At 70.6% G+C, this 53,558-nt stretch carries 56 protein-coding genes and 3 pseudogenes (2 of these 59 only partly in view); 25 read left to right on the plus strand and 34 right to left on the minus strand.

Annotation, left to right across the window (positions count from 1 at the left end; translation table 11 throughout):
• Positions 1 to 178, plus strand: partial view of a class I SAM-dependent DNA methyltransferase gene (locus AC4BDD_RS00615; RefSeq protein WP_490688956.1) — the final stretch only. Its footprint begins 596 nt before the window's first position; 178 of the gene's 774 nt are visible here — the last part of the coding sequence; its start codon lies beyond the left edge, outside the window; the stop codon is at positions 176 to 178.
• 90 nt (positions 179 to 268) lie between these two features.
• Positions 269 to 1,279 carry a questin oxidase family protein gene (locus AC4BDD_RS00620; protein WP_490688957.1) on the plus strand — a complete coding sequence of 337 codons (1,011 nt, stop codon included), beginning with the start codon at positions 269 to 271 and terminating at the stop codon, positions 1,277 to 1,279.
• Positions 1,280 to 1,386: 107 nt separating this feature from the next.
• Here the strand turns inward: AC4BDD_RS00620 and AC4BDD_RS00625 are convergent, their stop codons facing one another.
• The gene (locus tag AC4BDD_RS00625; protein WP_490688958.1) at positions 1,387 to 2,256 is read right to left on the minus strand and encodes a class I SAM-dependent methyltransferase; all 870 of its coding nucleotides are present in this window, start codon (positions 2,254 to 2,256) and stop codon (positions 1,387 to 1,389) included.
• Positions 2,257 to 2,527: 271 nt separating this feature from the next.
• Between AC4BDD_RS00625 and pdxR the strand changes: the two genes are divergently transcribed.
• The 4 genes from pdxR to AC4BDD_RS00645 all read left to right on the plus strand — a co-directional run bounded on the left by pdxR (position 2,528) and on the right by AC4BDD_RS00645 (position 6,148).
• Entirely contained in the window at positions 2,528 to 4,096 is a 1,569-nt protein-coding gene (gene pdxR, locus AC4BDD_RS00630; RefSeq protein ID WP_490688959.1) for a MocR-like pyridoxine biosynthesis transcription factor PdxR, read from the plus strand.
• 68 nt (positions 4,097 to 4,164) lie between these two features.
• On the plus strand, positions 4,165 to 4,920 hold the full coding sequence (locus AC4BDD_RS00635) for a metallophosphoesterase (RefSeq protein ID WP_490688960.1): 756 nt from the start codon (positions 4,165 to 4,167) through the stop codon (positions 4,918 to 4,920).
• Positions 4,921 to 5,104: 184 nt separating this feature from the next.
• Positions 5,105 to 5,251 (plus strand): hypothetical protein, encoded by a 147-nt coding sequence (locus AC4BDD_RS00640; RefSeq protein WP_490688961.1) that lies wholly within the window; start codon positions 5,105 to 5,107, stop codon positions 5,249 to 5,251.
• 60 nt (positions 5,252 to 5,311) lie between these two features.
• Positions 5,312 to 6,148 (plus strand): 2OG-Fe dioxygenase family protein, encoded by an 837-nt coding sequence (locus AC4BDD_RS00645; protein WP_490688962.1) that lies wholly within the window; start codon positions 5,312 to 5,314, stop codon positions 6,146 to 6,148.
• A 12-nt stretch (positions 6,149 to 6,160) separates the two neighbouring features.
• On the opposite strand, the gene AC4BDD_RS00650 is transcribed toward AC4BDD_RS00645, so the two are convergent.
• From AC4BDD_RS00650 to AC4BDD_RS00665, 4 genes are all read right to left on the minus strand, one after another.
• Positions 6,161 to 6,535, minus strand: coding sequence for a hypothetical protein (locus AC4BDD_RS00650; protein WP_490688963.1), 375 nt, complete (start codon positions 6,533 to 6,535; stop codon positions 6,161 to 6,163).
• Positions 6,532 to 7,113 carry an RNA polymerase sigma factor gene (locus AC4BDD_RS00655; RefSeq protein WP_490688964.1) on the minus strand — a complete coding sequence of 194 codons (582 nt, stop codon included), beginning with the start codon at positions 7,111 to 7,113 and terminating at the stop codon, positions 6,532 to 6,534. Before AC4BDD_RS00655 ends, AC4BDD_RS00650 begins: the two co-directional genes overlap by 4 nt.
• 332 nt (positions 7,114 to 7,445) lie before the next feature.
• Positions 7,446 to 8,537 (minus strand): serine hydrolase domain-containing protein, encoded by a 1,092-nt coding sequence (locus tag AC4BDD_RS00660; RefSeq protein WP_490688965.1) that lies wholly within the window; start codon positions 8,535 to 8,537, stop codon positions 7,446 to 7,448.
• Positions 8,538 to 8,924: 387 nt separating this feature from the next.
• Positions 8,925 to 9,812: an NAD(P)-dependent oxidoreductase gene (locus AC4BDD_RS00665; protein ID WP_490688966.1), complete on the minus strand. Its 888-nt coding sequence runs from the start codon at positions 9,810 to 9,812 to the stop codon at positions 8,925 to 8,927.
• 50 nt (positions 9,813 to 9,862) lie between these two features.
• Here AC4BDD_RS00665 and AC4BDD_RS00670 point away from each other — a divergent pair, with 50 nt between their 5' ends.
• On the plus strand, positions 9,863 to 10,213 hold the full coding sequence (locus tag AC4BDD_RS00670; protein ID WP_490688967.1) for a winged helix-turn-helix transcriptional regulator: 351 nt from the start codon (positions 9,863 to 9,865) through the stop codon (positions 10,211 to 10,213).
• A 769-nt stretch (positions 10,214 to 10,982) separates the two neighbouring features.
• Here the strand turns inward: AC4BDD_RS00670 and AC4BDD_RS00675 are convergent.
• Positions 10,983 to 11,219: a hypothetical protein gene (locus AC4BDD_RS00675; protein WP_490688968.1), complete on the minus strand. Its 237-nt coding sequence runs from the start codon at positions 11,217 to 11,219 to the stop codon at positions 10,983 to 10,985.
• 7 nt (positions 11,220 to 11,226) lie between these two features.
• Here AC4BDD_RS00675 and AC4BDD_RS00680 point away from each other — a divergent pair, with 7 nt between their 5' ends.
• The 3 genes and pseudogenes from AC4BDD_RS00680 to AC4BDD_RS00690 all read left to right on the plus strand — a co-directional run.
• Positions 11,227 to 11,580 carry a CAP domain-containing protein gene (locus AC4BDD_RS00680; RefSeq protein WP_490688969.1) on the plus strand — a complete coding sequence of 118 codons (354 nt, stop codon included), beginning with the start codon at positions 11,227 to 11,229 and terminating at the stop codon, positions 11,578 to 11,580.
• Between the two features lie 262 nt (positions 11,581 to 11,842).
• Complete coding sequence (locus AC4BDD_RS00685; protein WP_490688970.1) at positions 11,843 to 12,844, plus strand: lytic polysaccharide monooxygenase; 1,002 nt, start codon at positions 11,843 to 11,845, stop codon at positions 12,842 to 12,844.
• A gap of 48 nt (positions 12,845 to 12,892) precedes the next feature.
• Positions 12,893 to 12,989, plus strand: a pseudogene (locus AC4BDD_RS00690) (IS5/IS1182 family transposase); the annotation flags it as partial.
• A 48-nt stretch (positions 12,990 to 13,037) separates the two neighbouring features.
• Here the strand turns inward: AC4BDD_RS00690 and AC4BDD_RS00695 are convergent.
• Positions 13,038 to 13,577, minus strand: coding sequence for an NAD(P)H-dependent oxidoreductase (locus AC4BDD_RS00695; RefSeq protein WP_490688971.1), 540 nt, complete (start codon positions 13,575 to 13,577; stop codon positions 13,038 to 13,040).
• A gap of 262 nt (positions 13,578 to 13,839) precedes the next feature.
• Here AC4BDD_RS00695 and AC4BDD_RS00700 point away from each other — a divergent pair, with 262 nt between their 5' ends.
• Positions 13,840 to 14,718 (plus strand): universal stress protein, encoded by an 879-nt coding sequence (locus AC4BDD_RS00700; RefSeq protein WP_490691996.1) that lies wholly within the window; start codon positions 13,840 to 13,842, stop codon positions 14,716 to 14,718.
• On the opposite strand, the gene AC4BDD_RS00705 is transcribed toward AC4BDD_RS00700, so the two are convergent.
• The 3 genes from AC4BDD_RS00705 to AC4BDD_RS00715 form a co-directional block, all read right to left on the minus strand.
• On the minus strand, positions 14,715 to 15,707 hold the full coding sequence (locus AC4BDD_RS00705) for a 2-hydroxyacid dehydrogenase (RefSeq protein ID WP_490688972.1): 993 nt from the start codon (positions 15,705 to 15,707) through the stop codon (positions 14,715 to 14,717). The genes AC4BDD_RS00700 and AC4BDD_RS00705 overlap by 4 nt on opposite strands.
• Before the next feature lie 268 nt (positions 15,708 to 15,975).
• Positions 15,976 to 19,140, minus strand: a complete 3,165-nt coding sequence (locus tag AC4BDD_RS00710) for an ABC transporter substrate-binding protein (RefSeq protein WP_490688973.1) — start codon at positions 19,138 to 19,140, stop codon at positions 15,976 to 15,978.
• Positions 19,141 to 19,598: 458 nt separating this feature from the next.
• Entirely contained in the window at positions 19,599 to 20,717 is a 1,119-nt protein-coding gene (locus AC4BDD_RS00715; RefSeq protein ID WP_490688974.1) for an FAD-dependent oxidoreductase, read from the minus strand.
• 53 nt (positions 20,718 to 20,770) lie between these two features.
• Between AC4BDD_RS00715 and AC4BDD_RS00720 the strand changes: the two genes are divergently transcribed.
• A complete protein-coding gene (locus tag AC4BDD_RS00720; RefSeq protein WP_490688975.1) occupies positions 20,771 to 21,463 on the plus strand; it encodes a TetR/AcrR family transcriptional regulator in 693 nt (230 codons plus the stop codon).
• A gap of 89 nt (positions 21,464 to 21,552) precedes the next feature.
• Here AC4BDD_RS00720 and AC4BDD_RS00725 read toward each other — a convergent pair whose 3' ends face one another.
• The 6 genes from AC4BDD_RS00725 to AC4BDD_RS00750 form a co-directional block, all read right to left on the minus strand.
• Positions 21,553 to 22,554, minus strand: coding sequence for an aldo/keto reductase (locus AC4BDD_RS00725; protein ID WP_490688976.1), 1,002 nt, complete (start codon positions 22,552 to 22,554; stop codon positions 21,553 to 21,555).
• Positions 22,555 to 22,927: 373 nt separating this feature from the next.
• Positions 22,928 to 24,331, minus strand: coding sequence for an FAD-binding oxidoreductase (locus AC4BDD_RS00730; RefSeq protein WP_490688977.1), 1,404 nt, complete (start codon positions 24,329 to 24,331; stop codon positions 22,928 to 22,930).
• A gap of 285 nt (positions 24,332 to 24,616) precedes the next feature.
• Positions 24,617 to 24,820 (minus strand): hypothetical protein, encoded by a 204-nt coding sequence (locus tag AC4BDD_RS00735; RefSeq protein ID WP_490688978.1) that lies wholly within the window; start codon positions 24,818 to 24,820, stop codon positions 24,617 to 24,619.
• A 316-nt stretch (positions 24,821 to 25,136) separates the two neighbouring features.
• Positions 25,137 to 25,874, minus strand: coding sequence for a hypothetical protein (locus AC4BDD_RS00740; RefSeq protein ID WP_490688979.1), 738 nt, complete (start codon positions 25,872 to 25,874; stop codon positions 25,137 to 25,139).
• Between the two features lie 27 nt (positions 25,875 to 25,901).
• A complete protein-coding gene (locus tag AC4BDD_RS00745; RefSeq protein WP_490688980.1) occupies positions 25,902 to 26,510 on the minus strand; it encodes a flavin reductase family protein in 609 nt (202 codons plus the stop codon).
• 145 nt (positions 26,511 to 26,655) lie between these two features.
• The gene (locus AC4BDD_RS00750; protein ID WP_490688981.1) at positions 26,656 to 27,924 is read right to left on the minus strand and encodes a PP2C family protein-serine/threonine phosphatase; all 1,269 of its coding nucleotides are present in this window, start codon (positions 27,922 to 27,924) and stop codon (positions 26,656 to 26,658) included.
• 209 nt (positions 27,925 to 28,133) lie between these two features.
• Here AC4BDD_RS00750 and AC4BDD_RS00755 point away from each other — a divergent pair, with 209 nt between their 5' ends.
• On the plus strand, positions 28,134 to 28,640 hold the full coding sequence (locus AC4BDD_RS00755) for a cupin domain-containing protein (protein ID WP_490688982.1): 507 nt from the start codon (positions 28,134 to 28,136) through the stop codon (positions 28,638 to 28,640).
• A 95-nt stretch (positions 28,641 to 28,735) separates the two neighbouring features.
• On the opposite strand, the gene AC4BDD_RS00760 is transcribed toward AC4BDD_RS00755, so the two are convergent.
• Entirely contained in the window at positions 28,736 to 30,049 is a 1,314-nt protein-coding gene (locus tag AC4BDD_RS00760; RefSeq protein ID WP_490688983.1) for an SgcJ/EcaC family oxidoreductase, read from the minus strand.
• Positions 30,050 to 30,146: 97 nt separating this feature from the next.
• Between AC4BDD_RS00760 and AC4BDD_RS00765 the strand changes: the two genes are divergently transcribed.
• Entirely contained in the window at positions 30,147 to 30,650 is a 504-nt protein-coding gene (locus AC4BDD_RS00765) for a MarR family winged helix-turn-helix transcriptional regulator (protein ID WP_490688984.1), read from the plus strand.
• A gap of 119 nt (positions 30,651 to 30,769) precedes the next feature.
• Here AC4BDD_RS00765 and AC4BDD_RS00770 read toward each other — a convergent pair whose 3' ends face one another.
• Positions 30,770 to 31,594 (minus strand): alpha/beta fold hydrolase, encoded by an 825-nt coding sequence (locus tag AC4BDD_RS00770; protein ID WP_490688985.1) that lies wholly within the window; start codon positions 31,592 to 31,594, stop codon positions 30,770 to 30,772.
• Positions 31,595 to 31,741: 147 nt separating this feature from the next.
• On the minus strand, positions 31,742 to 32,692 hold the full coding sequence (locus AC4BDD_RS00775; RefSeq protein ID WP_490688986.1) for a helix-turn-helix domain-containing protein: 951 nt from the start codon (positions 32,690 to 32,692) through the stop codon (positions 31,742 to 31,744).
• Positions 32,693 to 32,763: 71 nt separating this feature from the next.
• Here AC4BDD_RS00775 and AC4BDD_RS00780 point away from each other — a divergent pair, with 71 nt between their 5' ends.
• Positions 32,764 to 33,798, plus strand: a complete 1,035-nt coding sequence (locus AC4BDD_RS00780; RefSeq protein WP_490688987.1) for a saccharopine dehydrogenase family protein — start codon at positions 32,764 to 32,766, stop codon at positions 33,796 to 33,798.
• A gap of 154 nt (positions 33,799 to 33,952) precedes the next feature.
• Here AC4BDD_RS00780 and AC4BDD_RS00785 read toward each other — a convergent pair whose 3' ends face one another.
• The 4 genes from AC4BDD_RS00785 to AC4BDD_RS00800 form a co-directional block, all read right to left on the minus strand.
• Positions 33,953 to 34,768: a phytanoyl-CoA dioxygenase family protein gene (locus AC4BDD_RS00785; RefSeq protein ID WP_490688988.1), complete on the minus strand. Its 816-nt coding sequence runs from the start codon at positions 34,766 to 34,768 to the stop codon at positions 33,953 to 33,955.
• 185 nt (positions 34,769 to 34,953) lie between these two features.
• The gene (locus tag AC4BDD_RS00790) at positions 34,954 to 35,352 is read right to left on the minus strand and encodes a VOC family protein (protein ID WP_490688989.1); all 399 of its coding nucleotides are present in this window, start codon (positions 35,350 to 35,352) and stop codon (positions 34,954 to 34,956) included.
• Complete coding sequence (locus AC4BDD_RS00795; protein ID WP_490688990.1) at positions 35,349 to 35,849, minus strand: cupin domain-containing protein; 501 nt, start codon at positions 35,847 to 35,849, stop codon at positions 35,349 to 35,351. The genes AC4BDD_RS00790 and AC4BDD_RS00795 overlap by 4 nt, the downstream gene beginning before the upstream one ends.
• A gap of 104 nt (positions 35,850 to 35,953) precedes the next feature.
• Entirely contained in the window at positions 35,954 to 36,460 is a 507-nt protein-coding gene (locus AC4BDD_RS00800) for a nuclear transport factor 2 family protein (RefSeq protein WP_490688991.1), read from the minus strand.
• A 125-nt stretch (positions 36,461 to 36,585) separates the two neighbouring features.
• On the opposite strand from AC4BDD_RS00800, the gene AC4BDD_RS00805 reads away from it, so the two are divergent.
• Positions 36,586 to 37,491 (plus strand): LysR family transcriptional regulator, encoded by a 906-nt coding sequence (locus AC4BDD_RS00805; RefSeq protein WP_490688992.1) that lies wholly within the window; start codon positions 36,586 to 36,588, stop codon positions 37,489 to 37,491.
• 60 nt (positions 37,492 to 37,551) lie between these two features.
• Here AC4BDD_RS00805 and AC4BDD_RS00810 read toward each other — a convergent pair whose 3' ends face one another.
• The 3 genes and pseudogenes from AC4BDD_RS00810 to AC4BDD_RS00820 form a co-directional block, all read right to left on the minus strand.
• The gene (locus tag AC4BDD_RS00810; protein ID WP_490688993.1) at positions 37,552 to 37,986 is read right to left on the minus strand and encodes a hypothetical protein; all 435 of its coding nucleotides are present in this window, start codon (positions 37,984 to 37,986) and stop codon (positions 37,552 to 37,554) included.
• A gap of 819 nt (positions 37,987 to 38,805) precedes the next feature.
• Positions 38,806 to 39,034 (minus strand): annotated as a pseudogene (locus tag AC4BDD_RS00815) (aldehyde dehydrogenase family protein); the annotation flags it as partial.
• Between the two features lie 148 nt (positions 39,035 to 39,182).
• A complete protein-coding gene (locus AC4BDD_RS00820) occupies positions 39,183 to 39,839 on the minus strand; it encodes an NAD(P)-dependent oxidoreductase (protein ID WP_490688994.1) in 657 nt (218 codons plus the stop codon).
• A gap of 63 nt (positions 39,840 to 39,902) precedes the next feature.
• Here AC4BDD_RS00820 and AC4BDD_RS00825 point away from each other — a divergent pair, with 63 nt between their 5' ends.
• Positions 39,903 to 40,271, plus strand: coding sequence for a winged helix-turn-helix transcriptional regulator (locus tag AC4BDD_RS00825; RefSeq protein WP_490688995.1), 369 nt, complete (start codon positions 39,903 to 39,905; stop codon positions 40,269 to 40,271).
• A 20-nt stretch (positions 40,272 to 40,291) separates the two neighbouring features.
• Here AC4BDD_RS00825 and AC4BDD_RS00830 read toward each other — a convergent pair whose 3' ends face one another.
• Both AC4BDD_RS00830 and AC4BDD_RS00835 read right to left on the minus strand, forming a co-directional pair.
• Positions 40,292 to 40,567, minus strand: coding sequence for a hypothetical protein (locus AC4BDD_RS00830; RefSeq protein ID WP_490688996.1), 276 nt, complete (start codon positions 40,565 to 40,567; stop codon positions 40,292 to 40,294).
• 12 nt (positions 40,568 to 40,579) lie between these two features.
• Positions 40,580 to 41,395 carry a hypothetical protein gene (locus AC4BDD_RS00835; protein WP_490688997.1) on the minus strand — a complete coding sequence of 272 codons (816 nt, stop codon included), beginning with the start codon at positions 41,393 to 41,395 and terminating at the stop codon, positions 40,580 to 40,582.
• 205 nt (positions 41,396 to 41,600) lie between these two features.
• Here AC4BDD_RS00835 and AC4BDD_RS00840 point away from each other — a divergent pair, with 205 nt between their 5' ends.
• The 3 genes and pseudogenes from AC4BDD_RS00840 (at position 41,601) to AC4BDD_RS00850 (ending at position 44,173) form a co-directional block, all read left to right on the plus strand.
• Entirely contained in the window at positions 41,601 to 42,008 is a 408-nt protein-coding gene (locus AC4BDD_RS00840) for a YciI family protein (protein WP_490688998.1), read from the plus strand.
• Between the two features lie 8 nt (positions 42,009 to 42,016).
• Positions 42,017 to 43,055, plus strand: a pseudogene (locus AC4BDD_RS00845) (RNA polymerase sigma factor).
• A gap of 392 nt (positions 43,056 to 43,447) precedes the next feature.
• Positions 43,448 to 44,173 (plus strand): nucleotidyltransferase family protein, encoded by a 726-nt coding sequence (locus tag AC4BDD_RS00850; protein WP_490688999.1) that lies wholly within the window; start codon positions 43,448 to 43,450, stop codon positions 44,171 to 44,173.
• A 133-nt stretch (positions 44,174 to 44,306) separates the two neighbouring features.
• On the opposite strand, the gene cynS is transcribed toward AC4BDD_RS00850, so the two are convergent.
• Positions 44,307 to 44,777, minus strand: a complete 471-nt coding sequence (cynS, locus tag AC4BDD_RS00855; RefSeq protein ID WP_490689000.1) for a cyanase — start codon at positions 44,775 to 44,777, stop codon at positions 44,307 to 44,309.
• Between the two features lie 159 nt (positions 44,778 to 44,936).
• Positions 44,937 to 45,542 carry a carbonic anhydrase gene (locus tag AC4BDD_RS00860; RefSeq protein WP_490689001.1) on the minus strand — a complete coding sequence of 202 codons (606 nt, stop codon included), beginning with the start codon at positions 45,540 to 45,542 and terminating at the stop codon, positions 44,937 to 44,939.
• A 126-nt stretch (positions 45,543 to 45,668) separates the two neighbouring features.
• Between AC4BDD_RS00860 and cynR the strand changes: the two genes are divergently transcribed.
• The gene (gene cynR, locus AC4BDD_RS00865; RefSeq protein ID WP_490689002.1) at positions 45,669 to 46,586 is read left to right on the plus strand and encodes a transcriptional regulator CynR; all 918 of its coding nucleotides are present in this window, start codon (positions 45,669 to 45,671) and stop codon (positions 46,584 to 46,586) included.
• A 94-nt stretch (positions 46,587 to 46,680) separates the two neighbouring features.
• Here the strand turns inward: cynR and AC4BDD_RS00870 are convergent, their stop codons facing one another.
• Entirely contained in the window at positions 46,681 to 47,409 is a 729-nt protein-coding gene (locus AC4BDD_RS00870) for a hypothetical protein (RefSeq protein WP_490689003.1), read from the minus strand.
• A gap of 156 nt (positions 47,410 to 47,565) precedes the next feature.
• Complete coding sequence (locus AC4BDD_RS00875; protein WP_490689004.1) at positions 47,566 to 47,997, minus strand: hypothetical protein; 432 nt, start codon at positions 47,995 to 47,997, stop codon at positions 47,566 to 47,568.
• A gap of 35 nt (positions 47,998 to 48,032) precedes the next feature.
• Between AC4BDD_RS00875 and AC4BDD_RS00880 the strand changes: the two genes are divergently transcribed.
• The 3 genes from AC4BDD_RS00880 (at position 48,033) to AC4BDD_RS00890 (ending at position 50,214) form a co-directional block, all read left to right on the plus strand.
• Positions 48,033 to 48,341, plus strand: a complete 309-nt coding sequence (locus AC4BDD_RS00880; protein ID WP_490689005.1) for an SRPBCC domain-containing protein — start codon at positions 48,033 to 48,035, stop codon at positions 48,339 to 48,341.
• 393 nt (positions 48,342 to 48,734) lie between these two features.
• Positions 48,735 to 49,250: an EF-hand domain-containing protein gene (locus tag AC4BDD_RS00885; RefSeq protein ID WP_490689006.1), complete on the plus strand. Its 516-nt coding sequence runs from the start codon at positions 48,735 to 48,737 to the stop codon at positions 49,248 to 49,250.
• Positions 49,251 to 49,350: 100 nt separating this feature from the next.
• Positions 49,351 to 50,214, plus strand: a complete 864-nt coding sequence (locus AC4BDD_RS00890) for an LLM class flavin-dependent oxidoreductase (protein ID WP_490689007.1) — start codon at positions 49,351 to 49,353, stop codon at positions 50,212 to 50,214.
• Between the two features lie 280 nt (positions 50,215 to 50,494).
• Here the strand turns inward: AC4BDD_RS00890 and AC4BDD_RS00895 are convergent, their stop codons facing one another.
• Together AC4BDD_RS00895 and AC4BDD_RS00900 are read right to left on the minus strand one after the other, a co-directional pair.
• A complete protein-coding gene (locus AC4BDD_RS00895; RefSeq protein WP_490689008.1) occupies positions 50,495 to 52,165 on the minus strand; it encodes a tetratricopeptide repeat protein in 1,671 nt (556 codons plus the stop codon).
• 233 nt (positions 52,166 to 52,398) lie between these two features.
• Positions 52,399 to 52,893, minus strand: a complete 495-nt coding sequence (locus AC4BDD_RS00900; RefSeq protein ID WP_490689009.1) for a MarR family winged helix-turn-helix transcriptional regulator — start codon at positions 52,891 to 52,893, stop codon at positions 52,399 to 52,401.
• Positions 52,894 to 53,047: 154 nt separating this feature from the next.
• Here AC4BDD_RS00900 and AC4BDD_RS00905 point away from each other — a divergent pair, with 154 nt between their 5' ends.
• Positions 53,048 to 53,558, plus strand: the start of a protein-coding gene (locus AC4BDD_RS00905) for an MFS transporter (RefSeq protein WP_490689010.1). 971 nt of this gene lie beyond the right edge of the window; the window shows 511 of its 1,482 coding nt (coding positions 1-511); the start codon lies at positions 53,048 to 53,050; its stop codon lies beyond the right edge, outside the window.

A 53,558-nucleotide genomic window follows, 5' to 3' on the forward strand; every position in this document is an offset into this window, starting at 1 on the left:
CGCGATGACCGATGCCTTCACCACCGCCGGCTTCCGCCTTGCCACCATCAGCGAGCCGCAGCCCGATCCGGCCGCCCGCGAGCTGTTCCCCGACGACTTCCATGCCCTTTCGACCAAACCCTGCTTCCTGTTCTTCGTCCTCGAGGTACCGCCGTCGGCTGCGGTCCTGGACGAGTAACCAGTCGGCGGAGATCCTGTCAGGCCCTAGGTCCGGCCCTAGGCCTTCAGCCCGTTACGCAGCCGTGGCGCCTCGCCTACGGTCCTCGTCATGGATACGACGGGCATTCTCGACGAGGCGCTCCAGCGATTGCACGGTTCGGGGCCGGAGCGGCTTGGGCGGCTCACCAATCACGCGCCGATGGCCGTCGAGGCCCTCTCCGCGCACGGCCAGGCCGGCTCGGTGCACCGGTGGCTGGACCTGTACACACGCAAGCTTGAGGATTTCCCGGCCGCTGTCGAGCCGGTCACGGACGCCAACTGGCGCTTGGCGCTCGGCGATTCACGTCGCGTCGCGGACTGGATCGGCTATTTCGGCCGCGAGATCGCCGAGCGCCGCTGGCGCGATGTGCTCGCCGAGTGGTGGCCCCGGCTCCTGCCTGGCATGTACGGCGGATCGACGCACCCGGTGATCCGGGTGGGTCACGCCGTGCGCACTCTGCTGGCCGGTGATGGCACCGAACCGCGTCTGACCGAGCTCGCCCACGGCCTCGGTTACTGGGCTGCCCGCTACCACCCCCTCGCGGGCCTTGCCTCGCTGCCCGGCGCCGACAGCGCGGCCGCGACCCTGGACGCGGTGACGCCCATTGCCGTACGGGACGGCGGCTTCCCCACCCGGCTTGACCGCGTCACGGGCCTGCCGGTGTGGGCGGCCGCGGTCACGGACCCGCAGGAGGCCCGGCGCTGCCTCACCGAACTGGTGCGGGCGGCCACGCACCGGTACGCCACCCACGGCCACGGCGAGGAGACCATGCTGGTGCACGCGGCCACGGCCCCCAACGCCGTACTGCGCGCCCTGCCCGCGCTCCCGCACGACCTGTGGGTACCAAGCCTGCGGGCCGCCTGGACGGCATCCGCCGCGGTGACCGCGATGTACGCGCCCCACGCCCCGGTCGCCTACACCCCACCGGGCACCTTCACCGCCGAAGAGGTCATCGAGCGGGCTCTGGCGCACGGCGACGAACACGTCATCAAGCTGACCGACACGGCCCTCGACGTCGGCGATGAACAAGCACTGGCAGCGGCGCTGCGCTCCATCGACCTGAGTGAGCCGCTGGTCTAGGGAGCGTCCGGTGGGAACGTCGGAGCCCCATGCCAAGCGCGTCTTCTGTTCATGTGACGGCCGAGGGGGCCCTCCCGCCGGTGCCGCGGTGTCGCGTCGTCTGCCGCCTACACCTCGGCAAGGAGGATTTGTTCGGCCCTGGGCGGGCGCAGGCCGTCGTGACGACCGGAGAAGTACCGAGCGGCCAGGTCGTCGGGGGATATGTGCGTGGCCTTCGTGAACCCCGCTTCCAGGGCCGCTTGCCGCATCTCGTCAGGCGAGTACAGGTTGACGAACGGGGTGCCCGAGGCGGCGGCGCCGCGCATCGAGAATTCCTGGAGCTGCCGCTGGTCCGGTTCGAGCATGTCGAGCGGCAGCAGGAAGGTCGTGGCGAACACGGAGCCGGGTGCGAGCGTGGCGGCCTGGCGCAGCGTCGCGGTGTTGGCTTCGTGCGTGAGGTACATGCTGACTCCGGTCGACGCGACGACCGTCGGCTTCCGCGGGTCGAACCCGGCGGCGGTCAGCCGCTCCCGCCACGAGTCGCCGGCCTCGAAGTCGACGGGCACCAGGGTCAGCCAGGACGGGAGGTCGTAGCCGAGCTCGGCGAGGCGCTGCCGCTTCCACGCCTGCGTACCCGGCTGGTCGACCTCGAAGACGCTGAGGCGGGAGCCGAGTTCGGGGCGCCGCTGGGCGAAGGTGTCCAGGCCCGCACCGAGGATGACGTACTGCGCCAGGCCGGCGTCGGCGCGTTCGGCGACGAGGTCCTCGACGAAGCGGGCGCGGGCGACCATGGCCGCGCGGACGCCGCTGACGCCCGGCATGGTCATGTCGCCGCGGTCACGCCAGTCCGGCCCCGGGTCGGCGAGCTTGAGCCCGATCTCGTCGTCGAGCACGTGGGGCGGGGCGTCAGCCTGGACGTGAAGGGCACGCCACAGGGCGACGCGCACCGCGGTGTGGTCGGGTTCATTCTGGCCGGAGAGGCGCTGTCCGTCGGTCATGGTGGTTCCTTCCATGGTGTCGCCGCAGTCGGCAAGCAAGGCTTCGAGAGTGACGTCCGCCCGCCGGGAACGCCGATCGGCGTCCGACGGACGCCCCGGTTCGTCGGCGTATCCGGCTGGGTGGCCGAATCAGGGGAGCGCACACTGAGGCGTTGTCCGCAGCACCGCTGACGGCCAGATGACAGCTGTCCGCTTCACGCTCACGCCCCCTCGCGACCGGCTTCGCTCTCGAATCTAGAAGGTTGCCGGACCAAGAATAAGATCCACTTCCATGTCGAATTCTTGGTCCAGTTCCCGGCTCGACCTGCACATCTCCATCAACGCCGTAAGCGGGCGGCGCTCCGCTTTGGAGGCCGCGCTCCGGGAAGCGATCCACCAGGGACGCCTGCCCGCCGGATCGCTCCTGCCGTCCACCCGAGGGCTGGCCCAGGAACTCGGACTCTCGCGAGGCACCGTCACCGCCGCCTACGATCAACTGGTCGAGGAGGGCTACCTGACCACGCGCCCCGGGTCGGGCACCAAAGTGGCCGAGGGGCCGCAGCGCGCCCAGGCCCCCGAGCGCCCCGCACCCGAGCCGACGACTCCCCGCCACGACCTTCGCCCCGGGCTCCCTGACGTCACCGCCTTCCCCACCCGAGCCTGGCTCGCCTCCACCCGCCGCGTTCTCACCCGGGCGCGTCCCGAGGTCTTCGGCGCCGGAGACCCGCAGGGCCGGATCGAGCTGCGCAGGGCCCTCGCCGACTATCTGGGCCGCACTCGCGGCGTGATCACAACGCCCGACCGGATCATGGTCACCTCCGGCCACTACCAAGGTCTGGGCCTGCTCAGCGGCGTACTGGCCGCGAGCGGCATACGCACTGCGGCTGTGGAGGACCCGGGGCACAACCTCTTTCGGGAAGTCATCCAGCGTGCCGGACTCACCGCCCTGGCCCTGCCCGTCGACTCTCACGGCGCCCGCACTGAGGAACTCGCTCGGCACACGGGAGCAGTGCTCCTCACTCCCTCGCACCAGTACCCGACCGGCGTTCCCCTGCATCCGAGCCGCCGCCAGGCACTGTGCGCTTGGGCGCGCTCCACAGGCGGCCTGATCGTCGAGGACGACTACGACGGCGAGTACCGCTACGACCGCCAACCCGTCGGAGCCCTCCAGGGCGTCGCTCCCGACCACGTCATCTACTGCGGCACCGCGTCCAAGACCCTCGCCCCCGCCCTTCGCCTGGCCTGGATGGTCCTACCGCCCCACCTGGTGCGACCCATGGTGCAGGCCAAGCAGCAAGCCGACCTGTACACCGAGACCCTGGGCCAACTCGTCCTCGCCGACCTGATCACCACTCACGCCTACGACCGCCACATCCGCGCCGCCCGCCTGCGCTACCGCCGCCGGCGTGAACTCCTCCTCAGCCGGATAGCCGCCCACCCCGGTCTCACCGCCCATGGAGTCCCCGCCGGCCTGCACACCCTTGTCACCCTTCCTTCCGGCGGCCTCACCGAAGACCAGCTCCTGGCCAGATGTACCCACCACGGCCTCGCCTTGCGCGGTCTCACCGAACTCCATCACGACCCTGCTGACAGCCCGCTGGGGCTGTTGATCGGCTTCGCCGCCCCGACCGAAACCGCCTACCCGGTTGCCCTCGACGCCTTGTTCACAGTCCTGGCCTCCGACGGTCGGGGCCGTACTCCAGCGGTGCCCGCGCGAAGGCCGGCACCCAGCCCGGGCGCCGCCCGCGGTGGTGGTGTCGGCCTGGAGGCCGAAGCCCGGACTGGACCAAATCTTCAGCGCGAAACTGGATCTTACGTGTGGTCCAGTCGCTCAATAGGCTCGCCGAAGCCATGGAGGTGAGTCGGGCCAGATCGCCCGCCACCGCCCCCACCGCACCGGGCCAGCCTTCGGAAGGACCAGGCGTAACCGTGATCGTGACAGCCCACCTCAGCGACGTCCACATCGACGGACAGCAGCGCAGCATCGACCGCACAAGGGCGGTCATCGACTACCTGAACGCCCTTCCCTACGACCTCGACGCCGTCGTGGTGACCGGTGACATCGCCGACCACGGACTGCCGGCCGAGTACGAGCTGGCCCGCCAACTGCTGGCCACCCGGCACCCGTTGCTGGTGTGTCCGGGAAACCACGACGAGCGCAGTGCCTTCCGCCGGTTCCTGCTCGGGGAACCCGCCTCGACAGCGCCCGTCAACCGGGTCCATCGCACGGCGGGGTTCACCATCGCCCTGTGTGACTCCTCGGTACCGGGGAAGGACGACGGGTTCATCGAGGACGAAACCCTGCTCTGGCTGGAGGACGTGCTCACCCGGACGCCGGGCGACATGCCCGTTCTCGTCGGCTTCCATCACCCGCCGACTCTGCTGCACAGCCCCTACATCGACGGCCTGCGGCAGTTCGGCCAGGAGCGGCTCGCCGCCCTGGTGGAGCGTCATCCCAACATCGTCGCCCTCATCTGCGGCCACGCCCACACCGCGGCGGCAACCACGTTCGCCGGGAAGCCTCTGGTCGTCGCTCCCGGTGTCGTTTCCACCCTCCGCCTTCCCTGGGAGCACCACGCCCACCCAGCGGACCATGTCCACCTCGACCAACCTCCGGCGCTCGTCTTCCACGTCCTGGACGAGGCGGGACGGTTGACGAGCCACTACCGCAACGCCGTCGCCTGACGGCCGGCCGGCCCGCGTCGCGGGCCTTCGTGAGGTAGTGGCGGCGCGTGTCTCGTCTCGTCGAAATCGCGTCTCGACGCGCCGGGCGAACGGGGGCGGCGCCGGTGACACTCACGGGGCAACCACGCGGAGGTGCCGACGCCATACCGCCAGCCGGTCCGGGCGGGAGGGCGCATGCCGGCCGGTGCGCCGCGATCACGGCGAAGAGGTCGCGGTCGGCGACGAGGCCGAGCCGGTGGTCGTGGAGGTGGGCGTGTGGGTCTCCAACACCGAGAGCTTCACCCATTCGGCGCACCGATCACGACAACGCTACGGAAGCGACGTCTTCTGAAAGGAGGGGCATGGGGTTCCTCGTCCAGGAGCCCTGGGCTAGGTGAGAGGTTCGAAGGCGATGGACCGTACCGGCATCGTGGAGGACACGGCGGAGGCCGTCGTCGGGCGTGGCGATCTGCAGGCGCGGGGCTTTGAGCGGTATCGCCGGCCGGATGTGATCCCCGACCCGGTGGGCGGGCGGTGGCAGACGGATCTGGAGCGGCTTACCGTGGCTTTCGAGGATCTGCCGGCTGATCCGTACGCCCCACAGGACAACCGTTTCCGTCGGTTCGGACACGCCGTGGGCCTGCCTTGGAGCGGGGTGCTGTCCTGGATTCCGGACGCGCCTGACCCGGAGCACGGGTCGGTAGCCGAATTCCGCCAGACCCGCCACCCGCTCTATGACCGCGGGCGGCGCTTCCCCGGCCTGCCGGAGGGAGTACGCGCGAACCCGCTCTTGCAGCACCTGATGCGATGGGCTGCGGGCCGTACCCAATGGCGAGAGGAGTATCGAGCCAACCCGCTCTATTACACCGTCCACCTTGTCAAGTTCGCCGTGGAGGCGAGAGGAGACGTGGCGGTGGCGTCGCCCAACTGCCTGCACCAGGACGGTGACAGCAGCTTCGTCTTCGCGTACCTGGTAAGCCGCACCAACATCGCGGGCGGTGAGACCTGCATCGCCCGGCCGCAGTGCGCCGGGCGGCAGCCCAAGGAGCTGCCGCCCGGCGCACTCCATGCCTCCTTCACTCTCGACGAGCCGCTGGACGCCTACGCCGTTCACGACCCTGTGGTGAGCCATTACGTCGCCCCGATGCGGCGCGGCCCGGCGAGCGGGCCCGGGGAGCGCCGCATCGTCCTCATCGGTGTCATGCCCTACACCCTCCAGCTGCCGCCAGCCGATACCCCCGCCGTGTGAGCCGAGACCAGCTCAGCGGATCCGACCGTCCGTTGGCGTGCCGCGGTGATCAGGCTCGTCTGCGGCCTTTGCCGCCGGGTGCGCCTTGGTGAGGGTGCAGACGCCGTCCACACACTGGCGCTCCAGGCGGCCGCGGGAAATGGTCTGCGCCAGGCCGACCATCCAGCAGGTGGGGCAGCCGCGGAAGGCGATCAGGGCCAACGGGGCCGCCAGCAGGGTGACCGGGCCGGCGACGGGCACCAGGCCGATCGAGCCGATGATCAGCCCGAAGCCGATGGCGCCGCGCGCCAGGTGGTGCGGGACGGACTTGCTGGCGAAGGCCATCTCGGGAGCTGCGGACTCCGGGGTGGCCAGGGCCCTTGCCCCCCGCACGGTGTTCGCGGTCATGAGTCTCCTCCGACTGGTCGGTCGATGACTTGATCGGTCACTGTCAGTGAGTGACGCAGCGCTGCACGTGCTCTGTGTAGCCGCGATTTCATCGCGGCGTTGCTCAGGCCGAGCGAATGGGCCACGGTCTTGCCGGGCAGGCCCTGTATGTCCCGCATGATCAGGACCTGCCGCTGGTCAGGGGGAAGGGCACAGACCGCGGCCGCGATCCGCTCCACCTCCAGTCTGTGCAGCACCGCGTCCTCGGCGGACGGTTCCGCGGGCGCCTCCGGTTCGGCCGACGCATCGTCGCTCCGCGAGACGAGCAGCCGTACCTGCCGGAGGCATTCGTTGCGCACGATCCGGAACATCCATGAGGCAAGCGCCCCAGTGGCCCGCAAGGTGCCGATCTTCCGATAGAGGATGATCAGCGCCTCCTGCGCCGCATCCTCCGCGTCCTGCGGTGAGGCGCACAGCGATATGGCGAACTTGCGCACATGAGGCTGCGATTTCATGACGACGGTGGTGAGCGAAGTGACGTCGCCGTCCTGAGCGGCCTTGATCAGCCGCTCGTCCGGCCAGGGGAAGCGTTGGTTCATGCGCTACTCGTACTCGCAAGGCGCTCCGTGCGCAGACCTGGTCAGCTTCGCCCCTTGTAGCGCCGCATCAGGTGCCAGCTGCACGCACCCACGAGCAGAGCTCCGACCACGACGAGGCCCGTGACCATCATTGGTGTTTCCTCCCGGTTCTGCCGGCCCCTTCGGCCGGTACACAGATAAGAGACAGAGAGGTCCGGAAAGGATTCACCTCCCAGCGCTGCTGCAAGATCTCGTTCAGGGACGGCTGTGCCCGGAAGGCGAAGCCGACTGCGAACAGCGGGGTCAGCTTGCGCTTCTCGATCTCTTCGACCGGCTGAGTCCACGGACACCCCCTAGGGGCACAGGGCCGCGTCCACAACTCCGACCATGCGCTCCTTGGTCGCCTGGCTCGGCTGTGTGGTCACGGCGACGTTGGCGGCCCGGCCGTCCTCGGTGGCGCCACCTCGGGTCTCGTATCCCGTCATGCTGCCGCCGTGGCCCCAGTACACGCCGCCGCACGACAGGGGCGTGCTCACGAGTCCCAGCCCGTAACGGGCACCGGCAGGGAAGGGATGACCGGCGGGGACGGTGGTGCGCATCCGGTCAAGCTGAGCCTTCGGCAGAAGCCTGCCCGCCAGCAGCGCGGTGAAGAACCGGTTCAGGTCGGAGTTGGTGGACACCATCTGGCCCGCGGCCCAGGCCCAGGAAGGGTCCCATCCCGTAGCGTCTACCAGAGGCGCGCCTGCCGATTCCTGGTAGTAGCCCCTGGGATGGCGCTCCCGGATCGTCACCTCGCCGGGGGCGGGGAAGTAGGTGTGGCGCAATCCGATGCGTTTGATGACGCGCCGGTCGATCTCCTCGGCGAGGGGGCGGCCGGTGACCTTCTCAACGATCAGGCCGGTCACCAGGTAGTTCGTGTTGCTGTAGGCCCATTTCGTGCCGGGGGCGAAGTCGGCCTTGTGCTGGAGAGCGAGGTCGAGGAGTTCGCGGGGGTGGTAGTAGCGGATGTCGTTGCCGAGGTAGTTGCTGTAGTTGGGAAGTCCGCTGGTGTGCTGGAGTAGTTGGCGGACGGTGATGCGACGCCCGTCGATGCCGTCCCCGCGTACGAGGCCGGGCAGATAGGTGTCGACCGGGGCGTCAAGGCCGATCTTCCCTTCACCGGCCAGTTGCAGCACGACCACCGCGGTGAACGTCTTGGTGTTGCTGCCGACGCGTACCTGACCATCCCTGGGCACTTTCGCGCCGGTGGCCAGGTCGCCGACGCCCGCGGTGTAGACACGAGTGCGGCCCTCACGGTCTTCGACGCTCGCCAGCGCGGCGGGCACGCCGTCAGTGTGCACCAGCGCCTTCAGGCCCTGCCGGACGGCGTCCGGCTTGGCGCCGGCAGACGCCGCGGGCGGAGCCATGGCGCTCATCGTCATGGCACCGAGGGCCACTGCGGCCATGGCCGGCACGGTTCTGTGCCGACGCCGCCGCCCGGACGAGCGAAAGGTCTGCCATGCCTGTTCACGCACGAGCCAACTCCTACGGAATCATGGGGTGCCCACTGGCTTATGGGCCCAGCATCGCCGGAGGTGACCGCGCGGCACGATCGTGCTACCCGCCCATCTCGGGGTAGGGCTGCCCCCCGGCCATCGGGTTGGTGGGAACGAGGCGGGGGGCGTCCTGGGCGCGGGCCTCCGGGGGCTGCCTGCTGACGGCCTGGTAGGAGACCAGCCTTCCGCAGGCAGTTCCGGCGCGGGCGTGGCGCTCACCTGCCAGCCGCTCCCTGCGGTTGACTGAGGCAGCTGGTAATCGGCTGCCTCAGTCGACCCGGGTAGCGAGGGGCTTCCTCAGCGGCGGCCCAGGAGCTCGGCGATCCGTACGAACCCGTCGGCACCGTGACCCCGTCCGATGGCTCGGCGGGCCATGCCCTCAGCCGCGCGCATCACGCCCGCGTCAATGCCATGCGCCTCCGAGGTGTGGACGATGTGCGCCATGGACGATACGGCCGAGGTGATCGGGTTGCCCTCACCGGAGTAGGTACCACTGTCGGCCTCCCCCGCGGCCTCTTCGAAGATCGGCGGGAGGATGTCGCCGATGCCCTTGGCGAACGGTGCCAGCTCCCGCGCGGTGATGCCTTCGGCTCGCGCCAACGCGAGGGCGTGCACATAGCCCGCCATCGCGGTCCAGAAGATGTCGAGCAGCGCGATGTCGTATGCGGCCGCCCGGCCGATCTCCTCGCCGAGGTGGGTATGGGTTCCGCCCAGCGCCTCCAGGACGGGCTGGTGCTCCCGGTAGAGATCCTCCGGGCCGCTGTGGATGAACACCGCGGCCGGCGTTCCGATGGTCGTGGTCGGCGTCATGATCGCACCGTCCAGGTAGCGAACACCGTGCTCAGCCGCCCACGCTGCGGCATCGCGGGCCCGGTCCGGCGTGTCGGCGGTCAGATTGACCACCGTGCGACCCTTGAGCGCGCCGGTGACCGCCTCTCGCCGCAGAATCGTGTCCACCGCGTCGTAGTTCACCACGCAGACCACGATCACTCTGCTTGCGGCAACCGCTTCTTCGGCCGACCGGACGCTGACCGCGCCCTGCGCGACCAGTTCCCGGTCCCGGCCCGGCGTCCGGTTCCAGACCGTGGTTCGCAGGCCGGCATCCAGGAACGCGCCCGCCAGGGATCGGCCCATCGGCCCCAGGCCGAGGACGGTGACGGCAGACTGTTCGATGTGTGAGGACATCGCTCAACTCCAGTGGAAATATCGGTAATCTGTAATGAAATGGGGCGACAATGACACGCAGCCGTGCCCAGGACCCGAACGTCTGTGGGGTAACTGCCGCGATCGCCGTGATCGACGGAAAATGGAAGACGGCTCTGCTCTGGCTGCTGGAGTCCGGTCCTTGCCGTCCAAGCCAGCTGCGTCGACGGCTGCCGGGCCTCAGCGAGAAGGTGCTGACTCAGGCGCTCCGCGAGATGGAGACTGACGGACTGGTGCACCGGGAGGTGCACGACGTACTTCCGCTGAAGACCATGTACTCCTTGACCGCGTTCGGCCGAGAACTCTCCGAGGCGCTGGCTCCCCTCTCTGATTGGGGCCACCGCCGCCTGGAGAAGCTCGCCGAGACCCAGTCGGCCAACTGACCCATCACATCGCCGCCTACGTCCCATCAGGATCCCGCGGCCCTGCGGCCGCCCTCACCAGAGTCGCTCAGCCACCGCCTGCCGCCAAGTACCCACAAAAAGGTGGCTATTACGGGTTCCGACGCACCCCAGGCCCACCCAACTCAGCGATGACCTGATGTGACAACCGTGGGCAACTCAGGCGGTGGCTCAGAAAGAGCGATGTCCCCGCCCGCGCGCCGCCGACCCGGAGCCGGCACTTCCAGCGTGAGCCCCTCGGACCCGCCCGAGGCCCGTTCCGGCGCCCTCGTCGGCCGGCGTGAGGCGATGCCGACTCCGCCGTCGGGCGGCTGTCGTCCCGTCCGCTGAACTGATGTCGGAGGAACTGTTATCCGAAAGTGCCGTCCGTGGTCTCCCAGTCATCGGACACATTCGACGGCTGTCACGGACAGGGAATTCTTCTGATGAGCACAGAGCGACACAGGACGGCACCGAACGCGGCGGCGGGCCCTGCCCGCGACGGCGGTACTGAGGCCCAGGACGGCATCGGTCTCCGGGGCGTGGGGGAAGACGGCCGGACCGGCCGTGCGGCGCGGCGCCGCTCCGAGAGCGGACGGGCCCTTTCCCGTGGCGCGGTCCGCCGCCGGCGGCGGCTCCGGCGGCAGGTGATCGGCGGCGGGCTCGTGGCGGCCTGTGTGGCCGGCGGCGGGCTGTGGTGTTTCGCGTCCGCCGACCCCGGATCCCGGGCTGAGGCGGACACCGTGGCGCAGGCCTCGGCCGCCCCGGCGGCTCACCGCCCGACGCCCGGCACCGAATCCGGCGCCTCGGCCACGGCCTCGCCATCGGCCTCCGCCTCTCCTTCACGGCCCGCCGCGAAGAAGAAGCCGAAGCCCTCCGCAAGCCCGCGGGCCACCAAGCGCACGCCCGCGCCGAAGAAGAAGCCGCGTCCGACCCAGCGGCCGACCCAGCGGCCGACCAGCAAGCCTTCGGTGCCGCCGGGCCCGTCGGACACCGCGTCGCGGGTCATCGCGCTGGTGAACAAGGAGCGGGCGGCGGCCGGCTGCGGCCCGGTGACGGCCGACAAGCAGCTGGCGGCCGCCGCGCGGGGCCACTCCGGCGACATGGCCGCCCGCAACTTCTTCGACCACACCAACCCCGACGGCGCGGGCCCCGGCGAGCGCATCACGGCCGCGGGCTACCGCTGGTCGACGTACGGGGAGAACATAGCCAGGGGCCAGCAGACCCCAGAGTCGGTGATGGACGCCTGGATGCACAGCCCGGGGCACCGCGCCAACATCCTCAACTGCTCCTTCAAGAACCTCGGTGTGGGAGTGCACCAGGGCTCCGGCGGGCCATGGTGGACGCAGAACTTCGGCGCCCGAATGTGAGTGCGAGACCATGGCGAGCATGGCAGCTCGGCGCGTTGATCAGGGATCGGTCGTTTGGCGCGCGAGACGGCATTCCCACGGCACTGCCGTCACCCCTCCTCGACAAGGATCCCCACCACGACCGACACCGCACCGAGTCAGCCAATGAGAAATTGTCATATCCGGATAACGTTCGGCCGGGGGGCCTGTTCGGCGGTGAAACGGGCGGGCTCGGTGGTTAACGTGCTGATCGCCTTCCCATAGCGATCGAAGGAGACCCCCCATGCATGTATCCCGCAAAGCCGCCGTCCGTGTCGCCGTCTTGGGTGCGGTGCCGCTCGCACTGGGAGCGTTGACTGCCCGGCCGGCTGTTGCGCACGGCTCCATGACGGACCCGGTCAGCCGGGTGTCCGCCTGCTTCGCGGAGGGGCCGGAGAATCCGGATTCGGCAGCCTGCAAGGCCATGGTGGCGGCGGGTGGGACCCAGCCGCTGTACGACTGGAACGAGGTGAACATCGCCAACGCCGCGGGGCGGCACCGTCAGATCATCCCGGACGGCAGGCTGTGCAGCGCGGGGCGCGACAAGTACAAGGGGCTGGATCTGGCGCGTGCGGACTGGCCGGCCACGAAGCTGGCGTCCGGCGCGCACGCGTTCCGGTATCGGGCGACCGCCCCGCACCGCGGCACCTTCGAGCTGTACATCACCAAGGACGGCTACAACCCGAGGAGGCCGCTGAAGTGGTCGGACCTGGAGAGCAAGCCGTTCGTCAAGGTGACCAACCCGACTCTGCGAGACGGCAGTTACCTCTTCTCCGGCACGGTGCCGAAGAAGTCGGGCCGCCATCTGATCTACAGCATCTGGCAGCGCTCGGACAGCCCCGAGGCGTTCTACACCTGCTCCGACGTGATATTCGGCGGCGGCTCCCGTAAGGCCCCGGCTCCGGCGTCGACCGCTTCCGCGCCCAGCGACCGGCAGATCGAGGCGGGGGCGGCCAAGTCCACGGTCGACCACCACGGCCACGGCGGTGACGACGACAGCGGCGACGCGGGGCACCACGCCATGGCGGGCACGGGCGCGGACGTGAAGAGCGCCGAGGTGGAGAACGTGGAGGTGAGGGCCGCCAACGGGGCAGGTTCCCCTGACGTGCGGGGGAAACGCCTCGCCGAGACCGGTGGGGACAGCAGCTCCGCACTCCTTGCGACCGGCGGCGCCGCGGTGCTCGCCGCCGGGTCCGCCCTGCTGTTCGCCACCGCCCGCCGCCGGGCCGCACGGCACCGCGGGTAGAGCCTCTCTCTGTGATGACGGGTTGGTCGGGTGGTCGGGTGGTCGGGTGTGACCATCCGGTCAGTGATCACTGATGCGCCGTGGGACCGGATCGCGCCGCTGATGCCGGGCGATCCGGTCCGCGGCCCAGCGGTGGGCCGAACACGACGCGGGTCGAGGGGGCGGCCCGGTGCGGACGATGCACGGCTCGGCGTCAGGTCATCAGCGTGGCGGCTTGCTGACGTGCCTGACGCAGCCAGGATGCTCGGGTTTCGTCGGCCGAGTCGGTGACGGTACGCAGGACGACCCGGCGGACGTCGGTGACACCCACGTACGGCAGGACGCACGCCGCCCAGATGCTTTGCAACGGGTCGCCGAACTCGCTCTCCTCGCGGTCGGCAGGAGTGTCGGAAGTGTTCAGGACGAGCGCGCGTCCTGCCTTCAGCAGCCCTGCGGGCTCCCCTTCCGCGGTGCCCAGTTTGTACGCGACACCGGGAGCGAGCACGCGCTGAACCCAGCCGGTGAGGACAGCGGGCGGCATGCCCCACCAGTTCGGGTGGACGAACACCATGGCATCGAGGGTGGCTACCTCCGACCGGTGCAGCTCCACCTGCGCGTCCCGGGCGGGGGCTGCCGACTGGACCGTCCCTGTCTCGTCGGCCGTCAGCAAGGGGTCGAATTCCTCGGCGTAGAGGTCATGTGCGAGAACGTGACACCCTCGGTCGCGCAGCTCTTCCACAATGGCGGCGAACACCGCGTGGTTGAAGCTGCCCGGATGCGGGTGTGCGAGGTAGACACCTATACGCATAGTTCCCCCATTGCGAGCTGGTCCAGGCAGCCTATGCCCGGCTTCGGCATCAGCCGACGTTGGGGGCGGATTTCCCCACGGTGCCTCGATGACCGCCGGCCGGGCGGCCCCGATGCAGGTCCCGACGTGCGCTCGCGGCCACGGTCGGAAGAGGCGACGGTGGTAGGAGAGGCACTACAAGGCGGTGAGGACGATGCGGACCGTGGGGATGACGGAGCTGCCCTTGGTGGTGGGTGTGGACGGTTCGCAGTCCAGCTTCACGGCGGTGGACTGGGCCGCCGATGAGGCGATGCGTCGCAACGCGCCGGTGCGGTTGGTGTACGCCTCGAGGTGGGAGCGGTACGAGGGGGTCAAGCCCGCGTTCGGGATCGAGAAGTCCACGGCGGAACTGCTCGGCGACCGCGTCACCGCGGCGGCGGCCGACCGGGTCCGGCGGCGCGCCCCTGACCTCGCGGTGTCCGCCGATGCCCTCGTGGAGGATCCCGTTCGCGCGCTGGTGAGAGTGGGGCGCGAGGCGTTCGCGCTGGTGCTCGGCGCTCGCGGGGCAGGCCCGGTGGCCGAAATGCTGCTCGGTTCGGTGAGCTTGGCGGTCGCCGGCCGGGCCGACTGCCCGGTGGTCGTGGTACGGGGCGAGGAACGGAACCGGTCCGGCGGGTTCGGGCGGATCGTCGTCGGCCTCGGCCACCCTCGCGCCGACTCCGACGTCGTACGCTTCGCCTTCCAGGAGGCCGCGGTGCGCGGCGCCGAACTCCACGCCGTGCGGGCCTGGCGCGTCCCTGCCATCGACATCATCGATGAGCCGCTACGCCATGCGGACACCTCTGGAGAACGCCGGCGGCAGGCGGAGCGGGAGCTGGCAGAGGCGCTGCGGGAGCCGGAGGACGAGCTCCCGGAGGTCGTGGTGCGCCGCGAGACCGTCGAAGGCCACCCCCATTCGGCGCTGCTGGAGGCGGCACGAACGGCTGACCTGCTCGTCGTCGGCGCCCATCGGCAGGCCGTGCACCACGGGCTCCAGCTCGGACGGGTCGCGCACGCGTTGCTGCACTACGCGCCCTGTCCGGTCGCGATCGTGCCGCACCGTGCCTAGGAGCCCAGGAGGACGTTCTCGCTGGTCCGTCCCGCCAGATAGTCCTCGACGTTGCGCACCGTGGCGGCGATGATCTGGCCGACGGCGTCACGGGTGAAATACGCCTGGTGGGAGGTGACCAGCACATTCCGGAAGGTCATCAGCCGCGCCAGGATGTCGTCGATCATCACCTCCATGGAGTGGTCGATGTAGAAGACCCCGGCCTCCTCCTCGTAGACGTCGAGCCCCACTCCGTCGAGCCGGTCCCGCTTCAGGGCGGCCACCAGCTCGGAGGCGTCGATCAGCCCGCCTCGGCCGGTGTTGATCAGGATCGCGCCACTCTTCATCAGGGCCAGCGCCTCCGCATCCACCAGGTGATGCGTCTCGGGCACCAGGGGCACGTGGAGGCTGATCAGGTCGGCTTCGGCGAACAGCCGCTCCTTGTCCACGTAGCTCATGCCCAAGGACAGGCAATCCGGGTTCTCGGCCACGTCCCAGCCGAGCAGCCGCATCCCGAAACCGTGCGCGATCCGGGCGAATGCGGTGCCGATCCTGCCGGTGCCCAGCACCCCGACGGTCCGCCCGTGGAAGTCCCAGCCCATCAGCCCGTTGAGCCGGAAGTCGAACTCCCGGGTCCGCCCCACGGCCCGGACCGTCCTGCGGTTCACCGCCAGCGCCAGCGCCCAGGCGAACTCCGCCACCGCATACGGGGAGTAAGAGGCGACCCGCGCCACGGTCAGCCCCAGCTCGCCGGCCCGGACGAGGTCGATGTTGTTGTGACCGGTCGCGCGCTGCGTGATCAGCCGGGTGCCGCCGTCGGCCAGCGCGCCGAGCACCTCCGCGTCCAGGACGTCGTTCACACTGCTGCTGACAGCCTCGTACCCAGCCGCCGCCGTGGCCGTGTCCCGGTTGAGGAACACGTCCAGACACCGCACACCGTGCCGTCCGCGGAATGCCTCCTCCAGCAGCGGGCCCTCGTCCGCGGTGACCCCGAACGCGATGATCTCCATCCGCCCTGCCTTCATCGGACCACATAACTGAACAAAAGCAATCAAGGTGCACCTTATCGGCACCCCCTGCCGTGGGAGCGAAGGCGCATCGTGTGTGACGCGCCAGAGCGTCCCCGCGGACGCCCGTACGGCGCTGTACGCCCTCGGGTTCCGGTACCGAGGCGCCAGGCCGCGTTCCTGCTGACCACCGCGTATGGGGACGACGCCGCGCTCTCCGCCTGGCGAGGTGGTGCGGCAGGGACCGCGGGGACCTTCCGCCGCGCAGGGCTCAGCCCTCGCTGCCTTCGCCGACGCCGAGCGCCTGGACGTCGACCATGCCGTAAGCGTGGCTGACGTAGACATTGGTGAGGCGGGGGTTGCGGTAGTTGAGGGATTTCACGGCGACGACAGGGAGGTAGTGGGCGCCGTCGGTGAGTCTGTGGTTGAGGGCGCGGTAGAGCTCGGCCACCTTCTCGGGGTCGGTCTCCGTCCTCGCCTGGTCGAACAGGTCGTTGATCGCCGGGTCGTCGACCTGGGCGTAGTTGGTGTTGCCGCTCGGAACGATCAGGCGGCCGTCGGCCAGCGGCTGCAGGAAAGTGGATCCGTGGGGGAAGTCGGAGCTCCAGCCGGCCATGATGAGGCCGTAGCCCTTGTCCTCGACCTCGCTGGGGCTGCCGGCGGTGTCGAGGTACGCGCTGAACTCCAGCTGGTTGATCTCGACCTGGATGCCCGCGGCCTTCAGGGCCTGCTGGAGCGCCTGGGCGGAGGCCACGTTCTTGGGCCTGTTGTTGGCTACGGCGAGCTTGGTGGTGAAGCCGTTCGGGCGTCCGCAGGCGGCGAGTTCCTCCTTGGCCTTCGCGAGCCGGGGCTTGCCCTCGGTGAGGTCGAAGGGGTCGTAGGCATCGCTGCCCGGAACGGTCGGGGGCAGCATGTTGCCGTAGCGGGAGCCCGTGGTCGGACCGCCCTGAGCGGTCTGGAGGGCGGTGGTGTCGGCCGCGTAGAGGACGGCCTTGCGGCAGTGCTCGTTGTCGAAGGGTGCCGTTTTGGACACCATCGCGACGGTTCGCATGATGCCCGAGAAGGGGGCGTCCGCGTTTGCCTTCAGTTTCGGGTCGGCCATGAGCTTGGCGGAGGCGGCCGGGGGCAGGCCGGCCTGGGACGCGTCCAGGTCCGCGGTGCCTGCCATGAGGTGGGTGGCCACCTGCTCCGGAGTGGCGGAGACGGTCAGCTCGATGCGGTCGGGCAGCGCTTTGCGCACCGGGTCGGTCGCTGGGTTCCAGTGGGTGTTGCGTACCAGGACGAGCGACTTGCCCGGGCTGTACGAGTCGAACCGGTACGGCCCCGACGCGACCGGCTTGGAGTCGTAACGGGCGCCGGTGTCCTTGGACTTGGGCACCGGGGCGGTCGCGCCCAGGGCCAGCAGGTGCGGGAACCGCGAGTCGGGCGCGGCGAGACGGAAGACGAGCGTCCGCTCGTCCGGCGTCTTGACCGACTTCAGGCCGGTGGAGCCGCCGCCCTTGTACGGGCCCCGGTAGTTCTGGCCCTGGTCCAGCACCTCCATGAGATAGGTGGGTCCGCCGCTGATGACGTCCTCCGCGAAGGTCCGTTCGATCGCGTACTTGACGTCCTGGGAGGTGATGGGCGTGCCGTCCTCGAACTTCAGCCCGGACCTGATCCTGACGGTGTACGTCTTTCCGTCGGGCGACACCTCGGGCTGCGCCTCGGCCAGGTCCGGCACGAGCTCGAGGCCCTTCGCGCCGGGCTTGGTGTCGTAGGTGAGCAGCGTGCGGCTGTAGAGCCGCTGCATGTTCCAGACCCAGCCGTAGTAGGAGCGGGCCGGGTCCCAGGAGTCGGCGTCGGCGGCGGTCGCGAGGCGGAGCGTGCCGCCCTTCTTCGAGGAGGGGTTGACGACCTTGTCGACGGCGGCGTCGAAGCCGGCGGCGGAAGCGGTGCCGCCGGAGGACGAGCCCGAACCTTTGCCCCGGGGGGTACCGGCGTTGCTGTGCTTGTCCTTGTCTTTGCCCTTGTCCAGGTTCACGACGAGGGCGGTGATGCCGCCGCCGACCAGCGCCGCCGCGACGGCGATCGCGACGATACGGCGAGCCCGGCCGCCCGGGCGGGCGGCGGAACGGCCGGTGGTGGTGGCGGGAGGGGCGGGCGTCCACGTGGAGGCGAGGACCGGCTCACCACCGAGGTGCTGCGGGGACGTCGCGGCGGCCGCCGGGCCGAAGGCCGGGGCCGGGCTCCGCTCCGGTGCCCGGTGCGGCGTCTGGTCCGGTGCCCGCGTCGGTATGGGCGGGGAGGTCGATGGCAGCGGCGGAGGTGGCAGCGGTGCGGCCGACGTCACGGCGGGCGGAGCCGGGGCCGGGGTGGCGGGCGCGGCCGGAGTCGGGGGCGGCGTGGCAGGCAAGGCCGGGGCCGGCGTGGGCTTCCTGGCCAGGGCGTCCCGTGGGTCGGGTGGCGTGGGGGCCGACCCGGCATCGCCCTCCGCGCCGGCATCCTCGGCACCGTCCGCACCGCCAGGGGTGTCCGCCGACGCGTCCGCGGGCGCGGGATCGGAACCGGCCGGGCGGGTGACCGCCAGGGCCACCGCCTCCGGCAGCCAGGCGGTCTCCTGGGGCAGCCCGCCCCCGTAGGTCAGGCCACCCGTCTCACCGAGTAACCGGGCGAACTCCGCCAGGAGTTCCGGCACCGTGGGCCGACCACCGGGGTCCTTCTCCAGACACCGGCCGATGAAGTCGGTGCCGGCGGGAAGCCTTTGAAGGTCGGCGGCCTCGTACACGGCGCGGAAGTTCACCGAGTGCGGCGATCCGGTGCCGAAGGGCGGCGCGCCCGTTCCGGCGAAGGCGAGGACCGCGCCGAGCGAGAACACATCGCCGGCCGGGCCGACCTGATCTCCCGTCACCTGCTCGGGCGACATGAAGCCGGGTGTGCCGATCACCATGCCCGTCTGGGTGAGGACGCTCGCCTCCGTGGCGATGGAGATGCCGAAGTCGATGACCCGCGGACCGTCGGCGGCGATCAGCACGTTCGACGGCTTCAGGTCCCGGTGGATCAGTCCCGTGGCGTGAATGGCCTCCAGCGCCTCGACCAGGCCGGCCCCCAGGACGAGCAACGACCGACGGGGCCACGCCCCGTGAGCACGGATCGCCGCGTCGAGCGGCAGGCCGGGGACATAAGCGGTGGCGAGCCAGGCGGGAGAGCCCTCGGGGTCGGCGTCGACGACCGCCGCGGTGAAGAATCCGGTCACCCGCCGGGCCGCCTCGACCTCCCGGGCGAACCGGCGCCGGAAGTCGGGGTCCTCCGCGAGTTCGGCGCGCACCACCTTCACGGCGACCATGCGGCCGCTGGTGGAACGGCCCAGATACACCCGGCCCATGCCGCCCGCGCCGAGGCGCGCGAGGATCCGGTAGCGCCCCACCTGCCGCGGGTCTGCGGCGCCCAGCTCTTCCAACGTCCCCCCAGCCGTGATCCCGCCTCCGGGGATCCCAGCTCCGGGGATCGCCCGGGGACGATTACATCAGACCCTGGTGCCCCGCCGGTGACCGGTTCAAGCTACCCATGCTCCTCGCCACCCGACGACGGCTCCCCCGCCAGTCCGCATGACGGTCACCGAGGAGGCCCGGGCCGTCCCCCGCCCCGCCTTCGAGTCATCCCGGCACCTCGCGGGGCGCTGACCCGTTCTCGTTTCAGTCCTGATCTGCGATCTTCGTCAGCAGATCACGGTTCGCCTTGACGCCAAAGCTCAAGACGAGAGCGTGGCGGGGCGTCCGAGACGACCCCGACGTGATCTTCCTGGGCGGCCGGGACATCCGTCCTGAACGACCTGTTCCAGCGCGGGATGCGGCCGAGGCGCTGGAGGGGATCAGGGCCGGCGAGCACACCGAACGCTCCCTCGTCCTCCCTTGGCGGTCAGGACGGCTGGACCTGGTCGAAGAGGGCGAGGGCTTCGGCCGGGTCCGGGCTCACGAGGCGTTCCAGACCGGCCATCGTGATCTTCGCCCACCGGCCGGCCCGGGCCCACATCTGTTCCTCGAAGGCGCGGACGGCCGCGTCCAGATCTCCGGGGCCGGCGGCGATGGACTCGGCGAGTTCGGCGCCTTCCAGCATCGCGAGGTTCGCGCCTGCCCCCAGCGGGGGCATCAGATGGGCGGCGTCGCCCAGGAGCGTCACCCCGGAGACGTGGGTCCAGGTGTGGGACACGGGCAGGACGTAGAGGGGGCGGTGGACGAAGGCGGTGGCGCGGCGGAGAAGGTCCAGGACGGGAGCGGACCAGCCGTCGAAGAGAGCCAGCAGGCTCGATCGCACGGCCTCGACGTCGGCCAGGTCCAGGTTGGTGTGCCAGTCCAGCGGCGCGCGGAACTGGGCGTACGCCTTGACGTGGCCGCCGCTGTTGCGCTGGGCGACGAGAGCTCGGTTCACGCCGTACACGGCCACGGAGCCGTCGCCGATCAACCGGGCGAGGTCGGGGTGGCGGGTGTCGATGTCGTCCAGGGAGGTCTCGACCATGGTGACGCCGGTGTAGCGCGGCGTCACCGGCGAGACCGCCGGGCGGGTCCGGGACCAGGCGCCGTCCGCGCCGACCACGAGGTCGAACGTCTCCTGCCGCCCGTCCGCGAAGTGGACCAGTACGCCGTCCCGGGTTCCCGGCACCACCTGCGTCACGCCCCGCCCCCACTGGACGTCGAGAGGGCCGAGCAGCAGATCACGGAGTTGCCATCGGTCGATCTCGGGATTGGCCCGGTCGCCTGGGCGGGGTCGCCAGTCGCGCAGGACGGTCCCGTCCGTGTCCAGGATGCGCATGGCCTGCCCCTCGGGACGGGACAGCGCCTGGAACTCCGCCAGCAGCCCCGCCTTGTCCAGTGCGCGCTGGCCCAGGCCCTCATGGAGGTCCAGCGTGCCGCCCGGGGGGCGGGCGTCGGAGGCGGGATCACGTTCGAGGACGGTGACGGGGTGATCATGGCGGTGCAGGACGCGGGCGAAGGCAAGACCGGCAGGACCGCTCCCGACCACTGCTATGCGGTGTCTCATATCGATACACCGTATTGCTTCATGACGCTGTATCACAAGGGTACGGTGTCACCATGACTGTCTGGGACCGGCCGGAGCCGCCGACTCAACCCGTGCCGCTCGACCGGGAGCGGATCGTCGCCGCCGCCATCGCGCTGGCCGACGAGGGCGGGCTGGAGGCGGTGTCCTTGCGCAAGGTCGCCGCCCGCCTGGACGCCGGCCCGATGCGGCTGTACAGATACATCTCCACCAAGGAGGAGCTGTTCGACCTCATGGTGGACGAGGTCCAGGCCGAGATCCGCCCCGAGGAGCAGCCCGGTGACTGGCGGGAGGCGTTGCGCACCCTCGCCCAGCGCACCAGGCAGGCCGCTCTCCGTCACGAATGGCTGGCCGACCTGCTCGGCGGTCGCCCGGCCCTGGGGCCGAACGGCCTTGCCGTGACCGAGGCCACGCTGGCCGCCTTCGACGACCTCGCCGACATCGACACCGTCATGCGCGCCGTGGAGACCGTCAGCGCCTACTTCATCGGCGCGATCAGGCGCGAGATCGCGAACCTGCGGGCCGAGCGCGCCACCGGCCTGTCCAAGCACGAGTGGCAGCGGGCCTCCGGCCCTCATGTGACGAAAATGCTGGCCACCGGCCGCTACCCGGCGCTGGCCAAGGCCGTGTACGACGGCACGGACGTGGACGCCGAGGCATCCTTCGCCACCGGCCTGGACTGGGTCCTCGACGCCGTGGCCGTCAAACTCACCCGGCCGCCGGCGTAAGGCCCCGCAGGTCAGGACCTCTCGGCGCTGCGGCCCACAGCCACCCTGGACAGGCCGCGCCGCCCGCAGGCTTGGTGAATCCGGCTGCCTCAGTGCCCCAGCCGCTCCAAAGCTTGTTCCGGATAGCGCTCACCCGCCACCGCTTCCTCAGGCACGGCTTGCCGCAGCAGATCACGGTCGGCCTCGGTCAGGGACAGCGCCACGGCGGCGGCGTTCTCCTGCAGGTAGCGGCGGCGCTTGGTGCCGGGGATGGGCACGATGTCCTCGCCCTGGGCGAGCAGCCAGGCCAGCGCGGCCTGGGCCGGCGAGCAGCCGATCCGTTCGGCGACATCCTGTACGGCCTGCACGAGCGCCAGGTTGTGCTGGATGTTCTCGTCGGCGAACCGCGGCCAGCGCCGCCGGTTGTCGTGCGGGACCAGGTCCTCGCGAGAGGAGAGCGCTCCGGTGAGCATGCCGCGCCCGAGCGGCGAGTAGGCCACGACGGCGATGCCCAGTTCCCGGCAGGTGGCGAGCAGTTCACCCTCCACCACGTTGCGGGTGAAGAGGGAGTACTCCACCTGTATCGCGCTGACCGGGTGGACGGCATGGGCCCTGCGCAGTGTGGCGGGACTGACCTCGCTCAGCCCGATGTGGCGGACCAGCCCGGCCTCCACCAGCTTGGCCATGGCGCCGACCGTCTCCTCGACAGGCGTGGCGGGGTTGCGGCGATGCGCGTAGTAGAGGTCGATGTGCTCAACACCCAAGCGGCGCAGTGAGGCCCGGCAGGCGAGGGGAACGTAGTCGGCGGAGGTGTCGACGTCGCCGACCCGGCCCGTGGCCGCGTCATGGCGCAGCCCGAACTTGGTCGCCACGACCACCCGGTCCCGCTCGCGAGCGTGCCGACGGAGCCAGCGACCGACCAACTCCTCGTTGCCGCCCTGCCCGTAGGCATCCGCGGTGTCCAGCAGGGTGACGCCCATCTCAAGGGCGCGATCCAGCGTGTGCTGGGACTCCTCCTCATCCGGCACGCCGTAGGCGATGGACATGCCCATGCAGCCCAGGCCGATCGCGGACACCTCGGGGCCGTTGTCGCCCAGCTTGCGGTACTTCATGAATCCTTCTTCTCGTCATCGAGCGGCCGGTCGCCCGGCACCACTGGCCTCTTGGGCCGACTTGCCACCGCACCGCCCAGGCAGTCCGCGAAGCCGTCAACACCATCGACAGAATCCTCACCCGAAGGCCTGCCCTGCAAACGATCATTCTCGGCGGATCGCGCCAGGCAGGTCAGGTCCCACAGGGCGGAGCACGTGCGCGCCGTCGCGCGGCACGGGTGGCCGGCGCCGGCTGCCGGCGCGGCGGCTGGGTGGCACGCGCAGCGCGGGAGCAGCGCCGCGAACGAGCGCTCCTCCGCGGTCGCGGCCTCCGTCTCCCACCGGTCATCCGTCGCCAGGTCGGCGAGTGCGGTTTCTCGTGCGTGAGGGTGTGTCAGGCCGCGACGGGGGCGACGTTGGCGTTCCGGTGGAAGACGTTCTCCGGGTCGTACTTGGACTTGATCCGGGCCAGCCGCTGGTACTTCTCCGGTCCGTAGGACGCCCGGACGCGGTCCTCCTCGATCTCGGTCATGAAGTTGACGTAGCCACCGGGACCGACCGCGTGCGGCAGCAGCTCGGTCCACAGCGCCCTGACCCAGGCGGTGTCGGCCACCAGCTCCTCCGGGTCGAAGGTGAGGGCGGTGAGGGCCATCATGTAGCCGGGTTCGCGCGGGCTTCCGTAGGCCGTGGCGTCCTCGTCGACCTCGGTGAAGGCGCCGTCCAGCCGGAAGGTCGGGCAGAACGTCAGCGGCGAGGTCTTGCGCCGCAGGTACTCGTTCAGCAGCGCGATCACGTCGTCGCTCAACTCCGTGATGGGGATCCCCTTCTCGTAGTCGAGGATCCCGTACGGCGAGGAGTCGTCGAGCATGCTCTGCAGTTGGGTGTAGGGCAGCGGGGTCCGCATCTCGAAGAGCCTCGGTGGCCCACCGTCCAGCAGGGCGGCCGCGGCGGCGTGCTCCTCCGCGCTGCCGAAGCCGCCGATGATCAGTGCGTGGCCGAGCTTGCCGCGGTGCTCGACCGGTACGAAGGGCTCTGGCGGGGCGTTCAGCCCGATGCCGACCAGCACACTGTGCCTCGGTGGCAGCGCCGGAACCACCTCGCGGATCAGTTCCATCGCCTCGCGGCCCACCGAAATGTCCCAGAAGAAGACACCGACGTGCACCTCGGGCCCGACCGCGTGCAGCCGGAAGTCGAAGGCCGTGACCACCCCGAAGTTCCCACCGCCGCCGCGCAGCGCCCAGAACAGGTCCGGGTTCTCCTCCGCCGACGCGTGCACCAGGGTGCCGTTGGCCAGCACCACCTCGGCGCCCAGCAGATTGTCGACGGTCAGTCCGTGCTGGCGGGTGAGCCAGCCCATGCCACCGCCCAGGGCCAGGCCGCCGATGCCCGTGTGGCTGATGGTGCCGGCCGGCACGGCGAGGCCGTGCGCCTGGGTGGCGGCGTCGAGCTGGGCGAGGGTGGCTCCGCCGCCGCAGCGGGCGGTGCGGGCCTCGGGGTCGACCGTGACGGCGTGCATCGCGGTCAGGTCGACGACCAGCCCGTCGGGGCAGACGGCGGCACCCGCCGGGTTGTGCCCCCCACCGCGCACGGACACCTCGAGGTGCTCGTCGCGGGAGAAGGAGAGTGCGGCGGCGACATCCGCGGGCTCGACGCAGCGGACCAGCAGGGCAGGGCGGTGGTCGATGGCTCCGTTGGCCACGGAGCGGGCGGCGTCGTACTCAGGATGCTCCGGTCCGAGGACGTCTCCCCTGATCCGCTCCCTGAGCGAGCCGACGGCGTGATCGGTGAGCCGGGTCATAACGGCCTCCGCGGAGCAGACGAGGCTTACTCCTGCCACGCTAGCCGCCCTCCCACAGGATGACAATTCACGCAAACCGGGCAATCTTCGTGCGCATGCCATCCTGGGCGCACCGTCGGACGGACGGGCCGGCGGGGCGTCCACCCCGTCCCATTGGATCTCTGCCGGTACGGCCGCGGACCGACGGCCGCCCACCCCCGTGCCGTGACCGCATTGGTTCACCGGGTTGTTCAGGCTGAAGTCTTGAGAGGACGCCACCCGGCAGCTCAGCGCGTTGAGTGGCCGTCACTCCGGATAGGGCACCCGGAGCTTGGCCCAGGACTTTGCTCCCGGCCAGCCGTCCGCGTCCGCACCCTGGTACCCGAGCTTCCGCTGCCACATGGCGTAGGAGTCGCGGTGGTATTTCGTCCACTGATCTCCGCTGAGAGGGTGGGCCGAGGGTGGGCCGGCCGGGCCATATTCGGAGCATCCCTCTTCGACCAGGCGCATTGCCATCATTTTGATGATCGGGCTGTTCGGCTCACTTTTGAACCACTCGGAACCTGGGAAGGGAACGCAGCCGTCGTCTGTACTCATGCTTGCACGTTAGGCGTATCCACCATTGTCGGCATGTTCACTCCTTTGTGGCTCGGTAAGTTCATGCGATTGGCGGATGCCTGTGCGGCGGTGGCCGGCTGTTCGCTGCCGACCAACTCGGTTTCCGTGCCCTTTGTCCGGCGGCGCACTGTACGGCGGTCCGCCGGATACGGGTGGCCGGAGCATTCGGTTGTCCTGAGGCGATCGCCACGGATCGCCTATGTGGTGATTATCGACTCCAGATAGTCCGCGGTGGTCGCCCAGTTTGCCTCTGCCGAGACAGCTCCAGCAGGATGTCGCTGACGGTGAAGTGCTGATCCAGTTCTTCACGGATTCTCCCGAGCGCCTCTTTGGTGTGTTGAAGCTCAGCACGCGGGTTTACCTCGCGGAGGTATCTGTCGATCAATGCATAGAGCGCGGGCCCATCTTCAAGTGAATCGAGTTGTGGCAGTTCTTCCCATGTGGGGCCTGGTGTCAGCAGGTTGATGAGCTGTCGGGCGCCGTGTCCGGGGCTGCGTGTTCCGGGTACGCGAGGGTCGACCTCGGGTCGCTCCGACACTCGCGGAAGGGCGCCTCTACCAAGAGTCTTTGAAAGTTCCGTGAGAGCTGTGACCCTCCGAAACTTTCCTTCCATGAGGCGTCGAAAGTCCCCAAAGGATTCGGGGTCTAGTACGGCCAGACAATCGCCGTATTCGAAGATATCGCTATCCAGCTTGGATATCGCAGCTGCCTGCGCATTCAGCAAGTCATGGAACTCTTTGCTTCTGATTCCATCAGAGAATCCCGCACTTGCTCGCTGAAGCAGTTCGACTATGCGGTCGCCGCGCCACACAATTTCGTAGGCGGCCAGATAGATCGTGAACAAATGGGCGCCCAGTTTCCGCTGTTTAGCGTCACGCCGCGAAGCAGCTGCCGTGGGTGCCAGGTTGGCGATGGCATCGAGGATGTTCTTGAGCAGCTCGTACACGCGACCACTCCTACCCACCCAAAGCGCTCAGTTCGACGTGGACCAGTCAGCGTAGGGGACGCGGCGCAGGTCGCGGATCTCGCCGAGCGTGCCCCACTCGTCCTTGCCCAGGCGCGTGAGAGGCCGCAGCCGCGTGATCTCCGGATGGCCCTGGTCCAGAACGGCGTCGTCGACCGCGAAGTGCACCACCCGTCCGAAGACCACGGTCGAGTCACCGAGCAGAAGGGTGCTGTGCAGCTCGCACTCCAGAGCCACCGGGGAGCCGGCCACGCGCGGAGCCTTCACCCGCATACCCGGTTCACGCTCGACTCCTACAGCGTCGAACTCGCTCACCTCGGGCGGGAAATCCGTGGCGGTCTCGTTGATCTTCTCAAGGAGCGGTTCGGGGGCGAGATTGACCACGAACTGCCCGGTCGCCTCGACGTTGCGCAGCGAGTCCTTCCGGCCGACCGAGGTGAACTGCACGATGGGCGGCGTGATCGAGGAGATGGTGAAGAAGGAATGGGGAGCGAGGTTGTCGACACCCTCGGCGGAAACGGTCGACACCCACGCGATCGGCCGGGGCACGACGGTCGACGTCAGCAGGCGATAGACCGCGGTCCGGTCGAGCAGGGCCGGGTCGTATTCAGTGCGCATACACGCAATCATCAGGCATCTCTGGTACGTGCCCGGCGGGAGATCGTGTGATCTCAGTCATGCCGCTGGTCGGCGCGGAGTCCTGATCACCGCATTGTCCGCTGTGGACAGTTCTTGTCGTCCGCGTGCTCGGGGCAATACCGCTTCACCGGTGCTGCGGGCGCCATTCGAAGAGCAGGATGGTCGCGTCGTCCCGCAGTTGGTTGCGCTGGTGGTCGAGGAGGGCGTGGATGAGCAGCCGCAGCACCTCGGCCGGACGCTGGCCGGCGGCGGAGAAGCGGATGATGAAGTCGGTGAACCGGTCGAGGCCGAACTCCGCGCCGTTCGCGTCGCGTGCCTCCACCACGCCGTCGGTGTAGAGCAGGACGTGGTCGCCCGGTTCCAGCGTCGTCTCGTGGACTTGCCGGGCCGCCGGGGCGAGTTGGCCGGCCAGGCCGATCGGGGGCTGCGGGGGGCTGTCCAGCGCCCCGTCGACCACCCGCTCGGATCGGATCAGCAGCGGCGGAGGGTGACCGCAGTTGACCCAGCGCAGCACCCCGGTGACCGCATCGAGCCGACACACCACCCCGGTGCAGAAATGGTCGGGCAGCCACTGGGCGAGCGCCTGGTCGACGGAGCCGACGACGTCGGCCAGGTCGCCACCGCCGCGGCGGGTGTTCCGCGCCGCCGCCATGGCGACCGACGTGGTCAGGCCGGAGGCCAGATCGTGGCCCATGGAGTCGAGGATCATGGTGTGCAGCACGTTCTTGACCACCGAGTGGTCGAAGGCGTCGCCGGCGATGTCGTAGGCGGGTTCCAGGACCGCGGTCGAGACACACCTGCGGCTGCCGACGGTGTGGGGTGGCAGGAAAGCCCGCAGCATCTCGGCGGGCAACCGCATGGCCGTGGTGCGGGTGCGGGCGGCCAGCCAGTCGCTGTAGGCACGCTTGGAGGTGATCAGCATGGCGAACAGATGGGCCAGCATCCTGCTGCGGCGCAACCGTACCCCGTCCAGCGCAGCGGTCCGCACCGCCAGCACGCCCAGCCGCTCCGCACCGTCGACCAGAGGCATCCAGACGATCACGCCGTCGTCGGCGTCGGCCACCCGTGGGGAAACGGTGCGGTACGCCCAGCCGGCCGACGAGTCGGACACCGACAGCGGCTCCAAGGACTCGTCGAGCGGGATGAGCAGCCGTTGTTGCAGGTCCACGAGGTAGATCCGCGCGGTGTCCAGGCCGAGAGCCGAAGCGCACCGGTTCGCCAGGGCGGACAGTTCGAACGGCAGGGCCGTCTGCGCCTCGATGATCAGCTCTTCCAGCCGACCCTCGTCGACGGCGGCGTCGGAACCGGCGGACGCCTGCGGGGGGTCAGACACCGGGATCACCCCTTCCGCGCCCAGTCTCACACCGATCCCGACCCCTCTCACGTCAGGCATGGTCGTGCCGCCGGATACGGCCGGATGAGCATCGGGGTCCGCGCGGCCGACCTTGTGGTGGCTGGGCTTCTGGTGGGGTTGGCCGGTGGCGAGGGTCCTGCGCATCTCATGCCGGGGTGGCCGCCGCCGCGAGGGGCGCCCGGCGGGGGCCGGGCTTTACGGTGGAAGAGGAGCACCGAACCGACGGACGGACTGCGTGGGAGGGCGCCATGGGGGCTGGGCGCTTTGTGATCGGGCCGGACGAGGGCACGTCGATCTGGCTGATGGGGCTCGGGGTCGACTTCAAGATCCGGGCCGAGGAGACCGGTGGCCGGTTCTCGATCGTGGAGCATCCGATCGAGCCGGGCCGTCTGGTGCCGCCGCACATCCACAGCCGGGAGGACGAGTACTCCTACGTCCTCGAAGGCCGGGTCGGTGCGCGAGTGGGTGACCAGGAGGCGACGGCGGGTCCTGGTTCTTACATCCTCAAGCCGCGGGGCATCCTGCACACCTTCTGGAATGCCGGACCGGACCCGGCGAGGATCCTGGAGATCCTCTGCCCCGCCGGTTTCGAGGGGTTCTTCAGGGAGCTGGGCGCGCTCGCGGAGCCGGCGAGCGGGCCGGAGGAGTTCGTCCGGCTCCGCACCGGGCTGGGTGAGCGGTACGGGCTGGGGTTCTCGGACGAGTGGATCGCCGAGCTGACCGATCGGTACGGGCTGCGGCTCCTCGGGGAGTAGCCGGAGCGGTGCGGCACGCCTCCGCTGGTGGACCGATGAGTACGCTGCGATCCGACGGGTGGGCGCGGACGGCTCGGGGCCGTCCGCGCCGGGTGCTACGCGTCGGTGGCGACCTGGGTGTTCTGTGCGGCGGCGATCCGCCAGGTGCCGTCGGCGTCCTTCGCGAGGATGTAGAAGGGCCTGCCTTCGGGGAGGCCGTCGGCCGCGTTCCCGCCGGGGTGGATCGGCCGCTGGCGGACGTTGACGGCGGCCACGTCCGGGCGGATGAAGAGGATGCGCTCGACGTCGTACGAAGCGGTGACCTCGGTCATGGCACCGGGCAGTACCTTGTGGGTGAAGGTGCTGATCTCCTGCCAGCCGGAGAGGCGCTTGCCGAAGCCGGTGGTCCAGACCGGGTCTTCGGTGCGGAAGAGGTCCATGAACGCTGCGGGCAGCTCGTTCTGCTGGGTGCGTTCGACCTCGGCGACCAGCTCGGCGATCGCCTGGATGTCCTCTTGGCGGGTGGCGGGATCGGGGGTGCCGAAGACCGGGTATGTGCGGTAGGAGCCGGTCAGGAGCTCGGCGATGGCGCCGGGCCGCCGAGGCCGCCAGTCGAGCGCGTCGCGGGCGGCTTGCCCACTGACGGTCTGGTCGAGGGCGAGTGCGTCGGCGAAGTCCGCGCCGAGGGCTTCGCGGGCCTGGTCCAGCGGCCAGGTAACCGGCGGGGTGAGGACGCCGGCGGCGCGTCCGGCCGCGGCGGCCAGCTCGGCGACGGGGACTGCCGGCTCGGTGACGCCGTGCCAGACGGTGCCCGCCTCGGCCCGCTCCACCGCGAGGGTGAAGAGGTCGGCGAGGTCGTCGATGTGCACCATCGGCCAGCGGACGGACGCCTCGCCGATGAACTTCGGCTCGCCGTGCTCGCGGGCCAGGTTCACCAGCAGGGCCGGGATGCCGCCGCCTCGGCCGTGCACGATACTCGGGCGGATCACCACGGCGCGCACGCCGTCCTCGGCGGCCGCGAGGACCTGGCGCTCGATCCGCGGCCGGTAGCCGACGATCGGCAGCGGATCGACGGGGGCGTCCTCGCCGGCCGGTTCGGCGCCGGTGGCCCCCAGCACCCAGACGCCGCTGGTGTAGACGAACGCCCGGCCGGTGCCGCGCAGCGGAGCGGTCAGCGCGTCGACCGCGGCGGCGTCCACGGCCTGGTCGCCGGTCGGGGTCGCGAGGTGGACCACGGCGTCGATGTCGGGCGTCACGGCCCGGGTGAGCGACCGCGGATCGGCGAGGTCGCCTGGGCGCTCCTCGTACGGACGGCCCGCCTTGCTCCCTGGGGTGCGGCTGAGCGCGACGATGTGGTGGCCGGCCTCGGAGAGGTGGGCGGCGACGGCCGATCCGATGTAGCCGTTCGCGCCGATGAGCAGGATCTTCACGGTAACCCCCTAGGTCGAAAATTTCGATGTCGAAACTATAGACAGAGGGATCGCGTGGCGTCAAATAGTTCGACGTGGAAATGTTAGGCTTCTCCGTATGACCGATCAGGAACCGCGCGACGGCGTCGACGTGATCATCAAGCAGTGGCAGACCGTCCGACCCGACCTGGACCCCTCCCCCATGGCAGTCGTCGGCCGTCTCTCCCGCGCCTCGCGACTCCTCGAACGCACCGTCAAGGACACCTTCGCCGCCCACGGCGTCGAGCCCTGGGAATTCGACGTGCTGGCCACCCTCTTGCGCTCCGGCTCCCCGCTCAGCGCGGGGGCGCTCAGCAGCGCGGCGATGGTCAGCTCCGCCGCCCTGACCAATCGCATCGACCGGCTGGTCGAGAAGGGCCTCGTCGACCGCGCGCTCGACCCCGACCACCGGCGCCGCATGCTCATCTCCCTCACCGACAAGGGCCTGCGCCTGGTCAACGACCTCGCCGAAGTCCACCTCGCCAACGAACGGCAGCAGCTCTCCGGTCTCACGGACCAGGAGTGCGACCAGCTCGCCGGACTCCTCCGCCGCCTCCTGGTCTCGCTCGGCGACCGTCCGTAGGAGCCGGCGGACGGACGGGAGGGCTCAGGGAGCAGCCGACCGCGGCCCCAGCACTCGGGGGCTCGGCCCCTTCCAGGGCAGTTGCCACACGTTCCGCCGAGCGACCAGGCGGAGCGCCCCTAGCCGAGTGCCCCCGTTCGCGACCCACCGATCGTCTGGTCGTCGCCGTCGGAGAGGAACGCGAGCACCAGCGGCGTGGCGATGCCGGCGAACTCCTCGAAATAGGCGTGCCGGGCGCGAGGGATGAGGCGCATCCGCGCGCCCGGAATGCGGTCGGCGAGCAGCGGCGCGTTGGCGGTGGGGTTGAACAGGTCATCGGTGCCGTGGACGACGAGCGTCGGCGCGGTGATCCGCGGCAGTGCGTCCCAGGCATCGTGCCGGGCACTGGCCCGCAGATGCCGGCGGCGGGCGTGGGCGGGCATCGTGGAGTCGCCGAGTGTGTGGAACGGTCCGTCATGCCCGGCGAGCCAGCCGGGCGTGTACATGAGTTCACGCAGGGCGCGGCGAGCGGCGTCCGCGTCGGACTGCGCCAGCGCCCGTCGCACCTCCGGCCCGCGCTCGACGCCGTGCGGCCCTCCGGGAGAGGTGCAGCCCAGCACGAGGCGGTCGACGCGGCCGGGGTGGTCTGCGGCGACCCACTGCGCGACCCGGCCGCCCATGGACGTGCCATAGACGTGAGCCCGTCCGATCCCGGCGTGGTCGAGGACTGCCAGCACATCGCGGGCGAACCCTGGCGTGCTGTAGGTGTCGGTGTCGGGCCGGTCGCTGGACCCGGTGCCGCGGTAATCCATGACGACGGTGGTGAACTCCGCTTCGAAGCCGGCCCGCACCGAGTCCCACCAACGGTGGTCGTTGGCCTGCCCGCTCAGCAGAATCAGCGGCTCGCCGGCGCCACGGACCTCGTAGTAGAGCGCGGCACCGTCGGCCGCCTGTGCGAAGGGCATGGTGGTGATTCTCGCACCGGGCACGCCCGACGCTCACGCCGGGCAATCCGCTCCCTCATGCAGGGCGACGCCGCCTTCGTCCGGGGCGCTCAGGTGCCTGTCGGGGGACCGTCTGCCGATGACATCAGTCGGCCTCGGGCCGACGGGTCATGAGCTGTTCTGGCCGCGGAAGGTGCGCCGGTAGGTGTCCGGGGGCACTCCCACCGCGCGGCTGAAGTGCCGGCGCAGGGTGGTCGCCGTGCCCATGCCGGTGTGCACGGCGATCCGTTCGACGGCCGTGTCGGTGGTCTCCAGGAGTTCCTGCGCGCGCCTGATGCGCTGAGCGTGCAGCCAGCGCAGCGGGGTCAGGCCGGTGCTCTGGTGGAAGAGCCGCGTCAGGTGCCGGGTGCTCATGCCCGCGCGGGCGGCCAACTCCTGTACGGTCAAGGGCTCGTGCAGCCGGTCCAGAGCCCAGTCCTGGAGGTCGGCGAATCCGTCACCGCTCCGAACCGGGACGGGGGCGGCGATGTACTGGGCCTGACCGCCGGCGCGGTGCGGCGGCACCACCAGGGTGCGGGCGAGCGCGTTGGCGACCGCGGTGCCGTGGTCGAGGCGCACCAGGTGGAGGCTGAGGTCCAGGGCGGCGGCCTTACCCGCGGCGGTGAGGATCTGCTCGTCGTGGGTGTAGAGGACGTCGGCGTTGACGCGTATGTGCGGGTAGCGCTCCGCGAGCCGGGGCGCGTGCAGCCAGTGTGTGGCGGCCTCGCGCCCGTCCAGCAGTCCGGCGGCGGCGAGGACGAACGAGCCGGTGCACAGTGAGGCGATACGGGCGCCGCGCCGGTAGGCGTCACGCAGCGCGTCCAGCAGGTCTTCGGGCGGGTCGGCCTCGATGTCGTCGCAGGACGGCACGATCACGGTGTCGGCGTGGGCGAGTACGTCGAGCCCCCGCGGGCTGTCGACTCGCAGCCAGCCACCCAGCCGGGCGTCCCGCGGTCCGCAGACGGCGAACTCGTACCAGGGGTCTGCCAGGTGTGGGCGGTCCATGCCGAAGATCTCCAGGGCGATGGCCGCCTCGAAGAGCATCGCCCCGTCGTAGACGGGCATCGCCACCAAAGCCATGTCCGGAAGTGTACGGGTGGCGTCCTTTCCGACACTCGTGCGGGCGGGCCGCGGGGCCCAGGATCGATGCCATGAACACGAACACACCGCAGCAGACTGTCGCGATCTTCGGCGCCTACGGCCACACGGCCCGCTTCCTCATCGACGAGTTCCACAAGCGCGGCTTCGGTCTCGCGCTCGGCGGCCGCGACCCGGAACGCATGAGCGCCCTGGCCGAGATCCACCCCGACGCCCGCACCCACGTCGCCACCGTCGACGACCCCGCGTCCCTGGACGCGCTGCTGGCGGGCGCCGTGCTGGTCGTCAACGCCGCGGGCCCGTTCGGCGACACCACCCCGCCGCTGATCGAGGCGGCCCTGCGCGCCGGCATCCACTACATCGACATCACCGGCGAGCAGCCGGTCACCCGCCACAGCTTCGAGACCTACCGGGACCGGCTGGCAGACAGCGGTCTGCTGTTCCTGCCCGCACTGGGATTCTTCGGGGGGCTGCCGGACCTGCTGGCCACCGCGGCGATGGGCGACTGGACGGCCGCGGACGACATCTCGGTGGCGTTCGCACTCGACAGCTGGCACCCGACGGCCGGCACCCGCAAGGCCGGGGCGCGCAGCGCGGGCAAGCGGGTGACGGTGAGCGGCGGTCGGCTGGTGCCGTCCGCCGACAACCAGAACGTCCTGACCGACTGGGACTTCCCCGCGCCGGCCGGCAAGCAGCCGGTGCGCGCGCTGGGGACAGCCGACCAGATCACCATCTCGCGGCACCTGAAGGCCCCGGACGTCCGGGCGTTCATGAACGAGGCCCCGCTGGCCGACCTGCGGGATCCGGGCACGCCGGCGCCCACCGCCGTGTCCGAGGACGGCCGTTCGGCGCAGTCGTGGCTGATCGACGTCGTGGTCACGCGTGGGGCCGAGCGCCGCGCCGTGTCCGCGGTCGGTCGGGACATCTACGCGGTGACCGCGCCGGTGGTCGCCGAGGCCGCCGTCCGGGTCCTCGCGGGCCGGACACTGCCGAGCGGCACGGCCTGTGGGATGCGCGCCCCAGGGGAGGTCTTCGACGCCGAGGACTTCCTCTCGTCGGTCGCCGACATCACGTGGTCGCGGCGCTGACCGACGCCTGCCGACCGGGCGTGCCATCGGTGTGGCCTCCCTACGCCCGCCGGCCCAAGGTCGCTGCCGGTAGCCGCTGAGCCGTCGTCGCGCCATGCCACTGTCCCTGCCCAGCCCGTGCTCCCCCGGGCAATCGACCTTGGGAGTCGAGCCTTCAGCGACAGGCGCCGCAGTCGGTGCCGTCCCCGTCCGGGCCGGGGGTCTCCTGTCCCAGACCGCGACGGATCGCTATCTCCACGGGTGAGTAGGCGCCGTCGGCCCGCTCCAGCTCGTACGGCGCGGCCGGCAGCAGCGGCGGTTGGGCCATGAAGCGCGGCCGTGCCCCGTGGTGCGGTTGCGCCGCGTGCACCAGGAACGGATGGCACAGGAAGACGTCGCCCGGGGACCCGGTGGCGAGGGCGAGTGGCCGGTGATCGGACGCCGCCACCAGATCGGGTGCGAGGGCCAGCCCGCTCGCCCCGTCCTCCCCGTACTTCTCCAGCACCTTCGGCACGTCGAGGTGTGAGCCGACCCGGATCCGGGTCGGGGCGTCCTCCTCGCCGACCTCGCTGAACAAGAAGAGCATCAGCAAGGCCCGGCCCTGGGAGCGCAGATTGGTGAAGTACCAGCTCTCGCCCTCCGGCAGGTAGCTCCCCTCGATGTGCCAGCCCGCGTCGCCAGGCTCCGCCTCGTGCGGGAAGCGCAGCGGGAACGTGCCCAGCGAGTAGCGCGGCTCCCAGCGTCCCGCGCCGACGAGCAGATCGTACGCGTCATGCAGGGCCGGGGAGTTGGGTGCGGCGGCGAACGGGCCCTGCGCCATGCCGGCCACCCAGTGCACGGGCTGCGTCCACGTCGCCGGATCGTCCGGGGCGCAGCCCGTCTCTCGCCACAGCAGCCGCGCGCAGTCCGCAGCCACGCGCGGCGCGACGGCGCCCTCCAGCTTCACGAAGCCGTCGCGGAGGAAGCGGGATACCAAGGTCGTGTCATCCATGCCCTCATCGTCTTGCGGCACCGGTCCCGGCCACCCGACATTGTCCGCACCGACTTTGTCGGGTGTTCCCAAAAAAGGACGGTTGCGGGTACGCGTGGACGACGGCCTCTCCAGCGATGCCCGAGAGCCCGTCACCGTCGCCGCGATCCGGCTCCGGCCGCGTTCGTGATCCGCTCGGACGCCGCTCAGGCCCAGGTGCGGGAGCACAGCACCAGGCGGTAGCCGTCCGGGTCGGCGATCGTCACACCGTGCTCGTCCCAGTACGGGTTGTGTGCCGGAACGCGGGTACCGCCGACGGCGACCAGGCGGTCGATCAGGGACTCGTCCGCCGGCTCGCCGAGGTAGACGACGAACAGATCGTCCGCCGTCGGGGTCGGCTCCAGTGGCCGCTGCGGGTCGTGCGTCAGCTCGAAATGCCAGGCGGCGCCGGGCGGGCCGACCATCAGCAGGTCGTGCTCGCCCGGAACGCGCTCGGTCGTGCGCCACAGGACGGCCAGGCCGAGGCCGTCCACGTAGAAGCGTTCGGCGGCGGCGAGGTCCCGCGAGGGCCGGGCCACCCGGACCGGGACGGTGGGGTCGATCACGCCGAGACCTCCAGGGCGGCCCGCCAGACGGGGCTGTCGACGTAGTGGTTGTCGAACCGCTCCGCGGAGGCGGCGATCTCCCCTCCGTCGGCTTCGCCTCGCATCACCCGGCCGAGCAGGCGCAGGTAGTCGAACCGGCCCATGCCCGGCGTGAACACGAACAGCACGTCCGCCTCGCAGCCGGGCGCCGCGGCGAAGGCGTGCGGGGTGTGGGGCGGCACGGCCAGGAAGTCGCCCGCCTCCAGGACGGTGACCTCCTCCCCCACCAGCACCCGGAGGGACCCGCTGATCACGAAGAACAGCTCCGTCGCCTTGGTGTGGAAGTGGGCGGGTGCCCCCACGGCCCCCTTGGCGAACGTGGACCGGTAGCTGGTGAAGCCGTCGGCGGTGCTGTCCGAGTCGGCGAGCAGCGTCATCACACTGCTGGGGTCGGCACAGGTCTCGGCCTCGGCGTGACGGGTCAGTACCGGCTGTCCGCCGGTCACCGCGATCTTCATGTCGTGCCCTTTCCAGGAGATTAGGAGGGTTGTGCAGGGAGTCGAGAGGGCCCATGAGGTCTCCGGACCAAGAGGGCCCTTCGTGCGGTTGCGCAGGGCGGGTGTCAACCGAAGATCACGGCGGGTTCGCCGGTGTACCAGGTGTTGTCGATACGGAGCCGGCGGATGACCCAGCGGTCGCCGTCGCGGACCAGGTCGACGTCGTAGGGGTTCTTCAGCAGCGCGTGTGCGGCCGGGTCGGCGATGAGCAGGTGCTGGGCCTCCACCAGGGCGGTGAGCCGGGCGGTGTCGCCATCGATCGTGATCCGCGTGTTGGTGATCTGGTGTGTGGTGTCCACCCGGCCGGTGAACATGGCCAGAATGGTGGTGACGATGGTGTCGCGTCCGGACATCAGCGGCGGCCTGGCCCCCCACTTGGAGGCGGCCGGGCGGAAGTCCAGCTCGGCGTCGGCGGCGAAGGCCGAGGCGAACAGCTCCGCGTCCTTGAGGTCCTGGCCCAGGCCGAAGCGGTAGAGCGCGTCGGTGATCTCCGCCCGGTCCCTGAGTTCCGCGACGGCCGCGGCGGTGTCGTGCGCGGGGGTGGTCAGGGCGCGGTCGCGGGTGACGTACATGATGTTCTCCTGTACAGGTGAGGTGGCCTTTCAACGCCTCTGATCCTGATTGGGTCCGGATAGGGCATCAATGCGCACCTGCGCAACGATCGTGAAGCCTCGATTAACGATGGGAGGGTGCGGGGATGCTGGAGCGGCACGAGCTGGAGGCGTTCCTGACGCTCGCCGAGGAGCTGCACTTCGGCCGCTCCGCCGAGCGGCTCCGCGTCTCCACGGCCCGGGTCAGTCAGATCATCGCCAAGCTGGAGCGCCGCATCGGCGTCCCGTTGTTCAACCGCACCAGCCGCCGGGTGGAGCTGTCCCCGGTGGGACGACAGCTGTATGAGGAGACACGCCCCGCCTGGTCCCGGATCACCGACGCGTTCGAGCGGGCCGTCGACGCGGGGCGGGGGCTGACCGGGCTGCTGCGGGTCGCCTTCACCGGGCCGGCGGCGGGCCAGCTGCTGGTCGGGGCCACGCAGGCGTTCCGCACCCGGCACCCCGACTGCCAGGTCCAGATCAAAGAGGCGCACCTGCCGGAAGTCCTGCCGTGGCTGCGCAGCGGCGAGGTGGACACCGCGCTGACCTGTTATCCGATGCACGAGGAGGGCATCGTGATGGGGCCGGTCCTGGTACGGGAGGCACGCATGCTCGCCGTGCCGGCAGGGCATCCGTTCGCCCGCCGCGCGACGGTCTCCGTCGAAGATCTGGCTCGCGTGACCGTGCTGCGGATTTCCGAGACGCTGCCGGAATCCCTGCGCGAGGACCGCGCGCCGCGCCGCACCCCCGCTGGGAGACCGATCGCACTGGGTCCGTCGGCCACGACGTTCAACGAGACGCTGACGCTCGTGGGCGCCGGGGAGGGGGTCTTCGCCGTCGGCGCCCACACAAGGCGCTACTTCGCCCGCCCCGACGTCGTCTATGTCCCCTTCGAGGACGCCGCGCCAGTGGAGTGGGGCCTGGTATGGCCCGCCGACGGTGCGACAGCCCGCGTTCGCGCCTTCAGCGAGGCGGCACTCAACCTGGTGCAGCCGCCCGAACCCAGCCCCTGACCGTCATCGACCGGTGCCGAGGGTGCGGCTCCAGCCCCTGGGCTTGTGCCGGTGAGTCAGTCACCCGCCTTGGGGGCCGTCGAAGGGGGTGCGGGACTTGTACAGCCTCTCGCGTTCCTTAAGGACCGAATCCACCGCGTCCCGCACTGGGCTGCGCCGCCTGGCCTGTTCGGCCGCCTGCGAGGCCGCCTTCCGGCGATCGGCTTCGCGGCCCTGCCTGATCGCGGTCGCCTGGGCGTCGCGCCAGTTGTTCACCGACCACCAGAATGTGGTCAGGTGTGCGGGCTCCTGGGGATCCGGCATGTCGAGTACGACCCGCTCGGCGTCCCGCATCCTGACCCCCAGGCCCTCCCACTGGCGCAGCGTGTATCCCTTGACCAAGTGGTCCTTCTCCAGTTCGCGCAGCACCTGGAGCACCGTCGCGGCCGAGGCGGGCGGCGAGTCGCTTGGGGAGAGCTCACCGCCGCCCTGGGCGGCCAGCTTGTCGGCGATCATGAAGGGGAGCGAAGGCAGGGGCAGCGCCTCCAGCACTCTCAGGACGTCCTGTCGGCTGGGTGTGCACGCCGGTTGTTCCGGTCCGCCCGTTCCCATCAGCCCGCGCCCCTCCCGAAGTTGCCAACCCAGCCTCCATTGCACCGTACAGCTCTCAACTCATGGCACGGCCGGGCGACTTGCTGTCCTCCGGTGCAGTGGCGCGGAGCCGCGGCCGTCGAGGACGGTTCCACCGACTCTGGGCGGCAGCGCGTCGAGAGAGGCTCGCGTCGTTCGGCACGCACGCTAGGGATCGGGTCGGTCGTAGACGGGATCGTAGGCGTCCGTGTCGATCGGGAGCTTGCGCCTTTCCAGAAGCCACCGTAGCGCTGCCGCAGCCGTCCAGGCGGGGATCTCAAGGTTGTCCGCCCGCCGCTCGTCTTCCCTCGCCTTGTCGAACGCCTCATCCCAGCTGCCCCCTCGGGATCTCACTGCCAAAGAGGCACCCAGGAAGGCCCGTTGGTGCAGGTCGCGGCGGACCTGTGCGAGGACGTCCCGGACCCCGACGAACGCGCGTCCGGAGGGAGCGCCCTGCGCGTCGTACAGGCCTTGGGAGACAGCCTTGTGCGCGGCAGCGATCAGCCACGACTCCAGGGAGGCCAGGTGCCTGCGCCACTCTCTGCGGCGACGCCACTCGCGATATGCCCGCCTCAAACGACCTACCACAGCCCGCCCCCCGAGATCCCGGCCTGTCTTGGTTCTCACCAGCGTAGCGAGACAGGCATCCGCTGGGGCGGCAGAGCGGTCCCAGGCCACGGCCTGCCCACCCCCGGCCTTTCCCGGTCACAGCACCCGATCGTCCGGCAAATTGATCGTCTTGTACTCCAGGAACGAGCTGAGGCCCTCGGGCCCGAACTCGCGGCCGATCCCGGATCCTTGTATCCGCCGAACGGGGCGGCGAACTCGATCCGGTACCCGTTCAGCGTCAAGGTCCCCGTACGCACTTGCCGAGCGATGCGCATGGCCGGTTCACGTCGCCTGTCCAGACGCTTCCCGACAGGCCGTAGCTCGCGGTAAGTCCAGCAGCATCACGGGGACCGGTGCCTGGAGTTGGGTCGAGAAGGTGATCGGCGAGCCCATCTCCGTGGTGATGAGCTGTGCGGTCTCGGGGACACGTGCGCGGAGATGATTGCTGAACGCCGGACACCCCCGGGCGGCACCTACGACGACACCGCCAATTGCGTCCGGCTGTGACGTGGCTGCTCGATCTCGTCCAGCAGTGCCAGGGCCAGGTCCGCGTGGGCGATCCGGCCGGGACCCTCCAGGACCTTCCCGACGGCCGTCCGGTATCCGCCCGTGGCCTTTGCATCGGCGTTCAAGTCCAGCGGCGGGACCACCATCAGCCAGTCCAGTTCCGGGCCGGCCGCGCTCAGCACCTCGTACTCCGCCACATGTCCCTGCGCGAACAGCCGCCAGTCGGCTGGGAATTCGGGATCGTCCATGACGCGCACGCCCGGTGCCGTCTCCAGCGTCGTGACGATGCCCAGCGTCACCAGCCGCGCCACCCCGGCCTCGGCCAGTCCCTCGACCAGGGCCTTCGCCGCCGCGGTGAAGAATTCCGCCGACGGCATGTCGAGCCGCACAGACGCGTTGACCGCGGCCGAGTGGCCCGCCGCAAGGGCCGCCACCGATTCCGAATCCGTGACATCGCCCTGTACCACCGCGATACGTCCGCCGCCCAGATCCGGGTACTTGGCAGGGTCGCGGACCACCGCCGTCACCCGGTGGCCGCGCGCCACCGCCTCTGCGACGGCGGCCCGGCCGACCCGTCCGCCCGCGCCGAAGACGATGATGTTCTTGCTCGTGTTGTTGTCCATGCCGGGGAATGTAGGGCTGGACCACCTGGTTACTTCAACGGTACCGGGGCTACCGTCGAGGCCATGAGCACGCCGCTGACCTCCGATATGTTCGACGATCCCGACTGCGCCCACCGCCGCCCGCCCATCCGGGTGGGCGACAAATGGCCCCCGGTGGTGCTGCGCTGCCTGGAGGGCGGGCCGCGCCGCTTCTCCGAACTCCGGGTGCCGCTGCACTGGATCACCCCGAAGGTCCTCACCGAAACCTTGCGTGCCATGGAGCGCGACGGATTCGTCAGCAGGACCGCGTACGACGAGAACCCACCGCGTGTCGAGTACGCCCTGACGGACCTCGGCCGCTCCCTCCTCGGTCCCCTGGACAGCGCCTGCGCATGGACGCGCGAGCACGCTGGGCGGATCGCGGAGGCACGGGTCGCGTACGAGAGCGCCTGATCCCGACGGATCGGTGCGGGTCAGGGCCCGGTGAGGCCCTCTCGGACGGTGATGTCTGCGAGCCGGCCGTCCGCCAGGTGGTACTCGATCAGCCATTTCGCCGAGATCAGCGGCCAGCGGCCGCGCGCGGGGGCCGAGCAGCGGATGACGTCGCCCACAAGGTCCGAGCACTCCAGGCGCTGGGCGGCAGTGAAGGCCCGGATGGCCGATGCGTCACTCCCCGGCGGAAGTTCCGCCAGCAGGCGGGCTCGCACCTCGGCAGCGGTCCTCATCCGCTTCCACCGAATCCTGGCCATGGATGCGCTCCGTCACAGAATCTGGCCCCACCCGGGGGTGATCGTCACCGGTTTGTCCTCGGGTACACCGCTCTTGTTGAGGATCGTACGCACGACTGAGTTACTGTTCGGTCCGGTCGGCGCGTAAGGGATGGACGCGGCGTCGATTCGGTTCAACTCTCTCACGAACGAGGCGTCCTTCCCGCACGCGGCCGGGCCCGCCATGACGGTGGTCGACGGGGCTCCGGGCTCCCAGTCCACGGTGCCGGGCGTATAGGGACCGTGGTCGCATTTGATGGAGCCGTAGCCGCCCGGTCCACCCCGACCGCTCGGGCCACCACGGAAGAAGAACGGCTTCCCGGACGGGTCCTTGTAGATCACGAACAGGTGGTAGATCGGCAGCGGGCCCAGGCCCCGGATCCGGGTGGCCCGCACGTCTATCTCGCACGAGGGCGCCGCCGCGCCCGGGCCGGCTCCACCGCCTCCGCCGGTCCCCGCGTCACCAGGCTGGGTGTCGACCCCGGCGATCGCGCCGGCGTCACGGATGTCACCGTCCCCGCCCTGCTCCTGTTGACCCGCGTCCATGCCCGCGTGCTGGCCAGTGCCATGACCCGTGTCCTGCGCCCCGTTCTCACCAGCGTCCTCCTCACGGTTCTCCTCCGAGGACGACGAGGGCCACCAACGCTGGACCTTCAGCGGCGGCGACGTCACGAGCCGCGTCACCGCACGGTTGCCGACAGCACGCTGCAGCGCCAGCAGCCCGACGGGCTGGGCAGGGGTCGAGGAGGGCTGGGAGTGCCGGGCCTGTTCCCGGACCTCTGGGGTGAACTCGGCGTCCGCGTACCTCATCGGGCCCCCTCCTCCTAGCGGCCGCTTCCAGTGAACCGCGCCCTGGCTACAGCGCGTGAGCGCTCAGGGGCAGCCGAGAGGGCAACCGTTCGGGCAACGCGAGCCCAAAAAAGACGGACGGCGCGATGTCGAGAACCCGCGCCCGGCTCCGTCCCCGGAGTGAACGCGACGATAATGGGTCGCACCAGCACCGAGGAGTACCACGATGGCCAAGTACCTGCTGCTGAAGCACTACCGCGGCGCCCCGGCTCCGGTCAACGACGTGCCGATGGACCAGTGGACGCCGGAGGAGATCTCGGCGCATGTGCAGTACATGAACGACTTCGCGGCCCGGCTGGAGAAGACCGGCGAGTTCGTCGACGGCCAGGCGCTCGCCCCCGAGGGAGCCTGGGTCCGCTACGACGGTGAGGGGCGCCCACCGGTCACCGACGGGCCGTTCGCGGAGACCAAGGACCTCATCGCCGGCTGGATGATCATCGATGTCGACAGCTACGAGCGCGCCGTCGAGCTGGCCGGGGAGCTGTCGGCCGCTCCCGGGGCGGGCGGCAAGCCGATCCACGAGTGGCTGGAGGTGCGCCCGTTCCTGACCGCGCCGCCCACCATCACGGAATGACGTCACCGATGGACGAGGCTCTGCTGAGGAGCCTCACGCCGAGCGTGCTGACCGTCCTCGTCCGCCGCGGAGCCGATTTCGCGGCGGCCGAGGACGCCGTGCAGGACGCGCTGGTCGAGGCGCTCCGCGTCTGGCCGGCCGGCCCTCCGCGGGATGCCAAGGGCTGGCTGGTCACCGTGGCCTGGCGCAAGTTCCTCGACGCGACGCGCGCCGACGCCGCGCGCCGGCGGCGTGAGGAGCGCGTCGAGGAGGAGCCGGCGCCCGGGCCGGCGCCCGCGGTGGACGACACGCTCCAGCTCTACTTCCTGTGCGCCCACCCGTCGCTGACCCCGGCATCGGCGGTCGCGCTCACGCTGCGCGCCGTCGGCGGGCTGACCACCCGCCAGATCGCCCAGGCCTACCTGGTGCCCGAGGCGACGATGGCGCAGCGGATCAGCCGGGCCAAGCGCACCGTCTCCGGCCTAGGGGTCTCCCCTGCTCAACGGGGTATCTCCTGCTCGAGCAAAGCCGAGAGCTCGGGGAAGAAGTCGAGAGCTTCGGGAAGGTTCGACCGGCCCGGCGACGTCGCCACCGTGCTGCGCGTCCTCTACCTGGTCTTCAACGAGGGCTACTCCGGCGACGTCGACCTCGCCGCCGAGGCCATCCGGCTCACCCGGCAGCTCGCGGCCCGCATCGACCACCCCGAGGTGGCCGGGCTGCTCGCCCTCATGCTGCTCCACCACGCCCGGCGCGCCGCCCGGACCGCGCCCGACGGCAGCCTGGTGCCGCTCGCCGAGCAGGACCGCGGCCGGTGGGACACCGAGTCGATCGCCGAGGGTGTCGGGATCCTTCAGGCGGCCCTCGCCCGCGACCGGCTGGGCGAGTTCCAGGCGCAGGCCGCCATCGCGGCCCTCCACGCCGACGCGCCCCGCGCCGCCGAGACCGACTGGGTGCAGATCGTCAGCGGCACGGCTGTACGCCGAGGCGGCCCACAAGGCACCCAATCTCGCCGAGCGCGACCACCTGACGCGCCAGGCAGCCCGGCTCAACGCCCGCGGATGTCGCTGACGAGCCCCGCCCCGCACTCGCCGAGGCTCCGGAGGGCTTCGGCGCGTCGGGGTCGACGGCTGCGAGGACCAGGCGCCGAAACCGACCGGCCGCGAGGTGGCGTGTGCGCGGAGCCGTCCATCGGGCGGCTTCGCGTACGGCGGGGCCGGGTGCGACTGCGTGGCCGACGGCCCCGGTGTCTCGTCACTGAGGACGACGACCTTGTGGACCCGCGGGAGAAGGCATACCTCGATCACGCCTCGGCCAATATGCCGGGGAGGGGGTTTCGCGGTGGGCGCGCCGGGCAGCTGTAAGCGGCGCGGCCGGTGTCGCCCGCGTCGCATCCGCGCGTGCATCTCCTTTTTCGTGGCGGATCGTTCAGATGTCGTGCCGTTCTCGCCGGGAGTTGATGGATGTCGTCAGGGCAGGCCCCGATCCGCCAGGCGGTGATCCTCGCGGGCGGACGCGGTCGGCGCCTGGCCCCGTACACGGACCGGCGCCCCAAGGCGACGATCGAAGTCAACGGCACGCCGCTGTTACGCCACCAGATCGACTGGTTCGCCGGCGCGGGTGTGGAGGCGGTGGTCGTCTCGGCGGGCCATCGGTCGCAGGTGATCACTGACTATGTGCGTGGCGCGAACCTGCCGGTCCGCACCATCGTGGTCGTGGAGGACCGTCCTCTGGGGCGGGGCGGCGGGCTGAAGCTCGCCGCCCGTTCGCTCCCTGCGCCGGCGGAGCCGTGGTTCGCCAGCTACGGCGACATCTGGACCGACTTCCCCCTCGCCGAGATGGGCGCTCACCACCTGGAATCCGGAGCGTTGGCCACGGTCGCCCTGGTGCCACCGTGGCTACCGCACGGCACGGTCGTGTGCGATACGCGGGGAAGGATCGCGGAGCTGGCTGCGCCACCCCCGCCCACCTGCACGGTCAACGGCGGTGTGTACGCCTTCCAGCCCGAGGTGGTTCCCCTGCTGCCGGATCACGGGGATCACGCGGACACCACCCTGCCGTACCTTGTGCGGCTGCGGCAGCTGGCGGGCTATCACGTCGACGGGTTCTGGTGTGCCGTCAACACCCCCAAGGATCTGCACGAGCTGAGTGCACGCGTGGCGTCGGCCCCGTCACGACAGATGCTGTAGCCGGTTGTGTTCAAAGGGGCAGGCGCGGCTGCTCCTTCTGGTTCGGGGTGGAGGCGTTGCCGGAGCGGGCAGGCCGGCAGAGGGGGAGGGAGCCCTGCTGCCGGCCCGCTCGGCTACCGGTGGGCCTTCGGGGTCAGAAGGGCTTGGTGGGCAGGTACTTGCCGTCCAGGGTGATCACCGCGCGCTCGCCGCCCTCGGGGTCGGCGACCTTCTTCACGTCCAGCTTGAAGTTGATCGCGGAGATGATGCCGTCGCCGAACTCCTCGTGGACCAGGGCCTTGAGTGTGGTGCCGTAGACCTGGAGCATCTCGTAGAAGCGGTAGATGGTCGGGTCGGTGGGGATGCCGCCGGGGATCGAGCCGCGGGTGGGGATGGTCTGCAGCAGCAGCACCGCGTCCTCGTCGAGGCCCAGCAGCTCGGCCACGGCCTCGGCGGAGGCCGGCAGCAGCGCATGCTGGCCGAGGACGGCGGCGGTGGTGAAGGCGACCGAGAGACCGGAGGCGTCCGCGATCTGCTGCCAGGACAGGTCCTTGCGGACCTTGGCCTCCACGGCCTGGGCGGCCAGGGCCTGGCGGGCGGCGGGGTCGAAGTGGGCGTGCGCCATGAGAGGGGCTCCTTTTCTGGGAATGCCGGTCCGCGCGGGAAGGGGCGGGAGCGGCGGGTTGGTGTGGGTGGGGTGGTCCCGGCGTGCCGCGCTTCGCGGCACGACCGCGTCAGCGCCTCGGCGTCGGGGCCGGCGCGCGGGTTGTGGGCCGGGCCTGGATCAGGACGCGAGGGCGATACCCGCGCCGGTGAGGTCGAGGGCTTCGATGTGCCCGGTGGCGATGTCGAAGACCCAGCCGTGCAGCGTCACGTTCTTCTCCGCCAGCGCCCGGGCGACGGAGGGGTGGGTGGTCAGGTTCGTCAGCTGTGCGTACACGTTCTGGCGGACCAGGGCGCCGACCTTCCGTGGGCCGGCCGCCAGGTCGGCGGTGCGGGCCACGGCGGCGTCCGCGTGCCGTAGCCATTGGGCGACCACCGGTGCGCCGGACAGGTCGTGGTCTTCGGCCAAGGCGGTCATCGCGCCGCAGGCGGAGTGCCCGCACACCACGATGTCGGTCACGCCGAGTACGGCGACGGCGTACTCGATGCTGGCCGTCACCCCGTTGGCGCCGGGGGCGTAGGCGGGGACGAGGTTTCCGGCGGTGCGTATGACGAAGAGCTCGCCCGGCTCGCCCTGGGTGATCAGCTCCGGTACGACGCGCGCGTCCGAGCAGCCGATGAACAGCGTGTGCGGCGTGTGATGCGCGGAGAGGTGGGCGAAGAGGTCCGCCTTGGCCGGGAAGACGTCGCGCTGGAACCGTGCGACGCCCTCGGTGAGGTCCTGCATGGGTCACTCCCTTCGGTAGCCGTCGGGCCCCTGGGGGCCGGCGAGATCCACCATGCACGACCTGGACTTATAGTGTCCAAGAGTTGCTGGCCATGACTTCCATAGACCACATCTATAGTTCCTCTTATGGCTGCCCTGGAACTCCGTCACCTGCGCTACCTGCTCGCCGTGGCCGACCACGGGAACTTCACCCGCGCCGCCGAAGAGCTGCACATCTCCCAGCCCACCCTCTCCCAGCAGATCAAACAGCTGGAGCGCGCGCTGGGCGTGCAGTTGCTCGACCGCACCGGCCGCACCGTACGGCCCACCGACGCCGGCCAGGTCTACGTCGAGCACGCCCGGCGGGCGCTGCGCGACCTGGCCGCCGCCGAACGGGCCGTCCACGACGTGCAGGACCTCTCCCGCGGCCACCTCCGCCTCGCGGTCACGCCGACGTTCACCGCCTACCTCGTCGGCCCGGCCATCGCCGAGCTCCACGCCCGCCACCCCGGCCTCACCCTGACCGTCACCGAAGCGACCCAGGATCGCATCGAGGCCGGCCTGGCCGCCGACGAGATCGACCTCGGCATCGCCTTCGCCGGCCCCCACCTCTCCGGCATCGCCGCCACGCCGCTGTTCACCGAGACCCTCAGCCTGGTCACCGCGGCACGGCACACCCCGCCACCGGCCACCACCGACCACCAGCCCCTGCCGGTCCAGGACCTCGATCGCCGGCAGCTGGCCCTACTCAGCGGCGATTTCGCCACCCGGGGCCACATCGACGCCTACCTCACCCGTCACCGCGTCCATCCGCGCATCGCCGTGGAGGCCAACTCCATCCAGGCCCTCATCGAGATCGTCCAGCGCACCGGCCTGGCCACCGTCCTGCCCGACGCGATCACCCACGACCACCCGCACCTCACCCCCATCCCCCTCGACCCGCCCCTGCCCGCCCGCACCGTCACCCTGCTCACCCGCCAGGACGCCTACCAGTCCGCCGCCGCCCGCGCCTTCGGCCACCTCATCCACGACCACGTCACAACGCGGGGCTACAGCCCCGCGTGATCCAGGGATCCGTGGCGTCTCGCGCGCCAGGTGTCGGGCGCCCCGCGGAGCCGCCGGCGCCCGCCCCGGCGGCGGCCCAGCGGTAGGTGAGCTGCTACCGGCGTACGTGCGTGGCGCAGGTGACCTGCTTCGGGGAGCTGAAGCGGTTGGGGAACCTGCCGATGATCCCGCAGGACAGCGTGTCGGCCATGCCGAGGATCTGCGTGTGGATCTGGTCGAAGTCGGCGATGTCCTCGGCGAAGCGGCCCTCGAGGCGGTCGGTCGCCTCCTCGAGGGTCAGGTCGAGGTGTTCCTTCATCATGTGGCGGAGCTCGTCCCGCGGCCACTGCCTGGGGTTGAGCCTGTGCAGGAAGTCGGCGATCTCGTCGGCGTTGGCGTACCAGGCGGCCACGGCGGCGTTGAGCTTGTCGGTGTCGCCCGCCTTCGCCGCCTCCAGGATGTCGACCGCGGTGAGGATGTGCACCCTCAGCAGCTCGGTGAGCTCGTCGGCCGCCTCGTTGCCGAAGTACGGCCGGAAGGCGTTGCCGATGTCGGACTGGTTGCGCAGCAACCGCCCCTCGGTCACCTGAAGGTCGGGCAGGCTCGCGGCGAAACTCACGATGGTCAGCCGGGTGTAGACGATGTGGTCCACCCACAGCTTGCGCATCTGGTCGTGGAACTGCAGTGCGCTGGACGCCTTGCCGCCACCGCGGTCGGCGGCCGCGCTCGCCTCGAGACCGCCGCCGATGGTGACCAGAGAGAGCGTGAGAGCAGCCACCGTGGTGCCCTTGGCGATCGCGGCCACCGGGGCCATCCGGCACTTCGGGATACGAAGCCCGTTCATGTGTCCTCCTGATTTTCCGACACCTTACGTGACGTAAAGTGGCAGATAATCACGGAAAGTGCTCGCTCATCAGACCGGCCGGGTGAGGTGTCGCGGGTGCGCGCGGCTACCCGGGCTCGCCCGGGACGTGCGCGCCGGGACCGCGAGGACGGCGGGTCAGCAGCCGCCCTTGTCGCATACCCCGTTGGGGCCGACGGCCCCGGCGCGCGCGGCGGCCGCGGCCTCCAGCAGGGGCCAGCCGTCGATCTCCTCCGCCCCCGGCTCCCCCGGCCGCCATCCACGGGCCGACGCCGCGTCGAGCAGGGCCCGGACGGCACCCGGTTCGTGCAGGTTCAAGGACGCGCCCCGGACGTATCCCACGTCGCCGGAACCCAGGGGGAACCCGCCTGGGACGTACCGGCCCGGCCCGTCGGCGAAGACGATCCGCAGCGGGCCGCCGGTGCCGGCCGGTTGCGGGTACAGCGTCAGGGTCTGGCGGCAGTCCGCGGACCGGCCGCCGTCCAGCACGCGGTGGCTGTGGCGGAGCGTCCACAAGTACGCCCGCCCGTCGGCGACCAGGCGGCGGGGCTTCTTCGGGTGACGGGGCACGGAGCCGAGGGTACGCGGCGTAGAAATTGTTCCGGATGGTCCTCACCTACCTCGACCCCGCTGACAGCCCCGGCAAGACGTCCGATGCGACAGATGTCGTCGACGTGGGGTTTGCCGCCCTGGTGCCACCGGAGCGCGTGGTGCAGCGCGTCGTCTTCGAGACTGACGACCCGTCGTACGCGGGCACCATGACGATGACCTGGCACCTCGCTGCCACCCGTGCGGGGACCGAGGTGACCGTCACCGCCACGGACGTGCCACCCGGCATCGACCAAGCGGTCCACGAGGCCGGGATCGCCTCCTCGCTGGCCAACCTGGCGTCTTACGTCGAAGCGGCTGACTGAGTCGGGGGCTGCGCCGCCCCGGGCCCAGCCACGTACTCGAGGAAGCGGCGTCCTCTTCGACAGCATGCTGGAATCCCCCACCTGGTGACAGACGCCTGCACGGCACAACGCGGGAACGCCACCAGGACCCCACTACTCCTCCCGACGCGAGCCGTGTCATCCCTCTGGGTGATGTCTCTCCGATCGCGGTCGGTGAGCCCAGGCCGGTGGTACAGATGTAGCGGACTCACGCGTGTTGGGAGACCGCCAGCGCCAGGGCTCTGGGCGCCACCGTCATACCGCGTCTGCTCACCACATGCCCCTCCATCGAGTTCGCTGACCTTGCAAGCACCTGACCAACCCGCCGGACGAGCCCTCACCGGGCAGAAGCATGAACCGAGCAGGAGGAGACCAGTGAGCCCTACGACCGCCACAGCCGCCACCACCGCGAGGGTGCGCGTGTTCGCCATGATGGACGCCGACGGGGACCAGGTCATCACCCGGCACGACTACCTCTCCCGCATCGACCGGACCGTCCTGGCCACCGGGCGCACAGAGGACGACCCGCTCGTCATCACCGCCCGAGCGGAAGGCATCAAAGCCTGGGGCGCGATGGACGCCGACAATGACGGGAAGCTGACCTTCGACGAGTACAACGCGTGGGTGGGCGCCGACAAGTTCGACAACGTCTGCCGGTTCGCGCTCGGCGCGCTCTTCGACCTCGCCGACGCCGACGCCGACGGCGCCCTGGACAGAGCCGAGTTCACGACACTGCGCACCGCACTGAACAACTCGCCGGAGAACGCCGCCGCCGCGTTCGACGCGCTGGACGCCGACGGCGACGGCCGGGTCGGCCGCGACGCGTACCTGGCATCGATCCGCGCCTACATCGTCGGCGACGACTCCCCGATGGGCGAGGCCCTGTACTGACCAGGCCGTGCCGCCTCACGCCTGTGGCCCGGGCGGCGGCGGGTCCGGCTGGTTCCGAAACCCGATTGCCCCGTCGTGACCGGCCACGCATCCTGCTCGGATGCGCTTCTCCATCAACATCCCCAACTTCGGTGACTTCGCCGACCCTCGTAACGTCGCGACGGCAGCGGTCGCCGCCGAACAGGCCGGCTGGGACGGGCTCTTCGTCTGGGACCATGTCCTCCACCGACAGCACCAAGCGCGTCCCTTCGGAGATCCCTGGATGCTGCTGACCGCGGCCGCGCTGGCGACCTCCCGGATACGACTCGGCACCCTGCTGACGCCGGTCCCCCGCTACCGTCCGCAGCAACTGGCCCGGCAGGTGGCCACCCTGGACCACCTCAGCGGAGGCCGGGTGATCTTCGCCGCGGGTCTGGGCGGTCCGGTCCAGGACGAGTACCACAGCTTCGGCGACACGGCCGAGCCACGTCTCCTTGCCGAGCGGCTGGACGAGGGACTGGAGCTGTTGGCGCGATTCTGGTCCGGCGAGCCGGTGAACCACCACGGCCGTCACTACGAGGCCCGGGACGTGACGCTGCTGCCGGCCAGCGTGCAGCGGCCCAGGCCTCCGGTGTGGATCGGCGGGTTCTGGCCGCGTCGTCCGCCCATGCGGCGGGCAGCGCGGTGGGACGGCGCGGTGCCACTCTTCGAGACGGCCCGGCATGGGCACGTGCCAGATGTGGCGGAGGTACGGGAACTGGTCGGCTATGTCCGCAAGCACCGTGCGGCCGGGGCCGAGCGCCCCTTCGAGTTCGTGCTCGGCGGTGCCACGCCCCTGCACGCGGCCAAGGCCAAGGACGTGGTCGGGCCGCTGCACGACGCCGGCGCCACCTGGTGGGACGAGCGGCAGATCCAGACCGGCCCCGACCTGGACCGCCTGGCCCCGGTGCTGCGCCGCATCGAGGCGGGGCCGCCGGCGGTCTGACGAGCCGTTCGAGGGTGTGCCGGACGCGGTTCACCATCAGCCACCCGGCGGCGGCGCGGGCGTTCCTCTGCGGTGGAACAAGCAGGGTGATCTGGCGATCCTCCGCCCGGGCCCGGCCGCCGCCGATGGGTCGTCGAGTGGACAGTGTCCTAGCCGGCCGGCCGCCGCCCGCGCCGGCGCTGCAAGCACAACCGTGAGCGCTTCCTGGGCGTCGTCGGCTTGGCGGCGGCCGCTCCGATCGTCGCCCGCCGCATGCTCGCAGGCCCTCCGACCAGCGGTGTCACGCCGTCAGCGCCGCCTCCACCTCCGCCAGCTCCTTCTCCGGGTCGGCCATCCGGGACAGTACGTCCAGGTCGTCCCGGCTGTAGCGGGCGCGCACGTCGTCATCCCAGCGTGCGGCGGCGGCCCGCAGCGGCTCGATGGCTTCCGCGAGGCGACCCAGCCGGTGCAGGACCAGTCCGTAGTACCCGGCGGCCTCCGTCCTGTAGGCGAAGTCGCCGCCTTCTTCCCAGGCCGTGCGGAGAAACGGTTCCGCCTCGGCGTAAGCGCCGCGCTGGGCCTTCAGTTTGCCCGCGAGCATGGCGTTCAGCGGGGACTCGTCGCCGGCCGCGCGCACGTACCAGCGCTCGGCCTCCTGGTAGTCCCGGTGGTACTCGGAGAGCCACCCCATCTGGTTGCACGCGTCGTGGTGGCCCGCCTCGGCGGCTGTCCGGTACCACTGGTCGCGCAGCGTGGGCCTGCGCAGAGCGCCATACAGCTCCGCGAGGTCGTACGCCGCCTGCGGGTCCCCGGCCAGCGCGGCGGGTTCGATCCAGCGGACCAGGTGGCGGTCGTCCGCGCCGGCCCAGTCGCCGAGAATCCTTGCGTACGCGTACGAGGCGTGCACGTCGCCCGCCTCGGCTCGCTCACGCAGCCCGGGCAGTCGGCGCAGGTCCTTGCCGGGGCCGACGGCGCCGCCCGATCGGATCGCGGCGATCCGGTCGAGCTGCTCGACGACGTCCTCGTCGTCCTCGCCGACCTCCCGGAACCAGCGTTCGGCCTCCTCGTACCGCCGCTGCCGCTTGCAGAGGAGCCCGAGGTTCCACTGAGCCGGCTGATGCCCGCGTGCGGCCGCGAGGCCGTACCAGTGCTCGGCGTCGCCGAGGTCGCCGCGCTGCTCGTGCAGGACACCGAGTACGTACGCGGCGCCTTCATAGCCCTCGTCGTGGGCCTGGAGCAGCAGGCCGCGGGCCTCGGGCCAGGACGTCTCGCCGCCGGTCTCCGTCAGGAACACGGCGTGGTCCACGCGGGCGGAGGCGCTGAGCGCGGAGGCCCTGCGGTAGTAACCGGCGGCCTCGGTCGTCAGGCCCGGGTAGTCGCGGAAGTGCTTTTCCAAGGCGAAGAGCGGGCGCAGCGCCTCGGCGGCGGCGTCCGCGTCCCCGGCGGCCTCGGCGGCGTCGAGTCCCGCCGCGACGCGGTCGAAGTCCTCGCGGATCGACTCGAAGAGCTGCACCCAGCGGAACACCGCGATGTCGCCCAGATCGACGTCGCTCATCAGGAACTTCGGCGCCTCGTCGAGTCGCCCCTCGGCCGCGAGCAGCTTGCCGAGCTCGATCTTGCAGTCGAGGTTGCGCCCTCCCTCCCAGCCTCGGCGGAACCACTCGGCGGCCTCCGGATCACCATCCTCGCGGAGCAGCACGCCGAGTCCGTAGGCGCATCCGGCGTGGCGGTCGGCGACAGCGCGGTAGAGCGCGTCGGCGGCCTGCCGATCGCCCCGGATCTTCCGGTACCGGGCAAGGGTGTAATGCGAGAAGGCGTCGCCGGCCGCCACTGCCTGCTCCCAGTACGGAATGCCTTCGTCCACGAGCTTGCGCAGCACGAAGAAGTCGGTGTGCCGGCGGGCGGTCTTGGAGTCGCCCGCACGGGCGGCGGCGACGAGCGCCTCTCCCTGGGCTTGTATGTCCTGCGTCATGATCGCATCGTGCCAGGTAGCGTCAGACCCCCTGCCGTTCGGCCTGCGCGGTGGCCGCCTTGCCGCGGAGACTGTCGCAGCCCGAGGGGGCCGGGATCGGCTATTGCCGGTGCCTTCGCGGATTTCGGCGCGGGGCGGGTGAAGACCCTCCGCTTCGGCGGGCGGCATGTCGAGGACGGTCTGGTTCCGGCTGCCGGACATGACGCGGCGGCGTCGGCGGCGTTGAGACGGGGCTAGCTGCGCTGGCGGACCCGTCGGGCGGCGGGGCTGGGGCTGGGGTCGGGGCTGCTCAGGTGACCCTTGGCCAGGTGGGTCAGCAGGCGCAGGAACGTCTCGCGGTCCTCTTCCGGAAGCGCGGCGAGGACCCTTTCGTGCACCGCGTCCACGATGCGCTGGCTGCGCTCGGCGGTGCGTGCACCCTCCTGGGTCACAGCGATGATCCGAGCCCGCCGGTCTCTGCTGGAGGGGCGGCGCTCGGCGAGGCCGGCCTTCTCCAGGGCGTCGACGGTCACCACCATCGTGGTCTTGTCCATGTCGCCGATCTCGGCGAGCTGGATCTGGGTGCGTTCCTCCTCCAGCGCGTGCACCAGGACGCAGTGCATGCGGGCGGTGAGCCCGATCTTGGCGAGCTCCGCCGCCATCTGGGTGCGCAGCACGTATCCGGTGTGGTCCAGCAGGTAGGAGACGTCCGGCTGGGTACGCGTGGGGGCTGGTGACATGGCGGTCATGTGTTCAGCGTAATCCACGGTTCGGTCCGAGAAATATAGTCTGCAACGGAACTATCTGCTACGGTCCTTCTATCGCGCCGATCGGCTCGTCTTCCGTACGCATCGCGACAGGAGGGCCACCGTGCCCACGCCCCGTTATGTGTCTCCGCGTCATATGTCTCCGCCTCCACCGCGTCGCGGCCTCGCCCTCGGCGTCATCGCCGCGAGCACGCTGATGATCGTGTTGGACGGCTCCATCGTCACCGTGGCCATGCCGGCCATGCAGCACGATCTCGGCTTCAGTCCCGAGGGGCTGAGCTGGGTCGTCAATGCCTATCTCGTTGCCTTCGGCAGCCTGCTGCTCCTCGCCGGGCGGCTCGGCGACCTGCTCGGCCGCAAGCGGATGTTCGTCGCCGGCACGGCCGTCTTCACCGCCTCCTCGCTCCTGGCCGGGCTCGCCTCCGACCCCGCCGTACTGCTCGCCGCCCGATTCCTGCAGGGCGTCGGCAGCGCCATGACGGCGGCCGTGGGCCTGGGCATCCTCGCCACCCTGTATGCCGAGGGACGCGAACGGGCCCATGCCATCGCGGTGTTCAGTTTCACCGGCGCCGCCGGGGCCTCGATCGGCCAGGTGCTCGGCGGCGTACTGACCGACGCGCTGGACTGGCACTGGATCTTCCTGATCA

The sequence above is a fragment of the Streptomyces sp. JLBT605 genome, assembly GCF_058215555.1.

What these genes read in the sequence shown, in the direction of transcription:
- AC4BDD_RS00620 (WP_490688957.1), top strand. Translation starts at nt 269, where the DNA reads ATGGATACGACGGGCATTCTCGACGAGGCGCTCCAGCGATTGCACGGT.
- AC4BDD_RS00625 (WP_490688958.1), bottom strand. Translation starts at nt 2,256, where the DNA reads ATGACCGACGGACAGCGCCTCTCCGGCCAGAATGAACCCGACCACACC.
- pdxR (WP_490688959.1), top strand. Translation starts at nt 2,528, where the DNA reads ATGTCGAATTCTTGGTCCAGTTCCCGGCTCGACCTGCACATCTCCATC.
- AC4BDD_RS00645 (WP_490688962.1), top strand. Translation starts at nt 5,312, where the DNA reads ATGGACCGTACCGGCATCGTGGAGGACACGGCGGAGGCCGTCGTCGGG.
- AC4BDD_RS00650 (WP_490688963.1), bottom strand. Translation starts at nt 6,535, where the DNA reads ATGACCGCGAACACCGTGCGGGGGGCAAGGGCCCTGGCCACCCCGGAG.
- AC4BDD_RS00655 (WP_490688964.1), bottom strand. Translation starts at nt 7,113, where the DNA reads ATGAACCAACGCTTCCCCTGGCCGGACGAGCGGCTGATCAAGGCCGCT.
- AC4BDD_RS00660 (WP_490688965.1), bottom strand. Translation starts at nt 8,537, where the DNA reads ATGGCCGCAGTGGCCCTCGGTGCCATGACGATGAGCGCCATGGCTCCG.
- AC4BDD_RS00665 (WP_490688966.1), bottom strand. Translation starts at nt 9,812, where the DNA reads ATGTCCTCACACATCGAACAGTCTGCCGTCACCGTCCTCGGCCTGGGG.
- AC4BDD_RS00670 (WP_490688967.1), top strand. Translation starts at nt 9,863, where the DNA reads ATGACACGCAGCCGTGCCCAGGACCCGAACGTCTGTGGGGTAACTGCC.
- AC4BDD_RS00675 (WP_490688968.1), bottom strand. Translation starts at nt 11,219, where the DNA reads ATGACCCGCGACGCGGTGTCCGACGGGCCCGGCGGCACCGAAGGCTTG.
- AC4BDD_RS00685 (WP_490688970.1), top strand. Translation starts at nt 11,843, where the DNA reads ATGCATGTATCCCGCAAAGCCGCCGTCCGTGTCGCCGTCTTGGGTGCG.
- AC4BDD_RS00700 (WP_490691996.1), top strand. Translation starts at nt 13,840, where the DNA reads ATGACGGAGCTGCCCTTGGTGGTGGGTGTGGACGGTTCGCAGTCCAGC.
- AC4BDD_RS00705 (WP_490688972.1), bottom strand. Translation starts at nt 15,707, where the DNA reads ATGGAGATCATCGCGTTCGGGGTCACCGCGGACGAGGGCCCGCTGCTG.
- AC4BDD_RS00715 (WP_490688974.1), bottom strand. Translation starts at nt 20,717, where the DNA reads ATGAGACACCGCATAGCAGTGGTCGGGAGCGGTCCTGCCGGTCTTGCC.
- AC4BDD_RS00720 (WP_490688975.1), top strand. Translation starts at nt 20,771, where the DNA reads ATGACTGTCTGGGACCGGCCGGAGCCGCCGACTCAACCCGTGCCGCTC.
- AC4BDD_RS00725 (WP_490688976.1), bottom strand. Translation starts at nt 22,554, where the DNA reads ATGAAGTACCGCAAGCTGGGCGACAACGGCCCCGAGGTGTCCGCGATC.
- AC4BDD_RS00730 (WP_490688977.1), bottom strand. Translation starts at nt 24,331, where the DNA reads ATGACCCGGCTCACCGATCACGCCGTCGGCTCGCTCAGGGAGCGGATC.
- AC4BDD_RS00735 (WP_490688978.1), bottom strand. Translation starts at nt 24,820, where the DNA reads ATGCGCCTGGTCGAAGAGGGATGCTCCGAATATGGCCCGGCCGGCCCA.
- AC4BDD_RS00745 (WP_490688980.1), bottom strand. Translation starts at nt 26,510, where the DNA reads ATGCGCACTGAATACGACCCGGCCCTGCTCGACCGGACCGCGGTCTAT.
- AC4BDD_RS00750 (WP_490688981.1), bottom strand. Translation starts at nt 27,924, where the DNA reads ATGCCTGACGTGAGAGGGGTCGGGATCGGTGTGAGACTGGGCGCGGAA.
- AC4BDD_RS00755 (WP_490688982.1), top strand. Translation starts at nt 28,134, where the DNA reads ATGGGGGCTGGGCGCTTTGTGATCGGGCCGGACGAGGGCACGTCGATC.
- AC4BDD_RS00765 (WP_490688984.1), top strand. Translation starts at nt 30,147, where the DNA reads ATGACCGATCAGGAACCGCGCGACGGCGTCGACGTGATCATCAAGCAG.
- AC4BDD_RS00770 (WP_490688985.1), bottom strand. Translation starts at nt 31,594, where the DNA reads ATGCCCTTCGCACAGGCGGCCGACGGTGCCGCGCTCTACTACGAGGTC.
- AC4BDD_RS00775 (WP_490688986.1), bottom strand. Translation starts at nt 32,692, where the DNA reads ATGGCTTTGGTGGCGATGCCCGTCTACGACGGGGCGATGCTCTTCGAG.
- AC4BDD_RS00780 (WP_490688987.1), top strand. Translation starts at nt 32,764, where the DNA reads ATGAACACGAACACACCGCAGCAGACTGTCGCGATCTTCGGCGCCTAC.
- AC4BDD_RS00785 (WP_490688988.1), bottom strand. Translation starts at nt 34,768, where the DNA reads ATGGATGACACGACCTTGGTATCCCGCTTCCTCCGCGACGGCTTCGTG.
- AC4BDD_RS00795 (WP_490688990.1), bottom strand. Translation starts at nt 35,849, where the DNA reads ATGAAGATCGCGGTGACCGGCGGACAGCCGGTACTGACCCGTCACGCC.
- AC4BDD_RS00800 (WP_490688991.1), bottom strand. Translation starts at nt 36,460, where the DNA reads ATGTACGTCACCCGCGACCGCGCCCTGACCACCCCCGCGCACGACACC.
- AC4BDD_RS00805 (WP_490688992.1), top strand. Translation starts at nt 36,586, where the DNA reads ATGCTGGAGCGGCACGAGCTGGAGGCGTTCCTGACGCTCGCCGAGGAG.
- AC4BDD_RS00810 (WP_490688993.1), bottom strand. Translation starts at nt 37,986, where the DNA reads ATGATCGCCGACAAGCTGGCCGCCCAGGGCGGCGGTGAGCTCTCCCCA.
- AC4BDD_RS00820 (WP_490688994.1), bottom strand. Translation starts at nt 39,839, where the DNA reads ATGGACAACAACACGAGCAAGAACATCATCGTCTTCGGCGCGGGCGGA.
- AC4BDD_RS00825 (WP_490688995.1), top strand. Translation starts at nt 39,903, where the DNA reads ATGAGCACGCCGCTGACCTCCGATATGTTCGACGATCCCGACTGCGCC.
- AC4BDD_RS00830 (WP_490688996.1), bottom strand. Translation starts at nt 40,567, where the DNA reads ATGGCCAGGATTCGGTGGAAGCGGATGAGGACCGCTGCCGAGGTGCGA.
- AC4BDD_RS00835 (WP_490688997.1), bottom strand. Translation starts at nt 41,395, where the DNA reads ATGAGGTACGCGGACGCCGAGTTCACCCCAGAGGTCCGGGAACAGGCC.
- AC4BDD_RS00840 (WP_490688998.1), top strand. Translation starts at nt 41,601, where the DNA reads ATGGCCAAGTACCTGCTGCTGAAGCACTACCGCGGCGCCCCGGCTCCG.
- AC4BDD_RS00850 (WP_490688999.1), top strand. Translation starts at nt 43,448, where the DNA reads ATGTCGTCAGGGCAGGCCCCGATCCGCCAGGCGGTGATCCTCGCGGGC.
- cynS (WP_490689000.1), bottom strand. Translation starts at nt 44,777, where the DNA reads ATGGCGCACGCCCACTTCGACCCCGCCGCCCGCCAGGCCCTGGCCGCC.
- AC4BDD_RS00860 (WP_490689001.1), bottom strand. Translation starts at nt 45,542, where the DNA reads ATGCAGGACCTCACCGAGGGCGTCGCACGGTTCCAGCGCGACGTCTTC.
- cynR (WP_490689002.1), top strand. Translation starts at nt 45,669, where the DNA reads ATGGCTGCCCTGGAACTCCGTCACCTGCGCTACCTGCTCGCCGTGGCC.
- AC4BDD_RS00870 (WP_490689003.1), bottom strand. Translation starts at nt 47,409, where the DNA reads ATGAACGGGCTTCGTATCCCGAAGTGCCGGATGGCCCCGGTGGCCGCG.
- AC4BDD_RS00880 (WP_490689005.1), top strand. Translation starts at nt 48,033, where the DNA reads ATGGTCCTCACCTACCTCGACCCCGCTGACAGCCCCGGCAAGACGTCC.
- AC4BDD_RS00890 (WP_490689007.1), top strand. Translation starts at nt 49,351, where the DNA reads ATGCGCTTCTCCATCAACATCCCCAACTTCGGTGACTTCGCCGACCCT.
- AC4BDD_RS00895 (WP_490689008.1), bottom strand. Translation starts at nt 52,165, where the DNA reads ATGACGCAGGACATACAAGCCCAGGGAGAGGCGCTCGTCGCCGCCGCC.
- AC4BDD_RS00900 (WP_490689009.1), bottom strand. Translation starts at nt 52,893, where the DNA reads ATGACCGCCATGTCACCAGCCCCCACGCGTACCCAGCCGGACGTCTCC.